Annotated in this window: 43 protein-coding genes (2 of these 43 cut by a window edge); 16 read left to right on the top strand and 27 right to left on the bottom strand. The window is 43.3% G+C overall.

Going from position 1 to position 57,671, the window contains the following annotated elements; all coding sequences use genetic code 11:
• From FNH22_RS08080 to FNH22_RS08035, 10 genes are all read left to right on the top strand, one after another.
• Window positions 1–915, top strand: the 3' portion of a protein-coding gene (locus FNH22_RS08080; RefSeq protein ID WP_143397849.1) for a TIM barrel protein. It extends 369 nt beyond the left edge of the window; the window shows 915 of its 1,284 coding nt (coding positions 370–1,284); the start codon falls outside the window, past its left edge; the stop codon is at window positions 913–915.
• 506 nt (window positions 916–1,421) lie between these two features.
• Window positions 1,422–1,892 (top strand): hypothetical protein, encoded by a 471-nt coding sequence (locus tag FNH22_RS08075; protein WP_143397848.1) that lies wholly within the window; start codon window positions 1,422–1,424, stop codon window positions 1,890–1,892.
• A 143-nt stretch (window positions 1,893–2,035) separates the two neighbouring features.
• The gene (locus FNH22_RS08070) at window positions 2,036–2,635 is read left to right on the top strand and encodes a Crp/Fnr family transcriptional regulator (protein ID WP_143397847.1); all 600 of its coding nucleotides are present in this window, start codon (window positions 2,036–2,038) and stop codon (window positions 2,633–2,635) included.
• Window positions 2,636–2,711: 76 nt separating this feature from the next.
• On the top strand, window positions 2,712–3,161 hold the full coding sequence (locus tag FNH22_RS08065) for a DMT family transporter (protein WP_143397846.1): 450 nt from the start codon (window positions 2,712–2,714) through the stop codon (window positions 3,159–3,161).
• Window positions 3,162–3,167: 6 nt separating this feature from the next.
• Entirely contained in the window at window positions 3,168–3,905 is a 738-nt protein-coding gene (locus tag FNH22_RS08060) for a GNAT family N-acetyltransferase (RefSeq protein ID WP_143397845.1), read from the top strand.
• Window positions 3,906–3,961: 56 nt separating this feature from the next.
• Window positions 3,962–4,591, top strand: a complete 630-nt coding sequence (locus FNH22_RS08055) for an NAD(P)H-dependent oxidoreductase (RefSeq protein WP_143397844.1) — start codon at window positions 3,962–3,964, stop codon at window positions 4,589–4,591.
• A 150-nt stretch (window positions 4,592–4,741) separates the two neighbouring features.
• On the top strand, window positions 4,742–5,368 hold the full coding sequence (locus FNH22_RS08050) for a hypothetical protein (protein ID WP_143397843.1): 627 nt from the start codon (window positions 4,742–4,744) through the stop codon (window positions 5,366–5,368).
• Window positions 5,278–5,520, top strand: coding sequence for a LytTR family transcriptional regulator DNA-binding domain-containing protein (locus FNH22_RS32880; RefSeq protein WP_143398084.1), 243 nt, complete (start codon window positions 5,278–5,280; stop codon window positions 5,518–5,520). The genes FNH22_RS08050 and FNH22_RS32880 overlap by 91 nt, the downstream gene beginning before the upstream one ends.
• A 118-nt stretch (window positions 5,521–5,638) precedes the next feature.
• Window positions 5,639–6,754: a serine hydrolase gene (locus tag FNH22_RS08040; RefSeq protein WP_143397842.1), complete on the top strand. Its 1,116-nt coding sequence runs from the start codon at window positions 5,639–5,641 to the stop codon at window positions 6,752–6,754.
• A gap of 408 nt (window positions 6,755–7,162) precedes the next feature.
• On the top strand, window positions 7,163–11,038 hold the full coding sequence (locus FNH22_RS08035; protein WP_143397841.1) for a LamG-like jellyroll fold domain-containing protein: 3,876 nt from the start codon (window positions 7,163–7,165) through the stop codon (window positions 11,036–11,038).
• Between the two features lie 197 nt (window positions 11,039–11,235).
• Here FNH22_RS08035 and FNH22_RS08030 read toward each other — a convergent pair whose 3' ends face one another.
• The 8 genes from FNH22_RS08030 to FNH22_RS07995 all read right to left on the bottom strand — a co-directional run bounded on the left by FNH22_RS08030 (window position 11,236) and on the right by FNH22_RS07995 (window position 19,037).
• Entirely contained in the window at window positions 11,236–11,685 is a 450-nt protein-coding gene (locus FNH22_RS08030) for an endonuclease domain-containing protein (protein ID WP_143397840.1), read from the bottom strand.
• Window positions 11,686–11,860: 175 nt separating this feature from the next.
• A complete protein-coding gene (locus FNH22_RS08025; protein ID WP_143397839.1) occupies window positions 11,861–14,191 on the bottom strand; it encodes a carboxypeptidase-like regulatory domain-containing protein in 2,331 nt (776 codons plus the stop codon).
• A gap of 244 nt (window positions 14,192–14,435) precedes the next feature.
• Window positions 14,436–15,308 (bottom strand): hypothetical protein, encoded by an 873-nt coding sequence (locus FNH22_RS08020; protein WP_143397838.1) that lies wholly within the window; start codon window positions 15,306–15,308, stop codon window positions 14,436–14,438.
• 103 nt (window positions 15,309–15,411) lie between these two features.
• Window positions 15,412–16,038 carry a DKNYY domain-containing protein gene (locus FNH22_RS08015; protein ID WP_143397837.1) on the bottom strand — a complete coding sequence of 209 codons (627 nt, stop codon included), beginning with the start codon at window positions 16,036–16,038 and terminating at the stop codon, window positions 15,412–15,414.
• Between the two features lie 94 nt (window positions 16,039–16,132).
• Entirely contained in the window at window positions 16,133–16,945 is an 813-nt protein-coding gene (locus tag FNH22_RS08010) for a HEAT repeat domain-containing protein (protein WP_143397836.1), read from the bottom strand.
• A gap of 343 nt (window positions 16,946–17,288) precedes the next feature.
• The gene (locus FNH22_RS08005) at window positions 17,289–17,585 is read right to left on the bottom strand and encodes a hypothetical protein (protein WP_143397835.1); all 297 of its coding nucleotides are present in this window, start codon (window positions 17,583–17,585) and stop codon (window positions 17,289–17,291) included.
• A gap of 109 nt (window positions 17,586–17,694) precedes the next feature.
• On the bottom strand, window positions 17,695–18,144 hold the full coding sequence (locus tag FNH22_RS08000; protein ID WP_143397834.1) for a DUF6265 family protein: 450 nt from the start codon (window positions 18,142–18,144) through the stop codon (window positions 17,695–17,697).
• Window positions 18,145–18,224: 80 nt separating this feature from the next.
• Complete coding sequence (locus FNH22_RS07995) at window positions 18,225–19,037, bottom strand: helix-turn-helix domain-containing protein (protein ID WP_185154122.1); 813 nt, start codon at window positions 19,035–19,037, stop codon at window positions 18,225–18,227.
• Between the two features lie 889 nt (window positions 19,038–19,926).
• Between FNH22_RS07995 and FNH22_RS07990 the strand changes: the two genes are divergently transcribed.
• The 5 genes from FNH22_RS07990 to FNH22_RS07970 all read left to right on the top strand — a co-directional run bounded on the left by FNH22_RS07990 (window position 19,927) and on the right by FNH22_RS07970 (window position 27,877).
• On the top strand, window positions 19,927–20,727 hold the full coding sequence (locus tag FNH22_RS07990) for a PKD domain-containing protein (RefSeq protein ID WP_143397832.1): 801 nt from the start codon (window positions 19,927–19,929) through the stop codon (window positions 20,725–20,727).
• Between the two features lie 805 nt (window positions 20,728–21,532).
• Window positions 21,533–25,288 carry an amino acid adenylation domain-containing protein gene (locus FNH22_RS07985; RefSeq protein ID WP_143397831.1) on the top strand — a complete coding sequence of 1,252 codons (3,756 nt, stop codon included), beginning with the start codon at window positions 21,533–21,535 and terminating at the stop codon, window positions 25,286–25,288.
• Window positions 25,289–25,568: 280 nt separating this feature from the next.
• Window positions 25,569–26,399, top strand: coding sequence for a S9 family peptidase (locus FNH22_RS07980; protein WP_143397830.1), 831 nt, complete (start codon window positions 25,569–25,571; stop codon window positions 26,397–26,399).
• 196 nt (window positions 26,400–26,595) lie between these two features.
• Window positions 26,596–26,985, top strand: coding sequence for a hypothetical protein (locus FNH22_RS07975; RefSeq protein WP_143397829.1), 390 nt, complete (start codon window positions 26,596–26,598; stop codon window positions 26,983–26,985).
• Between the two features lie 55 nt (window positions 26,986–27,040).
• Window positions 27,041–27,877, top strand: a complete 837-nt coding sequence (locus FNH22_RS07970) for an RNA polymerase sigma factor (protein ID WP_255518008.1) — start codon at window positions 27,041–27,043, stop codon at window positions 27,875–27,877.
• A 66-nt stretch (window positions 27,878–27,943) separates the two neighbouring features.
• On the opposite strand, the gene FNH22_RS07965 is transcribed toward FNH22_RS07970, so the two are convergent.
• The 16 genes from FNH22_RS07965 to FNH22_RS07890 all read right to left on the bottom strand — a co-directional run bounded on the left by FNH22_RS07965 (window position 27,944) and on the right by FNH22_RS07890 (window position 53,016).
• Window positions 27,944–28,756 (bottom strand): helix-turn-helix domain-containing protein, encoded by an 813-nt coding sequence (locus FNH22_RS07965; protein ID WP_143397827.1) that lies wholly within the window; start codon window positions 28,754–28,756, stop codon window positions 27,944–27,946.
• A gap of 21 nt (window positions 28,757–28,777) precedes the next feature.
• Window positions 28,778–29,986 carry a M28 family peptidase gene (locus tag FNH22_RS07960; RefSeq protein WP_143397826.1) on the bottom strand — a complete coding sequence of 403 codons (1,209 nt, stop codon included), beginning with the start codon at window positions 29,984–29,986 and terminating at the stop codon, window positions 28,778–28,780.
• Between the two features lie 292 nt (window positions 29,987–30,278).
• Window positions 30,279–31,403 carry an AraC family transcriptional regulator gene (locus tag FNH22_RS07955; RefSeq protein ID WP_185154121.1) on the bottom strand — a complete coding sequence of 375 codons (1,125 nt, stop codon included), beginning with the start codon at window positions 31,401–31,403 and terminating at the stop codon, window positions 30,279–30,281.
• Between the two features lie 195 nt (window positions 31,404–31,598).
• A complete protein-coding gene (locus tag FNH22_RS07950) occupies window positions 31,599–32,828 on the bottom strand; it encodes a family 43 glycosylhydrolase (protein WP_143397824.1) in 1,230 nt (409 codons plus the stop codon).
• Window positions 32,829–32,870: 42 nt separating this feature from the next.
• Window positions 32,871–33,890 carry an L-rhamnose/proton symporter RhaT gene (locus tag FNH22_RS07945; protein WP_143397823.1) on the bottom strand — a complete coding sequence of 340 codons (1,020 nt, stop codon included), beginning with the start codon at window positions 33,888–33,890 and terminating at the stop codon, window positions 32,871–32,873.
• A gap of 36 nt (window positions 33,891–33,926) precedes the next feature.
• Window positions 33,927–34,970, bottom strand: coding sequence for an aldose epimerase family protein (locus FNH22_RS07940; protein ID WP_143397822.1), 1,044 nt, complete (start codon window positions 34,968–34,970; stop codon window positions 33,927–33,929).
• Window positions 34,971–34,989: 19 nt separating this feature from the next.
• Window positions 34,990–36,084, bottom strand: coding sequence for a mandelate racemase/muconate lactonizing enzyme family protein (locus FNH22_RS07935; protein WP_143397821.1), 1,095 nt, complete (start codon window positions 36,082–36,084; stop codon window positions 34,990–34,992).
• A 29-nt stretch (window positions 36,085–36,113) separates the two neighbouring features.
• The gene (gene aldA, locus FNH22_RS07930) at window positions 36,114–37,568 is read right to left on the bottom strand and encodes an aldehyde dehydrogenase (protein ID WP_143397820.1); all 1,455 of its coding nucleotides are present in this window, start codon (window positions 37,566–37,568) and stop codon (window positions 36,114–36,116) included.
• Window positions 37,569–37,596: 28 nt separating this feature from the next.
• Window positions 37,597–38,361 carry an SDR family NAD(P)-dependent oxidoreductase gene (locus tag FNH22_RS07925; RefSeq protein ID WP_185154147.1) on the bottom strand — a complete coding sequence of 255 codons (765 nt, stop codon included), beginning with the start codon at window positions 38,359–38,361 and terminating at the stop codon, window positions 37,597–37,599.
• 52 nt (window positions 38,362–38,413) lie between these two features.
• Entirely contained in the window at window positions 38,414–39,430 is a 1,017-nt protein-coding gene (locus FNH22_RS07920) for a zinc-binding dehydrogenase (RefSeq protein ID WP_143397818.1), read from the bottom strand.
• A gap of 24 nt (window positions 39,431–39,454) precedes the next feature.
• Window positions 39,455–41,653: a glycoside hydrolase family 3 C-terminal domain-containing protein gene (locus FNH22_RS07915; RefSeq protein WP_143397817.1), complete on the bottom strand. Its 2,199-nt coding sequence runs from the start codon at window positions 41,651–41,653 to the stop codon at window positions 39,455–39,457.
• Window positions 41,640–44,204, bottom strand: a complete 2,565-nt coding sequence (locus FNH22_RS07910; protein WP_143397816.1) for a sugar-binding domain-containing protein — start codon at window positions 44,202–44,204, stop codon at window positions 41,640–41,642. Before FNH22_RS07910 ends, FNH22_RS07915 begins: the two co-directional genes overlap by 14 nt.
• 50 nt (window positions 44,205–44,254) lie before the next feature.
• The gene (locus FNH22_RS07905; protein WP_143397815.1) at window positions 44,255–46,477 is read right to left on the bottom strand and encodes a T9SS type A sorting domain-containing protein; all 2,223 of its coding nucleotides are present in this window, start codon (window positions 46,475–46,477) and stop codon (window positions 44,255–44,257) included.
• Between the two features lie 97 nt (window positions 46,478–46,574).
• Complete coding sequence (locus FNH22_RS07900) at window positions 46,575–48,158, bottom strand: hypothetical protein (RefSeq protein ID WP_143397814.1); 1,584 nt, start codon at window positions 48,156–48,158, stop codon at window positions 46,575–46,577.
• A 36-nt stretch (window positions 48,159–48,194) separates the two neighbouring features.
• Window positions 48,195–49,913, bottom strand: a complete 1,719-nt coding sequence (locus FNH22_RS07895) for a RagB/SusD family nutrient uptake outer membrane protein (protein WP_143397813.1) — start codon at window positions 49,911–49,913, stop codon at window positions 48,195–48,197.
• A 16-nt stretch (window positions 49,914–49,929) separates the two neighbouring features.
• Window positions 49,930–53,016, bottom strand: a complete 3,087-nt coding sequence (locus tag FNH22_RS07890) for a TonB-dependent receptor (protein ID WP_221420237.1) — start codon at window positions 53,014–53,016, stop codon at window positions 49,930–49,932.
• A gap of 257 nt (window positions 53,017–53,273) precedes the next feature.
• Between FNH22_RS07890 and FNH22_RS07885 the strand changes: the two genes are divergently transcribed.
• Entirely contained in the window at window positions 53,274–54,887 is a 1,614-nt protein-coding gene (locus tag FNH22_RS07885; RefSeq protein WP_143397811.1) for a hypothetical protein, read from the top strand.
• Window positions 54,888–54,966: 79 nt separating this feature from the next.
• Here the strand turns inward: FNH22_RS07885 and FNH22_RS07880 are convergent, their stop codons facing one another.
• The 3 genes from FNH22_RS07880 to FNH22_RS07870 form a co-directional block, all read right to left on the bottom strand.
• Entirely contained in the window at window positions 54,967–55,392 is a 426-nt protein-coding gene (locus FNH22_RS07880; RefSeq protein ID WP_143397810.1) for an endonuclease domain-containing protein, read from the bottom strand.
• A gap of 373 nt (window positions 55,393–55,765) precedes the next feature.
• Window positions 55,766–57,256, bottom strand: coding sequence for an aminotransferase class V-fold PLP-dependent enzyme (locus tag FNH22_RS07875; protein WP_143397809.1), 1,491 nt, complete (start codon window positions 57,254–57,256; stop codon window positions 55,766–55,768).
• Window positions 57,257–57,278: 22 nt separating this feature from the next.
• Window positions 57,279–57,671, bottom strand: the 3' end of a protein-coding gene (locus FNH22_RS07870; protein ID WP_221420236.1) for a thioredoxin family protein. It continues 1,581 nt past the right edge of the window; only the last 393 of its 1,974 coding nucleotides appear in the window; its start codon lies off the right edge, out of view — the gene reads right to left on this strand; the stop codon is at window positions 57,279–57,281.

Raw genomic sequence — 57,671 nt, 5'->3', positions numbered from 1 at the left:
GTGAATTCTAACACTTTTCAAGATCAGGAAGACCAAAAGGAGTCCTATAAATTTGGCTCATTAAGCCATATAAGTGAAGAAGTAAGGGCAAGAGCTATTGAACATAATAAGCAAGTGATCGATTATGGCATTAGTCTGGGCTCAAAAGCTTTGACTGTATGGCTGGCAGATGGCTCCAGTTTCCCCGGTCAAAGTCACTTCAAAACTGCTTTTCAAAATACCCTGAGATCACTTCAGGAAATCTACGACCACCTTCCCGAAGACTGGAAAGTGCTCATTGAATATAAGCCCTATGAGCCCAACTTCTATTCAATGGTCATACCCGACTGGGGCACTTCATTTCTCCTTGCCAACAAACTTGGACATAAGGCTTTCAGCCTGGTGGACCTGGGTCATCATCTGCCCAATACAAACATTGAGCAAATTGTAACCACACTTATGATGGAAGGTAAGCTGGGCGGATTTCATTTCAACGATTCCAAATATGGTGATGACGACCTTACCGTAGGTTCTCTACATCCCTACCAACTCTTCCTGATATTTAATGAATTAGTAGATGGAATGGCCCACAATGATGCCAACAATCCCATTCCTGCCTGGATGATAGATGCCAGTCATACTATTAAGGACCCTCTGGAAGACTTGTTACAATCCACTGATGCCATTCTTAATGCCTATGCAAGAGCGCTGATCATCGACCGTAAAAAGCTTTTCATTGCTCAGCAGGAAAATGATGTAGCCGGCGCCCAGGAGGTCATTCAAGATGCTTTCCGTACCGATGTACGACCATTAGTACGCGAAGCGCGGCGTCAGTCTCATGCTTTCATCGATCCGTTAAATGCTTTTCGTCAACTGGATGTTCGGGCTGCGCTTATCAGGAAAAGAGGGGCCGTTGCGATAAGTACAGGCTTGTAAATCTCAGCGAATTTTGGCCTATTGCATGACTTAGGGTATGAACAAGATCTCACACCTTTTTATCCGCTAAATGAAAGTAATGTCCGCCCGTTGGGGATAAGATATACAACCCGATGCCCATAACACGTATGAAGAGGCTTATTACCACCTGATGCTCCAACTGGCCATATGCCAGGCAAGGTCCGTTGAAAGGGTCATAGAAAGCCACCCGGTTACAGATATTTATATTTTCGGGGGGGGGTCAAAAACCATTTTTTTTGTCCTTGCCGGCCAGCCATTTTACAGATAAAACTGTTCGGGTTGTTTCACTGGAAAGAGCTACTGCCATGGGGCATACATGGTAATCCATCCTGACTTATCTGAGAAGAGAATGAACGAACTTCTCCAATTCAGGACGATCTCCCCTCTGCATTCCACCGATCAGGATACCGCAGGATGATAAATACCTGGTTTTCTGATAACTTCCATCTTTGATGAAATTAGTCTACCACATAACATTTACAAAAATGAAAAGAATAAATTATTTACTGAGCTTCATGGCACTCGCAGCCATGATGATAACAACAGGTTGTGACGACGGGGATGATTCAGGTCCAACTATACAAGAACAGCAACTGGCAGCGGTTCTCGGCACATGGGCCACTCAAAGTACCAGCGATGTAAAATTAGATACGGATGATGCCCCTGGTGATTGGTCCGGCTTTAGCATTACCTTTAACAATCAAAACGGTGTAGTGGCAACCGGAATACCCCCGGAATCAGAAGTTTTTTCCCTGACCAGCTTTGAAACTACCGGTAATAGCGCATCACAATTTCAGTTGATCTTTAATGGCGCCAGTGCGGAAAGTGCATTGCTGTCTATTTCGGGCAACACCATGGAGTTATCTTTCACTTTGTCAAGTGACACGGACCAGTTGGGCGCCAGGGTGAATAGTGTAGAAGGCGATTGGACATTTTCACTGACGAAAACAGAATGATCTTAAGTTATTAATATTCCCTCTCAGTATTCTTTCTGCTTTGCATTATCTTTATCGACATGAGGTAATGCCGGGATATTTCGCTTGGGGTGTATCCCGCCATTTTACTTCATAAAGGCCACCACAAAGAAGCACCGGCAATTATGTTTTCTGATCAAGGATACGAGGACCTCTTCAAAAAATCACTCCATCGATATGCCCCCATAACCGATGAGTCCTTCATAAAGCTATTCTCAATTTCAAAATTCAGAACGGTAAAAAAAAGTGAGCCTATTCTATTAAAAGGCCGAACAGCAAGAAAGATCTACTTTGTATGTAAAGGTATATTAGTATCACAATGGACGGATGAAGAAGGGAATATCCACATTAAAAATTTCTTCCTGGAAGGGAATTTTGCGGGTTCTATCGTTTCATCATTACTATCTGCACCTTCAGAGTTCAGCATTGAGTCAATAGAAGATGGGGTCATTATCGAAATGGATTATCAGGAATACAAACAAACCATTTATGATCACGATGACCTACAAAGGTACTATATCAACTACCTGGAGCAAAAATGGGTCATAGAAAATGAAAAAAGGCAGATCTCTTTTGCTGCTAAAAATGCTACGGATCGCTATTTAACCTTCCTGGAAGAATACCCTTCTTTACCAGAAAGGGTTCCTCAATGGCTCATCGCTTCGTACCTGGGTATTACTCCCACCCAGCTGAGCCGAATTAGAAAAGAATTGAATAAAATTTAGTTGCATTAACATATGTAAATGCCATTGGACTGTTGCCGTCTTAATTTTGGTTTATCAATTACTAACAGCAAGTATTATGAACCAAATAACGCTAAGTATTTTAGCATTGACCGGCGGGATATTCCTGGCGATGCAGGGTGGTTTGAACGCCCAGTTAGGGGTGTTATTGCGTAATCCCCTTTTGGCCTCGTTGGCCACTTTCTTTTGCAGCGCGGTGTTTGTATTCCTGATCGTAGTTTTCAGTATTAAAAGCATTCCAACCCTGCAGCAGCTAAAAGATGTGCCGCATTATTTATGGTTTTCGGGTGCCGCATTTAGTGTGTTAGGCATTAGCCTTTACTACTATACTATCCCTAAATTGGGCATATCCACCATGATCTCATTTGGTTTGTGTGGTCAATTGGTATTTTCTGTCATTGCCGGCCATTTCGCCTGGTTTGGTTTGCCTGAAGAACCCATTACATACAAACGGATCATAGGAATTGTGGCTATGATCACCGGAATTTTATTCATCAATAACAAGTAAAAAGCTATGGATATTATAAAAGAAAACATAAAAGACTTGACGTCGCTTTGGCAAAAGGTAAGTGAACAAGCAAATGCTTACACTACCGGAGAAGATTTCGATTTCGGCGAGATAAGTTATTCGGCGTGGCCTAACAAGTTATGGTTTCACCATGATGTGAATAAAAGAACGCTGGATAGCGCAAAAAGCCTGTTACTGTCCCATTCTACCCGGCTTACCATCCCCTATTGGGATATCTATCAAAGTACCGCTTACGAACTGCTGGAAGCCAATGGTTTTGAAAAATTGTCTGAACAGGTGGGCATGTATTTAAAACTGACCCGGACTTATGAGAAAGCAGATGAACTGGAACTCAAAAAAGTAACGGATGATAAGGACGCATTATTATGGAGTCAACTGTTCGAAAAAGCTTTTAATTATCATATTAGTCATAAGTTATTATTTCCTGTTCACCCTGATATAGATTATCTAATTGCATGGCAAAAAAATGAGCCTGTAGGCACAGCTTTGGTACATGTCAATGAAAATGGCGTTGCAGGTATCCATGCTATGGGTGTGATCCCTGAAATGAGAAGAAAAGGTTTTGCGGAACAAATGATGACGAACATCCTTTATGAGATAACAGAACAGGGGTTCAATTATGCAACACTTCAGGCTTCCACCCTTGGGCAGGGTTTATATTTGAAATTAGGTTTTAAAGAACAGTTCATCATGAAAAATTATGCCTTACGGCAAGAAGTGTAAGTAGAATTTTTGAAAATAGAATAAGATCTTCATAAAAGAGAAAACTAACTATACTAATGGAATTAATTAAGCATTTACAATGGCGATATGCCACCAAAAAATTTGACCCAACGCAACAGGTAAGTGGTGAAAACTTAGAAAAGGTAAAGAAAGCTATTCAACTTTCCGCGTCCTCTTATGGACTTCAGCTTTACAAAGTTTTGGTGATAAAAGATAAAACGATCAGAGAAACCCTCAGGCCGGCATCGTGGGGGCAAAGTCAAATCACCGATGCATCTCATTTGTTCGTTTTTTGCAATTATTCTGAGATAAAAGATGAACACATTGATGAGTATATTCAATTGAAAGCCGATATCCAGAACGCTGACCTGGACAGGTTAAAAGGTTATGGAGACTTTATCAAAAGTAAACTCGGTGAACAAACGGCGGCCGAAAAAAATCATTGGACTGCACGACAGGCCTACATTGCACTTGGCAATCTCCTGGCAGCCTGTGCAGAGCTGAAAATAGATGCCTGCCCTATGGAAGGGTTCGACCCCGAAAAGTACAACGAAATTTTAGGCCTCTCGGAGAAAGGGTTAAATGCTGCAGTCATCGCTACCATAGGTTATCGTTCCATGGAAGACCAGACGCAGGACGCAAAAAAGGTCAGAAAACCAATGGGATCACTCTTCGAAACCATATAAACCTTAAAAGCATAAAGTGCATGACTGGTTTCAATAAAACCAGGATCAACGACCTGGGAACGGAGCCGTCGGGTGGGAAGTTTTTTGTTGTAATGACATACCTTTAACGTTGTGTATTGTCTTTACTCCCTGACTTGAAGGTAAAAACATATGGAATACAAAGATAGGTGGTTAAAAATCTGTGGAATTTCGTTCATCGTTTTCTCTACTGTTCATATGGGACGCGAAGGAGCTTTTATTGAGCTCCTTCAAAATAGAGACAATTACTATTTCGACCTCTTATTCTCACTAACTGTGACCTGGTCCGTTTGGCAGGTCACACGTTACATTATCAAAAAGTTAGATGTAAAAATTCCCTGGAAAACCCGTTTATACAAACGCCTTTTGGTACAACTGCCGGTTACATTAACAGCGTCTGCATTGTTGCTAACATCCATAACACTTGTGTATACTTCCATTATGGGGATTGGGTTTTACCAGGTGATGGCCCCGGATGCCGAACTTCTGATGGGACTGATTTTCACTTTGATCATCAACCTCCTGTACCTTATTTTATACTTACTCCAAAGGGGGAATGACAATGAAGGAAAAACAGATCGTATTAAACTGGTAGGGATGACCGGCAACCGAAAATCACACATAAACCTTGATAACGTTGCCTATTTCTACTCCAGGAACAAAATTGTATTCGCAGTTCAAGGGATGAGAAACAACTCAGAACGGATTATACCCTGGATACCCTGGAGAGTAAATTGCCCGGAAACTTCTTCCGCCTGAACAGGCAAATACTAGCTTCTGATAAAGCTATTGTTGATTATAAGCCTATCGAAAATCGTAAAATAGAAATTTCATTAAGCCCTGTGTTCAATGAAAATGTATATGTCAGTCAAAAAAGGGCCAGTACTTTTAAACGCTGGTTTGACCACTAAACGCTTGACACGTATACTTCGGTCAGTAATATGATCCCTTCAGTAGAATCTGTTGATTTTAGCTAGTCCCTATTTCGTTGAATTGCGTCATTAGCTTCAAAACGAAAAAATAATCAACATGAAAAAATTACTTTTTGGAGCCATTATGATCGTGCTTTTTCTAAACAGTTGCCATGACCCTGAGCCATTCAATCAGAAGACCAACAGACGTATGGCCCGGCAGATGCAAAATGAACTGGATGATTATGTCACGGGATTTGCTGAAGTACCCGGAGCATGGCTTTCCGTTACTATGGATGAAGGATATACGGAGTTGGTTAGCGGATATGGAAATAAAGCCTCCTTCCAACGCCTTTCTGTTACAAGTGAATTCAGAATATCCAGTATTACCAAAATGTTCACCTCGGTAGTCATTTTTCAGATGGTAGAAGAAGGAAGTATAGACCTCTCTGATAATATCTTTGAAATTCTGGGCAGGCAATTACTTACAGGCCTACAGGCAGAAGAAGCTATTGATAGGATAACCATTAAAGATTTACTCCGGCACACAAGTGGCATCGAGGATTATGTAGCATTAAACTGGACTACTACCCTTTTGACTGATCCTCTCAGGTTTTGGGAACCACAAGATCTACTGGACTATGTAAAAGAGCACAGCATCGCTCAGTTTGAACCCGGAACGAATTATTATTATTCCGACACCAACTATGTTTTACTTGGACTGATCATCGAAAAACTTCTCAACAAACCCATTCACAAAGCATATGAAGATAGGATACTTCAACCGCTAAAGATGGACCACACTTACATGGAGGCGTATGAATCGGGGGATGACAATAACCTGGCTTCCGGCTATTTTGAAAATAATCATTTAAACAACTGGAATACAAGTTCCGATTGGTCAGGGGGTGGATTGGTCTCAACACTTGCGGACTTAAGTATTTTCATGAAAGCGCTAACGAATGGTAGATTGTTTGGTAAGCGCAGTTCATTCCGGGACATGCAGGAATGGATAGTATTGAATAACAAGTCGGCCTACGGTTTTGGAGTGGGTAAATATAACATCGGAGGACATGAGGTCATAGGGCATGGCGGGCAAGGTTTTGGTTTCACCAGCGGACTTTATTATTATCCCGAAAAAAATGCCATCCTATGTTTGGCAGTCAATCAACAGGCCACGGATATTTCAGGGTTTGAAGAAGCGGTTATTCGAATCATCAACGATTTCAACTGACAAAATCTTCTGATCAATCATTGAACGGAAATCTATACGGGCAGTGGTATCTTCAGCCATTTGCCCTTACGCTCGTATTACACTTTGAAGGAAAATAAAATGGTGAAGAATGTTCCACCTGATCACCGTTAATTTAAGAGCTTGAAAAGCATACAAAATCACTGGTTCTGACCACATCTCATGCTTTATTTCTTCAAAGTATATATACTCCCCCTTTGGTTTGTATGTAAAGGGTTTTGATCTGATGGGTCCATCCGCAGATTAAAGCACTTTATACCCGTGAGATTTGACTTATCGATCTATTCTACCGTTCATAGAATGTTGAATCACAGCTCTTTGTGTTTTATTTACTTTCGCCGCGAAGTGCGTCATGAGCGCACAGGATATTAGTTAAGTACAATTAAAACAATGATTAAAGCCTTACCCGTGAGAACCAGTTACATTTTTCTTTTAGCCCTGATTTTATCAGGCAAACTCTTTTCACAACAAACCCCCAAACGTACATCAGGCAGTAACCAACTTGGGTACCTCGAACACCTTCCCCCGGACTATGATAGCAATCCCAATAAGCTGTATCCGGTATTAATTTTTTTACATGGATCTGGAGAAAAAGGTGACGGGAGTCCGGGCGCCCTGGAACGTGTAAAGAAGAACGGGCCTCCCAGACACATTAAGAATGGTCATAAAATGTGTTACTCAGTTGGTGGAGTCGAAGAGTGTTATATTGTGATCTCTCCCCAGCTCAAAAGTGGTTTCTGGAGAAGTAGCCTTATTCATGAAGTAATGGAACATGTCATTAACGGACCTGATAATTATAGAATTGATCCGGACCGCATACTTTTGACGGGTTTAAGCCTTGGCGGTGGCGGTACTTATAACTATGCCTACGGCCCTGAAAACAATCCCAATATCCTCAGGGCCATGGCGCCGGTAGCTGCTTTTGGGGCCATATCCAAGGCATGTGTTATTTCAGAAAGAAAGATCAATGTCTGGGCTTTCCATGGCACAAATGATCGTACCATTACCTACAACAGGGGAAAAGACCTATTCGACGCCATCGAAGACTGTACCGATCCTGTACCTACAGCCGAACTTCGGTTTTCTACCTATCAGGGCGTTGGCCATAACTCCTGGTCCAGGGCATATGCCACTGACCATTCCGTTCACAATCCCAACCTTTACGAATGGTTCCTGGACCTTAGCCGCGATCCCAATAATAGCCCGGGTAGCCCTCCATATGGACCTGATCGCCTTCAGGCCAGCGCTATTTCACCTTCGCAAGTCGCGCTAAACTGGGCTGACAACTCCGACAATGAAGAATATTTCGAAGTCCAAAGAGCAACAGACGAACCAGAGCAATATACAACGGTTCACACCTCCGGATCTGACGATACGGAGTATCTTGACAATTCTCTTGAGTCCGGTACAACCTATTATTACAGAGTCAGAGCAGTCAACGATAACGGGACATCTGATTTTTCACCTGCCGAAGATGTGACCACACCTGTCAGAAATACCTCAGACGGTGGAATCGTCGGTCATTGGAAATTGAACAATACTACCCTGGACGAAACGGCCAACAATATTAACGGCACATTACAAGGTGGCGCAGACTTTACCACTTCCAACAAAGAAGGTACACACGCACTACAACTTGACGGTCAAAGGCAATACATTGACCTGGGAAATCCGGACGCTCTTCCCGAGGGCAGATCAGTACGGTCTTTGAGTGCATGGGCCACTACACAGGATGTTTCCAGCGGCTTTCGATGGATCGCCGCTTTTGGAAAAGGGACCCGATCAAAAGCTATGTTCATTGGCCAAAAAGGAAAAGATCTGGTAGCCGGCGGGTACCAGGACGACCTGGTCGTGCCCAACTTCTGGCAGGAAAATGTATGGCATCACATTACCCTGACCTATGACGGTACTGTAGCAAAGCTGTATGCCGATGGTGTGGAAATAGCCAGTGAAAACAAGAACTGGTCATTAGAACGGTCAGAAGCCTTTATTGGAAAACAGGTGAACGATAAATTCGAATACTGGAACGGTCTGATCGATGATGTAAGAATATATGATAAAGTTCTCACCGATACAGAGATCGTGGAGATCATCAGTACCGAACCACCACCCACACCCGGAACACTGGTGGGCCATTGGAAATTGAACAATACCACCCTGGACGAAACGGTCAACAATATCAACGGCACATTGCAAGGTGGCGCAGACTTCTCTACTGTAAAGAAAGAAGGTACGCACGCACTGCAACTCGACGGCCAGCAGCAATACATTGACCTGGGAAATCCGGACGTACTGCCCGAGGGTAAGGCAGCACGTTCGTTAAGTGCATGGGCTACCACCCAGAATGTTTCCAGTGGATTTCGATGGATTGCCGCTTTTGGAAAAGGAACCAGGTCAAAAGCTATGTTCATTGGCCAAAAAGGAAAAGACCTGGTAGCCGGTGGATACCAGGACGACCTGATCGTGCCTGACTTCTGGCAGGAAAATGTATGGCACCATATCACCCTGACCTATGACGGTACCGTGGCAAAGCTATATGCTGATGGCGTCGAAATAGCTAGTGAAAACAAGAACTGGCCCCTGGAACTGTCAGAGGCCTTCATCGGAAAACAGGTGAACAATAAATTCGAATACTGGAACGGCCTGATCGATGATGTAAGAATATATGATAAAGTACTCACCGATACGGAGATCAAAGAGATTATCAGTGCTGAACCACCACCAACACCCGGAACGCTTGTAGGTCACTGGAAATTGAACAATACCATCCTGGACGAAACCATCAACAACATTAACGGCACATTGCAAGGTGGCGCAGACTTCTCTACCATAAAGAAAGAAGGTACGCACGCACTGCAACTCGACGGTCAAAGGCAATACATTGACCTGGGAAATCCGGACGTACTGCCCGAAGGTAAGGCAGCACGTTCGTTAAGTGCATGGGCCACTACCCGGAATGTTTCCACTGGTTTCCGATGGATCGCTGCTTTTGGCAAAGGAACCAAATCAAAGGCAATGTTCATAGGCCAAAAAGGAAAAGACCTGGTAGCCGGCGGGTACCAGGATGACCTGGTCGTGCCCAACTTCTGGCAGGAAAATGTATGGCACCATATCACACTGACCTATGACGGTACCGTGGCAAAGCTGTATGCTGATGGCATAGAAATAGCCAGTGAAAACAAGAACTGGCCCCTGGAACTGTCAGAGGCCTTTATTGGAAAACAGGTGAACAATAAATTCGAGTACTGGAACGGACGGATCGATGATGTAAGAATATACAACAAGGTACTTACCGGCCAGGAGATCGAAGAGATCATCAGCATTGTGCCACCACAACCCGAAACACTGGTAGGTCACTGGAAGTTGAATAATACTACCGTGGACGAAACAGCCAACAGTATTAACGGCACATTACAGGGCGGCGCGGACTTCTCTACCGTGAAGAAAGAAGGTACGCACGCATTAGAGCTCAACGGTCAGAGGCAATACATTGACCTGGGAAATCCGGACGTACTTCCCGAGGGTGAGGCAGCACGCTCATTAAGTGCATGGGCCACCACACAGGATGTTTCCAACGGATTCCGATGGATCGCTGCTTTTGGCAAAGGAACCAAGTCAAAAGCTATGTTCATAGGCCAAAAAGGAAAAGACCTGGTAGCCGGCGGGTACCAGGATGACCTGGTCGTGCCCAACTTCTGGCAGGAAAATGTATGGCATCATATTACCCTGACCTATGACGGTACTGTGGCAAAGCTGTATGCCGATGGTGTGGAAATAGCCAGTGAAAACAAGAACTGGCCCCTGGAACTGTCAGAGGCCTTTATTGGAAAACAGGTGAACGATAAGTTTGAATACTGGAATGGCCTGATCGATGATGTCAGGATCTATAAAGAGGCCATTGGCCCGGAACAGGTGACAGCCCTGGCTACAGCAAGAGCTCCATTGGCTACAGCACGAACAACCGCTCCTGCCTCTGACAAAAGTATTGAACAAGGTCTTTTTGAAGAGCAGCGGGAGATAAGAGTTTATCCGAATCCTTTTAGCACGCAACTCCATCTGGAACTGGACATAAATACTATGGAACAGACGGGTGATGTTTTGATAAGTGTATTTGACCTGGCCGGCAATGAGGTTTTTTCGACAAGTATTGACAGCCGATTTACTACTCTAGACCTGAATCAACTCAGGGCCGGGATGTACATTTACTATGTGACGACCGATCAAGGTAAGGTAAAACAAGGCCGGATCGTTAAAAGTGAGGGCTAATGTACTCTGATAAGAACCTGTATAGTGCAGGTTGCTTTACTTAAAAGGAGTTACCGCCATCCATTGAGGTTTGCGATAACTCCTTTTAAAACACTCATTAATACATTTGTTGATGACGGAACGTTCATCATTTATTTGCAGCTTTCTTTCGTCTTCAAAAAACCGGGTCACCTAACTTCCGCACTGGGACCCATGACTTAAAACCGAAATAGCCGCGTCATCATTTTCCACCCCCTTTTCTCCCGCTGGCGGGGGCCAGGGGATGGAGCTTTGGCATGTTCTTCCATCCAACTCGCAATGCTATTGTAAACTCGATCTATTTGCTGTAGCACTTCTTCATCAGTATACCTCAAAACCGTGAAACCATCTTTTTCGAGATCTGAGGTTCTCTTCTTGTCGTTTAGAGCTATACCCTCGTAGGTATGTGTAATTCCGTCAACTTCTATAATGAGATTTAACTCTTTACACATAAAATCGGCAATATAGTTTAGAACAGGCCTTTGTCTGCGGAATGGGTATCCCTTCATCATTCTTGCTCTCAACACATACTTCCATAAACACGCTTCAGCCTTAGTCATATCTGATCTTAGCGCTTTGGTGAATGGTTGAAGTTTCTTATTGTAATGACTATTGTTTGGGTTGGTCATTTTATTTGGGTTTATGTTTAGAGTTATGTGAAAGTCCACCCCCTGGCCCCCGCCAGCGGGGGAAACACTTCGATAAAAATCAGTCCTGCTACTCCATATTTCTACTAGCTTTAGTTAAATCCTGTAAGTTATGAAATCAATAAATTTCGGTTGCGGAAGTTAGGAAAAAGCCAGGTCAAAACTCTATTTTGTAGCTCAAATTAGGAATAATGAGGGCCTCACTTATTTTATCGATGGTATTGGTTTGAAAATTATAGTCAAATTCTTCAAACTCTTCTGTCATAGAAGCATTGATCAAACTTAACGTCCATACAGAAGACCTTTTGGGCTTATTTATCCTGAACGTAGCTGAAAAATGAAGTACTAGTGATGGGTCCAATTGTCCCTGATAGGCTTGATGCTCCAATTCAATAACATCTCTGTTTTCAATGGAAGCATCAAAGTTAACAGGAGTAAATCTTTGACCACCCTGATACCCGGCACGAATGTTCAGCCCGAGGATATTGCTTTTGGCTGCTCCTAAAAACCACTCCTTCCCAAACAGCACGTTCCCCACATATCCACGATCAAATGCTGTATTTCTCCACTCACCATCTCCACCTTTGTATTCCGATCTATAAAATGACGAGGTAAGTAAGAAATAATATCCTTTACTCAGAAAACGTTCCAGGGTAAGGTCAATACCATAGTTCCGTCCCTCCCCTTCGTTGACCAGCTCATCGTTGATGAACCAATCGTTTTTGAGGTTAATGAATGAAAAGGAGGAGCCTTCTATTACCGGTACATCAAAGAGTTTTTGGTAGTAGGGTTCCACCTTCAGCCTCAGGTTTTCATTCATTTGCAGGTTGTAACTTCCTACCATATGGTGCGCTCTTGTCAGTCCCATATCCTTATTTCGTTGCACCCCGTTGATATCTTTGTTCAGGTAATAATTAAGCTTTTCCACCCTGCTATGAAGGCCATACCCCAAGCCAAAAGAATGGTTTTTTCCGGAATTCCATTCTACGGATAGCCTTGGCTCAGGTAGAGTCTGCTCGTTCAGGGCAAAATATTGAACATTCACCCCGGCCAGAACAGACAGGCTGGATGAGATATTAAATTGGGATTGGCTATACACAGAGAACAAGCCGCTTGAGCCTTTTTCATCGACCACCGTTTCGAGTACATTCGTCTCCACATTTTGCAGCAATAAATTGTAATTAAGAAAAGTAGCTCTGAACCCGGTTTGGTTCGTATGACCTTTACTTAGCTTGCTATTGATCTGTGATTGAAAAACAATGTTCCAATCCTCAGTATTTATTACTTCATCCAATGTCTCCTCAAGGTCAACGTTCGTTTTATGGGTAGTCAGGTCCAGTCCGCTGGTTGTCAGGGCAAGGTCCGACTCAATGTATGTTTTACTACCTGTATAAATAGTGTGCTTTATCCCTGATGCCCCCATATATTGATCTACATCCTGCCTGAACTGGTCACTTTCATATTCCCACTCCACAGGATCATCTTCTGCCTTCTGGCCGGACTTGTCCAACAGTCCAATGCCCCACACGGAAAAAATACCCGTCTTTTCCGTTGGTAACTGAAACTTATAGGACAGGTCCTGGTATTTGATCCCTTCGGCTTCTTCCGGTAATACGGGCTTTAAAAGGGCCAGGGTTGAATAACGATAGTTAAACAAATAAGTGGCTTTCCCTCCCCTTTTAAAGGGACCTTCTGACGCAAGGTCAATGCCGATCAGTCCTAGCTGAAACGTATTTTCACGTTCATCGCTATTCCCGGAGCGCATGGAAAGATCAAAAACGCCTGAGATGGCATTGTTATAAGCGGATGGAAATGCCCCGGTAAGAAAGTCCGAATTGGCGAGCATCTGGCTGCTGAGGGCCGTCAATCCACCACCGCCAAACACGGACAGGTCTGCAAAATGGTTAGGGTTAGCGATCTCTACGTTTTCCATCCTCCACAGCAGGGATTGAGGGTTATTGCCTCTTACCACTATGCCATTACTTTGAATCCCGCTGCTGACGCCTGCAAATGAAGCCGCAAGCCGGGCAGGATCATCGAAGCCTCCGGCATATCTCTTAGCTTCTTCAACGCTTAACATACGGGCATTTATCCCAGAGAGCGGATTTACAGGCTCATTTTTCTCTATCTTCGGCTTTACCACTACCTCACTTAATGTCACTACCGACTCCTGTAGGGCAGCATGGAGTACCACGTCTTTTCCGGACGTCACTAATATTTCTTTTAGCACAATGGGATCGTATCCCAAAAAAGAGAATTCAATGGTATACCTTCCAACCGGTACATGTTCCAGCAGAAACTTTCCTTCCGGGTCAGTCACCACTCCTTTGGGAGGGTCAGTGTTTTTAATATGAACAGTGACAAAGGAAAGGGGCTCACCTGATGCCTTATCCGTGACCTGCCCCTTTATCCGGCCTTCTATTTGTGCCAATACATTTGTTTGACACATCACAATTGTAATAATGAGTAGATTTCTAGCTTTTGACATGAATATACGTGTTATACCTGCCGCTAAGCTAGATCTACCGTATATCCAAATCGACTGATCCGAACGGATCGAACCTATTTATGTGAGGTTATGTATGAAATTTATTACCACTGAACATGGGCAACGGCTTTTTTATTCCTGTTTTTTTGAATAACAATCGTACTTTTCCAAAACACAGGCATCAAAGCGAAATATTTCTACCTCTGAATAATAAGCCCGCTGGTTGCCCTCCTTTGGGTTGGCCTTATTTTATGTTTAGCGCTATCAGTGCTTTAATTCTATTATCACTTCTTTTGTCCCAAATCGTTACTTCACAGGTCACAGGGTTCTTTATATCTGAACCGGAAAATATAAAATTTGGAGCTAACCGGTTCTTTAGCTCGGAAGCCACAATACTCAAATCCCCTATTAGATCATCCTCGTTCAAAATCACTTTACCCTCAGAATCTTTGCCTTTTATACTTAATCCTATGGCCGCTTTTCCGTCTTCTATACTGAACCCTTCCAGCCCTTCAAATATCATGAATATATTCTCATCGAATTTTGCCTCATTGCCTGTAATAACGGCATTTCTTTCCTGCGAGAACAAATAAATCTCGGCATAAGAAATACTATTATTTTCAACTTTGATTTGATTATTTGAGATAACGTCAAAATCCATTTCAGCCTTGTACGTTCCCTTACCCTTTTTATCCCAAATGCTCACGAATAATGTATACTCATTTCCCGAATGAATGGGCTTAGCGACGGTTATATTGCTTTGCAGCAACAAAGGAGAAATATCAAATCCATCCCGGTTATTTTTATATAAGTCATTATTGTACATTACGGTGTCCCTGTTCATTCCAAGGACCAGAAGTTGTAAACCTGGAAAGGCGTTATCACCGTCTTTCGTAAATCCATCAATGTCGTTAAAGTTTAAATATATCTTCTCTCCGTAAACAAATGAGCTTCTGTTTATTTTGTCCAGACCATCTGACAAATAAACACTTTCACAAGAAAGTTCGTCCCCTTTAGTTACTAAACCCGTTATGAGATCTTTATTGACCGATTTGTTGAATTCACATGAAATTACAGTTGAAATTAAAAGGACGATCAGGGATATTTTAAAATTCATAGTTTGTTTTTTTAGGTATTCATTCAATCACTGCTAAAGCCTGGATAACATCAGTATACCTGGGTTTACTGAATTTGATTTGTATGTTCATTTCTAGCCGGTATTATATGCTTTCCAATGGCTCCAGTTTTGCGAATAGTTCGTTTTGGTGTACAAGATAATGCTCATCCTTACCCCAGAAAGACCATTTACTTTCATAATCTCCAATCACCTCGAAATTTTCAGGGTTTATTTTTGGTATAACATTCGCGCCGTAGAATACGAATTTATTGTCTCTTGCGAAAAAAGCATTGATTATTTCAAAGTTGGAACTATTCGCTTCTTTCACTCGGTGACCATAATAATATACATGGTTACAATCCTTTGAATAATCAAAGTCAAGTACCTCAAAACTTTCACTGTCAGCTCCTTTCACCGTTCTTGGTTTTCCCGACATCATATCATGGAAATAGATATGGTTTTTGTCCTTGCCATATCCCCTATACCGCCAACGTTGAAATTCTTTAGCGTAGACCGAGTCTGTCTTCTCCGTTTTACCGACATCCAAAGGTATAAATGTGGAAGCGTCAATACCATGGGCTATTCCCTCGATATAAAAAACATGATGAGTGTCTTTCGCAAAAATGGCATTCAACACCCTGAAGGTCTGAATGTCTGCCTTTAATACTTTTGAGTTATTACAATAAACATATTGATGGTCTTTTGACCAAATATGGTTTAGTTTTTCCATTCGATTTTACTTTATCATTGCCGTTGACGTTTATCAAACCGTGCGTCCGCATTTTACCGGATGAAGACGTAGTATATAAACTATCAGCCTCTTTTTACATTTTAACACCCTCCCCTTTGAGTAAATCCTCCGCCCACCAATATCCGGTATTGTTATTCAACCACCTATTTATAGTTGGTTCATTTACAATTTCAGGCCACTGTACACAAAGAGCGAGTACCGCTTCCAGGTTATTGTTTTTAACAAGCTTCATTAACCTTGTTTTCGTACTTTTCCAGTCAGTCTTGGTTTTTTGAATAACACGACAAGCCGCTCCTGCTGATTCATCCTTGCTTTTAAGAGCAGTCTTCACGACTCTTTTTATCCTTGGATCTATTTCTTTAATACAGTAGGGTATCGCATCCAATGCGTACATTCTTGTTGTACGGTCCTTATCTTTTGACAAATCAATGAGCACTTCAGATAGTGAATGATCAATTACTCCAATTTCTTTAAGGGTCCGGGCCATTCTCCATCTGACTTCACTATTCGGGTGTTTCGACAAGGAGGCAAGTATTGGAATTAATGAAGCTGATGCCTTACCTAACTTCCCACTTGTCCAAACGGCTGTTATTTGAACTTTTTCATTTTCGTCCCTGAGCCTTCCTGCCAAAAGGTTAAGGATTGGTTCAGTCGGTATTTTTAATACACCGATTAAATAAACCACACATTTTCTAACGATTGGATCAGCGTCATTTTGTAGTTGAACCAGGGCCCTGACCATTTCCATCCTTTCTTCAGGGGTAATCTTTTTATCATCAAAATACCATTCGGAGAACCCTAATAAGTGACCGGCAGATTTATTCTTTTCATCCGGATTCTCTGATTTGAGCTTTTCTAACCAATTTGAAACATTACGTCCTATCATAGACTAATCTGACTCTTTCTATTACCACAAATGTTTTATGTGAGGTTGTTTTGGCATAGGGATTTGGCGAGAAAACGCAAGAGGATTTTCGTAGGCAAGCTTGCACAGATATTGGGTTTATTAGACGTTATTCACAGCTCTTAGCATAACTTTCATCTTTACTTTTATTCAGCCGATTAGAAATTATCCATTATTGTACGATTGGGCTACTTAACTAAAAAAGTTCGAGGTGCTGAAACTTCAACATTTCCATGGACGTCAGTAGCCGTAAATATCACACTATAAGTTCCTATATCTGTTGGAGTGAAACTTTCGGAAATAACAAGTTCAGTTTGAGTGTCTGTTATACTATTAACTGTTGTTTCGAGCACAACCGTTCCGATGCTATGATGCTATTTGTAACGGTCAGTTTCATCGACGCTATTTTTGTTTCATCCACTCCTAACGCTATTAAATTCACCTTGTCCTCCTCCGGCCATGCTCCACCCCAATCTCCGATATAAGTTTGATTTACATCAGGACTTTGGATTGAAATTGTTGGTGCGGTTAGGTCCGTTTTTCCTTCATCATCCGTTGAACAACTCGCGTACATCATCCCGAGTATCAATAAGGCACTGAATATCGTTCCGCTATTTTTCATTTGTTTCACCTGTTGATTGTATTCTAAATTATTGTGAATAAAACTATTTAGAGACCCGAGGCTTCATCTGCCACGATCAAATTCAGCCATTGTTCTCCACTATTCCGAATTAATTCACCTGCCTGATCAACTTGTATGAAAAGCCTTCATCTTTCTCTCCCAGAACAGAAACGTATAACTCATTATCGCTTAATATTTGATACTGAATTTTTTTCGGAAAGTCATGTTCCGGATTTTCAAAAGAAAATAAGTTTTGTTCTAACGACTCCAGTTTAAACGGAATTGCTTTGCCATCATTTTGATCAAAAACAGTAGGGGCATAGATTATTTGACCCCCTACCATTTTCACTTCAATTTTTTCAGATACGGTCTTTTGCCTGTTTTCAATTTTGTATGATACTCCGGTAAGTATATCGTTTTTTTTCTCCCAGGATTCGTAGCTTTCTTTTCCCTCCATTTTCCAGGTACCCAGTAAAAACTCAACTTGCTGTAAATCTTTATGCTGACTGTAAACACTATGCGAGGTCAGCATTAGTAAAACGATACTTAATTTGATCATATTCATCACCTCTGTTTTTAGAATTCAGTGATGTAAATGTAGTTTCAAATATCAGATGCTAATTGTAAGAACCCGACAGGTCATTTTTTCAGGAAAAAGTTCGCTAAATTTTTCTCGAAAAAGCTATACTTTGATGGGTCTTCACCGGTAAATTCCTTAAAATTTTTAATGAAATGTGATTGGTCATAAAAACCGGTGAGAAAAACAATATCCGACCAATCAATACCATCCGATTGTACCAACTTAAAAACATGACTGAAACGAATAATTCTGCTGTAGTATTTCGGTGACAATCCAATTTTTGTTTTAAAATAACGCTCTAAATTTCTTTCACTAATTCCAACTTCATTTTGAATATCTTTCAGCTCCAATTTCCCTTTATTTTTGATCATCAATTCAACGGCTTCTTGTCCTTTGGAACTTCTCAAATCCAAATTCGAAAGAAATTCAACAAACCAATTTTCGATTTTCATTACTTTTTCAACAAATGGCAAAGAACTTACACTTATGTTTTTGATTGGAATCAACTTATCTAATATATCCTCCGGAATTTCAATTACTTTATCTGTTACGTCAGACATTTTAATATTAAACAATTCACTTAATCCCCAGGGTTGAAACTTAATTCCAAAGATTTTACTCTCCCCGGTATTCTCGAGAAAAAAATGATCCTTTATCTGACCGGCAATCAGGTTTAGCCCCTGGATCTGCCAAACCCCATTAATATTTGTTCTGTAATAATCCCCGTAATGAAAAATCAGTTCCGGGTAACCATCAGGTATTATTTTTTCTCTGATAACAGATACATCTTCGTTACTATCAATGTGCCAAAAGCCTTTGATTATTCCTGATGTCTTTGGTGTGGAGTCTTCCTGGAAATATATTTTCTCCATAGTTTTAGCTAACGATTGCACATAACAAAACATATGGCAGTAAAATAAATGCAAGCGTTTAAGGTGAGCACATGGCTAAATACAATATTTCGCTTTTAAGATAAGCATTCAACGTCATTTTTATACAGCCTCATAAAAGTATACGATTATTTTATAGTTTCAATCGTTCCTGTTTTTAGTGAAGCTTTCAGAACAGCCTTATTTTGAGCATTAAATAACCCTTTTAATTAAATATTTATCTCAAAACATTTCAAATCGGACGCTGATTATCTATGGTGCTCGCAAGTATCATGAGGTATTCTACTTTTAGTTTTTTTCTTTGGGACATCACTATTGCCCAGGGAAAATCCACACTTATCATCTTTTCTTTTGGCATTCTATCCACCGTTGGAGTCTTTGTGTTTCTCAAAGCGTTAAAAGTTGAAGACGTTTTAAGGGTTTCTGGTTTTAGGAGTTCGTTCCTATTCGACGAATGATCACTGAGGTCTTGTTTTTTCAAGAAAAACTGAACACACAGCATTGGGTTGCGCTAGGATTTTTCTTTCCGTATTCTTTCCAAAAATACTGTTAGGAATTTTTTCAAAACGGTCACGATCCCGAAGCTCTCAGGGCCAGGTGTTTTGTTTACAGGAGTAATGGTAACAAATCTTTAGTCTTCGATTTTTTTCTACCTGCTATACATTTGGCGATAACGTCATATGCGCTGATTTTGTAATAGGGTTCTTTCAGTCAGGAAACGTCGCTTGTAATAGGTAAATATAGCTAAAATGAATATTTTTAAGCCATGATGTGGTTCGGTGCCAATAGAACGGAAAACGCTTTCTAATTCTCATACCTAACCAGACATTAAAAACTATGACAACGCATAATAGATAAAATCCTTTTATTAATGGCTACAAAACAGTATTGCTTAATCGTTATTTTGTTTTCTCTATTCATTATCTCCTGTACCGAAGATGATACAGAAGATTCTGATAACCTCCAACCTGAAGCCTGTTTTGAATTGGCTAACAGCGAGTTTAAAGTGGATGATGAATTGACATTCACCAATTGTTCTCAAAACGCTTCAAAATTTGTATGGGATTTCGGAGATGGAAATTCATCTACACAAAGAGACCCAAGCCATATTTTTTCACAACAAGGTGACTATGAAGTTATACTTCTGGCAGGAGAAGATAAGAATAATGATGGTGTATTAAACCAGCTTGACAACCCGGATTCTATCTCAAAAATCATAAAAATTGATCCGAATAGAACGTCGATCGACCTTACTATTAAAGATGCAAACAGTTGGACCATTGAAAATCCTGAACTTTTACTTGTTGTAGGAGCAGATGCAAAATTGTATACCAGCCAATCTTCTATTGATTCAAAAACTCCGGACTTTGTGGCAAAAAGTGATGAAAATGGTAAAGCAGTATTTTATGATTTGGAAAATGGTAACTATTACTTATCCGTAGAAATGGGTGATTCCAAGAGTAGCAAAGATGGTTTTTTGATCTATGGTGTATTCCAAACGCAGGAAGACATAGATAATTCAGCACCACAAGACGGCGCAGTAATCGGAGGAATCAAGTATACAGATGTCAATGGAGACGGTTTAATAAGCGATGATGATAAGGCTCAATTTCGCTTTATTACAATTCCTAATGATGAGCCCTATGTTAGGAACATAATCATAGGAAAGTAAAGAATAAACAAAGGTTATTGATCATCCTTCCTGAAAAGATAATGAAGGGGAATAACCTCGTCTATATATTTCTTTAATTGGTATACCCAGGAAGGCACTAAGGTCTTGCAGTTTGAAATACATTGAACACAAAGACAGACTACTGCTTATTTTTATGTCAAAATAGCTCTTTTATTGTCTGGTAAACTGTGAATTAAAGGAGGAGTATTTTGAGTGGTCAACAAAAACCGGTTTGTCGCTCAAATAAGATGTAAGTTCTAAACAATTCTTTGCACATATTCCGTGTGAGCTGAAAATGGCTCGCTGGTCGCTTTCTGAAGAAGTTCGTTGCAGGTAAATTACCTTTGCTCCCAATACCCAGGCACTGTCTCGATCGTTACCTATGTAAAGCTTATCATCCGCTTGAGAAACGCGGGCATAAACAGTCTGGTCTGCCTGTCGTGATCCCAAAGCAGGATCAAATACGAGGGTTATAAAATTTTCATTGACTAAAGGGTCTGTGATGGGAAAAGGTCACACTTGACATAAGGTATATCTCCCAATTTTTTGATTTCCACTAATAGGACTATAATTCTAAAACCCTGTTGATCAATCTGTTCTTTTGCCGGTACCGTTGACAATCTCTTAAACCCTCAACTCAGGACTCTGCATCACGTCGGGAAAGTGCTATAAATTGCCGGATTTATTATGAAGGATGTGGCTTTTTTTATGGTATTTTTAATTACCAAACAAAAGTGTTCAAAGATATATCTGGTCAAAAGGACACACGAATACAATCTAAGCAACAATCAAAAAGGAAGAACAAATGGATAACTTAACTCAATTTTTCAGCGAGCTGTTAGCCCATACGGATAAACTGGACCGTTTTAATTCAGGCTCGAGCGAGGCCGAAATTGCCCGCAATCGACGGAGTATGTTGAATGCAGCGGGAGTAGAGTATGCAGAAGAGATAATCGGGATGGCGGCCCGGGATTTGCAAAAATTAATGGAGAAAGAGCTGGTCAAAAAAACCAGTGATCATTTAGAAACAACAATTTGTGGACGGATTGCCAGGCAAATGCTGGAATACCCGGAACGGATGGCAATTATCGATGGGGAGATCAAAATTGATTATAGAGGTCTCATGAAACGGGCTGGTGAGGTTGCCGGAGAGCTTGTGGCTCTTGGAGTAGAACCGGGATCGTTAGTCGGGGTATGTATGGACCGATCCTGGGAACTGATCGCCGCTCTTATTGGTGTGATGCAAGCAGGGTGTGCATATGTACCGCTGGACCCCGCATATCCGCAAGACCGGGTCCGGTATATGTTAACACATTCTCGTGCTGTGGCAGCTATCGTGAATAATGACGATTCTGCCTACCTATGCAGTGGAGTACGTGAGCTGATGTGGATCGATAAATTAGGGAATCATACAGATAACCTGGTACGACCCTCTGCCAGTGATTTGGCCTATGTCATCTATACCTCGGGTTCAACAGGGCGACCAAAAGGGGTTGCTGTTGAGCACAGAAGTGTGGTTTACATGAGTCAGTCTATGCGCGAACTATTCAGTGATGAAGAGCTGAAAGGGGTGTTTGCCGGCGCCTCTGTATGTTTCGATACTTCAGTTATGGAAATTATGGGCACTTTGTCACTGGGTGGTACTATAATACTAGCGAAAAACGCTCTTGAGTTAACTAAACTTCCTGCGTCAGACCAAGTGAGGACCTGTGTAATGGTCGCATCTTCAGTACAAGCATTGCTCTCTACAGAAAGATTGCCTGAGAGAATACGATGCCTGGTTTTTGGAGGCGAAGCGCTCAAACGTTCACTGGTTGAACAGGTCCATGTACAAAACCCGGGACTGCGCGTGTTAAACGCCTATGGTCCTACCGAAGATACCGTTTATTCGACCATTGCCGAAGTTCCTCGTGGCGCCAAGGTGGTTACAATTGGCAAATCGGTTTCCGGCTCACGTGCGTACATTTTGGATGATGCTTTGCAACCCGTTTCTGCCGGGGTAGCGGGAGAATTATATCTCGCAGGCAGCAAGCTTGCACGTGGGTACCTGCACGAGGAAGCACTGACCAGGGAGCGTTTTATCGAGATGGAACCGAGTGATCTGATTCCGGATAACCGGTTGTACAAAACGGGTGATTTGTGCCGTTGGACAGAAAATGGAGAGATCGAATTCCTTGGCCGTGTAGACCAACAGGTAAAGGTCAGGGGCTTTCGAATTGAGCTTGAAGAAATTGAGTCGACCCTTGAGTCGATGGAAGGTGTTGACGCTGCGGCCGCGGCAGCCATGGACGGAGGCATTGGTCAGAAAATACTGGTAGTTTATGTGGTAAGCCGGGGTGAAGCAGTAACCGAGGCAAGCGTCAAGTCTTATTTATCCCAACGACTACCAAAATATATGGTTCCTCAGATTGTGAAACACCTCAAAGCACTGCCTCTTTTACCCAATGACAAACTCGACCGTAAGAAACTTATGAACCTGGAAGAAGAGGTGCGTTTTGAACAAAGTACAGGTGCAGTAACTCCGGGTGCTGACGCAGTCAATAACGCCAGTATACTCATAGAACATTTAGCGGGCTCAAACAACGAACAGGCAACGATACTCCAGATCATTCAGAACGAGGTGGCTTCTCTGCTTAACCTGGGGGACCCGGACCAGGTATCGCCAGACCATTCATTCGAAGGCCTTGGCCTCGACTCGCTGACTACATTAGAATTTAGCAGTCGACTCTCCAAATTACTGGGTCAAAAGTTGCCTGCCTATGCGGTCTTTGAACACCCCACCCCAAAGGCATTGGTCAATTATATTATCAATAGGATGGGAAATGACACTGATCCCCTCTCAGCAGATAAGCTACTTAGTGTGGCTACAGATTCACTTGCCAGCTTCCAAACCAATATTCAATCCAGTCATCCGACCTTTCAGGCTGCGAATGCCCCGGCATGGAGTGCTAATGATAAGAGCAAGCTGGTTCAGGAAGTCATGCGCATGGTGAACGACAATCGCAGAAACCCTTATGGCAAGGTATTGCAAACGGGAAGCGCGGCCAGAGGTACAATCAGCGATTCCTACCATAATGAAGAGCAGGAAGCCATTATATGGTCGACCAACCTGTATTTTGGACTGAACCGTGATCCGAAAGTTATCAGGGAAGCTTCCATTGCTTTGGCACGTTTTGGAACCGGCATGGGCATTTCGGCAGCAGCGACAGGTATGACCAACCAACACCTGGAGTTCGAGAAAGAGTTTGCCGATTTAGTAGGAAAACCCGGCGCTTGTCTGTTTCCAACCGGTTATACGGCCAATCTTGGAACGGTTTCAGGGCTTTTGGGAAAAAACGATGTTGTTGTTATCGATCAGCTTTGCCATGCATCTATTGTTGATGGCGCTCGTCTAAGCGGTGCATCTATCAGAACGTTCCAGCACAATAATGCATCTGACCTGGCGGCTGTCCTTGAGTCGGAAGTGTCACCCTATCGTACTGTTCTGGTGGTTTTGGAAAGTGTATATAGCATGGGAGAAGGTACCGCACCGGTCGCAGAAATTGTACGTACGGCAAAAAAATACAATGCACTCGTGCTGGTAGACGAAGCGCATTCTTTTGGTTTTTACGGTGAAAATGGGGCCGGTATTTGTGCTGCTCAAGGTGTTACTGATGAGGTGGACTTCATCATGACAACCCTCAGCAAAGCCTTAGGTAGTATTGGCGGGGTTGTTGCGGCCAGCCACGAGCACATTGATCTTTTGAAGTCGTCTTCCAGGGCCTACATCTTTCAGGCTTCCATTAGCCCGGCGGATATAGCGGCAGCTCTCACATCATTACGGCTCCTCCGTTCCGATGAGGCATTACGTAAGCAATTGTGGGACATGACCCGTTACATGCGCCGGCGATTCGAAGAGGCAGGGTATGACCTGGGGACCGGAGACGGACCTATCGTCACTCCTCATTTTGGCGATAAAGATAAACTTTACGCCATAGTACAGAACTTGTATCAGCGGGGCGTTCAAACATTGGCGGTGACCTATCCCATTGTGGAAATCGGACGAGGCCGCTTAAGACTCATCTGCTCAGCGGCCCATACACGTGAAGACGTGGATAAAACGCTGGAAGCTCTCATCGAAGCAGAACGTGAAGTAGATGAGCAACTCGCCGCAGTATGTGATGAAACAGGGAACTCAAATATCACGCACTCTGACGTCGTGGTCTGGGCCAATGCATTCGCTGACTATCTGAAAAAATCGATGGCTAAAGTAGCTGCTCCAACCCCGGATCTTGCCATATTAGTTAGTGTTTCTGAATCGTCTGAGCCCATCACAATTTTGGTTAAAGACGCAGACGTGACATTAAGTACTCAGAAGGGTTGTGACTTACCTTACTGTTCGTTGCTTCTCTCTGAGAAGGCCACGGTTTCGGCTTTGCAGCCCTTTGATGTACAAGGACTACTTCACAGCATTTGTGAGGGGACCTGTGTGCTAAACGGGCAAGTCGAGCCATTTATATGGCTTATTGGGCGCATGGTAGATCAGCGACAGGCTGTCCATACGCATGCTGATTTGGAGTAAAGCGGGTCGGAAGCATTGGTTAACCAGGCCCAAGATCCGCTCTTCCAAAAACTCCGTTGCGGAAGAGATCGGAGACACAACGCATGAAATGATGAAGAAACAATCTCCTGGTCGCCAGACGTAGAATAAATGGCTTTACGTCGCACGACGGGAAGACTGCATGCTGTCATTGACCTCCTTATCAGAGACGTCACCAAAAACCATCCCTCCCGCCAGATCAGGATATGAGAAATAAACAGGTAAATTCGTACGTTTATCTAATGGTAATGCTTAAAAACACATGAAATACCTTCTTCTTTTCCCGGGGCTGTTAGTGAGTACATTGGTTAATGCTCAAAACCAGGATTGGTTCTGCGACCCGGAAAAGGACGGAATTGCAAAAAGATGGTATGATACTGAAATTGGAAATCAAAAAGCACTGATCATTTATCCCCAAGAAACGACTAACTCGAATTTAGTGGTTTTCATACATGGCGACTCCCCTTTCAGAGACCCGGTTTACCAATACAATATTTCAAAAAGTATCTCAGAAATCACAAACGCTGTAACAGTTGCTATATTGAGGCCTGGTTACAGAGATGATTGCGGAGATCTATCCGGGGGAAATAAAGGGCTAACGATGGGTGATAACTATACCGAAGAAATAGTAAAAGCAATTGCTTCTGTCATTTCAACGATTAAGGAAGAGGAAAGCACCACACAGACTATTGTCATGGGACATTCAGGTGGGGCCGCTTTAACCGCTCTTTTAGCTCAATCAAACCCCGAACTCATAGACCAATCTATTCTGGTAGCTTGTCCATGTAATTTAGCTGCCTGGAGAAAATCAATGGCAACGCTGACCAACAATCCTAATTGGTCAAACCCAATGGGAGGCTTATCTCCCATGGATGGTATATCAAAACTAGATTTGAACAAGAAAATCCATCTCTACGTGGGCGAGAATGACTTAGCGACCCCTCCGTTCCTAACCACAGAATTTTACAACTCCACAAATGGCTTAGGGGCTACTGTTACGATGAAAATAATTCCGGGGGAAGATCATGAGTCTGTTTTAAAACCTGCTCTTCTATCAATGATGATGAAGGAGGTAAACTTATTGCAAAATTAGAGGAGCATAACAAACGATAGCACATGCCTCCGCATAGTTACTTAAAGTGCAGCACAAATCCGGTATTTTGTATGTATTCAAATAATCCGGGGCATGTGCCCTATCCGGGCGTTAGGTTTCAAAAAAAAATCAAGCATTTTCATCCGATCGAACCTGGATAATTGTCAAAAGGGCAAAACATTAAAATTTGACAATTATGAAACTTTATCAAGACCGATTTTATTGCATTCAACTTAAAGAAGCGGAAAACATTTTAGAATTTACCTGGGAGGAGAATCATCCGGAAGTGACTTACGAGAGCTTCATTGAAGCTTGTTGTAATTTCATAGGTTATGGCTTTGAATTTAACACCAGGCAAATATTGATCGACACAAAAAACTTTACGTACATGCCTCCTCCGGAATTTCATGAGTGGCAAAAGACGGTACATCATGATCGTTACCGCAAAATTGGTGTGAGCAAAGTAGCTTATGTTATGAATACGGAACATGTTGAGTTTATGAAAAATTCTCCGGTAAAGGAAGAAGGCTTTCATACCGATTACTTTGATGACACATCAAAAGCAGTAAATTGGTTATCTGATTAACCTGAACGACCACTAACAGCTTGCCATGCGCAAGCTGTTTTCTATACATACTCATATGAAAAAGAGTGAAGCTAAACTTCTAAAACAGGCAATAAAAGGTGACATTAATGCCTATCAACAATTATTCGGCAAATTTCAAGATCAGCTTAAATCATATCTTTTTAGGTTGATGACCAATCGTGCAGATGCGGAAGACATTGCCCACGATACCTTTATTAAAGCTTTTGATAAACTCAATGGATTTAATCAACAGTCTTCACTGAAAACATGGGTTTTCCAAATAGCTACCCATCAGGCATACAACGAACTAAAAAAAAGAAAACGATGGACGGTGACTGTAAAGTCGGAAGCAAAGGAATTAGTACAAAGCAGACCTGAATTAGCAGAGATTATTCAACGGGTGCATTCCACCTCGGAATATGGAAAATTTGAAATAAAAGAACACATTGACACTTGTTTCACATGCATGTCAAAGACGCTGCCCATCGAAAATCAGGTGACCATTATACTTAAAGACATCTATGATTTTACAGTACCTGAGATTATGAAAATACTCGATGAATCCGAAGGGACTATAAAATACTCGATCCAGCGTGCCAGAAGTACGCTTAACAACATCTTTGAGGAACGATGTGCTTTTATTAATAAAAATGGCATTTGCAATCAATGCTCCGAGTTAAATGGCTGGATGAACCCAAAACAAAATGCACAAGAAGAAAAGATGAAAATTCGAATGATAAAGAATGCCGGCAACGTGGAAGCTGAGAAGCTGTTAGAACTTCGAATCAAACTTGTTAAGAATATAGACCCGTTGAAATCAAATGGCCATGAATTGCAGGAAGTATTACTCAACTGCAATAGAATGGTAATGAAAGAGATCAAGGCCGGGTAGAAAACAGCTCATCGACAAATACCCCCCGGCACGCATAAAGTGATAGCATCGTGCGTGTTGATCAAATTAATCATAAAAATAATCTGAGAACGGCTCACATTCTTCAAAATATTGCTTGGGGGTCAAACCTGATAAAGTAATAAAATCATTGATCATGTGAGACTGGTCATAATAGCCACATTTGTATGCCAGCTCAGTTAACGAAACGTCCTGATCAATGGATCTACAGTAGATTGTACGTTGGAACCGGACTATTTTGATAAACTGTTTTGGTGATACACCAATGTGATCTGAAAATGTCCTTTCCAACTGTTTCCTGCTCAAACAACAATCCAATGCCAATTGGTCAATTTTAACCTCTCCTTTTTTGGAGTTGATAGCTTCAATACAATGGTTGACCCGGTCAAACTCATAATAATTTTTCCTTTTACGAATCTGGTCGATCAAGAACCTTTCGGTGACGTCAACTCTATCCGTAAAAGATGCTGAATGGCGTAATGCTTCCTCAAGTCTTTCAGAACCCGTTCTAAAAAGATAATGAAAGGGAATCACCTCATTATATATTTCCTTAAGTGGTATATCCAGAAAGGCACTGAGGCCCTGTGGTTTAAAATACACGGAAAATAAGGACAGGCTGCCACTTATTTTTATGTCAAAATAGTTCTTCAATTGTCCGGTAAACTGTAAACTAAAGGAGGTGTATTTTGAGTGGTCAACAAAAACAGGTTTGCCACCCAGATAAAATGTAAGTTCGAACAAACCGTTCGGGACAATTCTTTGTACATATTCCGGGTAAGATGAAACCGGTGTTTCCAGCATCCAGTAGTGTTTTATGTAAGGAGCTAACACCTTAGATGGTTTCTTAATTGTGTATGTCATAGCTACTTTACTCGCAATATTTTACAATTTATAGATCAACGTACAAATGGCATTTGCCAATTCTATTACTTTATCCAAATCTACCCTACTCATAGTATCATTTTCGGTGTGTGTTATCCGTTGAGTTTGTAAATTATCTAACAACCATTCCGACGATATGGCTATTGCAGGGACCCCAAACTGCAAAAACATGCTGTGGTCTCCCTGCAGCCAAGGCTTACCTTCTACGAAACCTGAAAACTGCTTAAAAACATCTCTGGCTTTGTTTATCTGTACGTCAGGCAAATTTATCAAAGCATAAGCTGTCTTACCTATGTTTAAACCGGCACCGTCTATGTTTATATTTAACGCAATATCACTGAAATTATCCTTGTTGTTCTTAAGGTAAGTCATTTGTCCGGGCACTGAATAATAATCTTCACCATTGAGTGCTACTAACTCTATTTGATAATTGCCGATATAATCTTTCAATAATTCCGATAATAATAGCATAGTTACCACACCTGTGCCATTATCAATGGCTCCCGACGAACCTTTTTTCGCATCGATATGCGCTGTAATTGTAATTCTTTTTCCATTGCCATGGCCTTGTCTCCCGATAACGTTATAGCCCTTTGAAGGTATTTTTTTGGTTCTTGATATCAGTTTTAGCATTTTGGGTTTATGCATGAGCAATTGCTCACCATCTTCTTCCGAAATGAATACGGAAGGGATCATAAAGTCGCCATCTTCAATGATAGGAAACGGGTACTCTCCGCCTTCGTAGAAACCCGATTTTCCGACAATGAATATAAAGGCCAGGGCACGGCTGTTTTCAAGTGAGGCAAGGATGTTTTTATGATGGTCCGGATTGTAAAACACAAAATTCTTTGGCATTAGTTGTTCTATGGACAGTTCTCCTTTTACGATCAGAATCTTGTCGACCGTATCTGTTTTTTTCAGTTCTTCTATCGTGGAAACAATTTCAACTTCAGTTTTAAGGTTACAAGAGTTACTATACGGGCTTGAAAAAGCTTTTAACACTAATTCACCTATTTCAATACAAGCATATTCACTTTCCCAGTCAAAGGCCTCAAATGCCTGACGCTCTACTTGCCAATTATAGTTCTCTAGCTGTTCGCTGAAGAAGTTTGTTGCGGATAAATTGCCTTTACTCCCGACACATCTATTCGTAATCTTTTCACACAAAAATGAAAGATGCGCTTTTGCCAGTTCATGGAGGTGTTGCATTTCTTGTAGTTTTGAAGTTCATTCTTTGGCAAAAGAAGCCTCTTTAAACGATTCAAAATTGGAAAAATGAGACAATCTTACCGGTAATGCATCCATCTGGCGGGTTTATGGCAATAACATCAGGCTTACTGGTTCAGGAATAGGATTTTGTAATTCTTTTCATTACACAATGGTGAGAGTACCGGCTTCTATGCTAAGTTCTTCTCCAAAGGCTATGACCTCGGGGAAAGCTTCAGCGACAGCATGCAATCATGACCTCCTTCGTAGTGACCGCCGGTATTTTTCTTTTCTATTATGTCTTAGCCTTTAATTCCTTTCGATACTCAGAGGGTGTCAGGCCAGTCTGTTTTTTAAATATCGTATTGAAAGAAGATTTTGAGTTAAAGCCGGCATCATGAGCGATGGCAAGTAGTGTAAAATGTTGTTTCTTCTCATCCGAAAGGTCCTGGGCCACCTTTGCTACCCGGTATTGATTGATGAAATCGAAAAACTTTTGATTTAGCCGGGAATTAATTACTTCCGATAAATGGTGGGGTGAAATAGACATTTTTTGTGACAACTGAAGTAAGGTTAAACTACTGTCCGTATACGGTGCTTCTTCCTCCATCAACCTCAGTAATCGTTCCAGGTGCTTACCGGCTACTTCTGCTGACAGCCCCGATTTTTGATATTTTTTTTCTGCTTCTTCTACCCTTTCGTTATTCTGAACATTGTCATGACCTCCCAGGCCAGGTAGCTGTTCCATCGATCTGGCTACTTCCGGTTGGCTAAATATTTCGGATTTCGATATCCCAAGGTAACCCATAGTATATACATACACCGCGGTTAAGGTAGAGCTTAAATTGAAATCAGACAGGTTAATACCATTCATGAGCAGCACATTTTCACTGAAGAAAATAAATACCACAGCCGTTGCCATATAAGTGATATTTCGCAGCCAGTCCAGCCTGACTTTATCCAGGCTGGAAAAAACATCCTTTATGTCCAAAGCATATCTTTTAAGCCATAAAATGGTCACGAACATGTAGGCCAGCAACTGCATGGCAAAAACCCAATTCAGCCATAAAAACTGCGCCGGTATATGGTCATTCGCGCTGGCCTCTGCCACTACCCGCATCTCTTCTGCCGGTGTAAGAAAGTCTGGTGCCAGGCTTACCAGGTAGAGGACAAAAGGCAAAAAGTGCAGCCACTCTTTGGCGCTAAATTTTGGCGAAGGGCGGATGAGGTGTTTAACATAGAGAAAGTGTAGCGGACCAATCAAAAAGATCATACTCAAGAGGACAAACATCAAATGAGGGTGCGTCAAATAATAGCCTGTCTCTTCCAGCAGGAGATGTAGCAAACTGATCGAATAAAAAAACATCAAGGCCCCTAAAAAGCGATTGGCAAACAGGCTGATGTATTTATGGAAAATCAAAATAGTCAGCAAAACACCCTGAACTATTCCAACCAGAATAACAATATTTAAAAAATCGAAAATGCTTTTCGGGGTCTAAATGATACAACAGTCTGTAACTTACTTGTAAATATCAGATATCAAAAGGATACAACACTGACATGACCCCGAAAAACGTTAACTTCTTACTCCTCGAACTGTCCGATGATCGATAACCTATTGGTTCGTTTTAGCACTGGCTCCTTTGGCCACGTGATTGACCCTTCTTTTTCCGCTAAACCTCCGAATATACTGGTAATCACTGTTCTTATATTGATGCGTCAGGCCCCATTCGAAGATCTTGAACGGTTCGGTATCGGTATCCGCCAATGCCCGGTTCAGCCCGATAGCATGTGGCGCGCCTTTTATTACGGATTGGATCTCAAAATTGATCCCATCGGGTGACCATTGAATGGTATTTTTCTCTGGTCCGTCCGTTGTGATCAATGATCCAATCCCGCCTTGAAACGGCCATACACATATTTCATGACCGCTGTTCGATATCGGGTTATAGGGAGATTTAACGTATGGCCCAAGCGGATCATCCGCAATGGCTACCCCATGCCTGATCTGACGCCCTCCGAAGGTGATCTCTTCCCCCATCTGCTCTCCTTTGTAGTAAAGATAAAATTTACCCTTATAGTGCAAAATACAAGGATCATGTACTTTGTGACTATCAAAATCTCCCTTTCGGACTACATTAAAGCGATTTTGCTCTTCCCCTTTCCAAACACCATTGTCTGCCGGGCTCAATATGGGTTTTTCACTCTTTGTCCATGGGCCATGCGGCGAATCTGCCCAGGCCAGTCCCACCTGGTTTTTAACACGTACATTATAGGGTGATTTGACCGTTTGATAGCAGAGGTAGTATTTTCCTTCGTGCGCCATGATCTCAACGGTAAAAACAGATCGGTCGTCGTAAGCTCCTTTGGCACCTCTTTTTACTGCGGGGCCTTCCTCTTTCCACGTCCAGCCGTCTTCGGAAGTGGCATACCAGATATCACAACGGTCCCAGGGGAACACCTTATCCACTTCTACATTGCCGCCAAAGCCCTGGGATGGCCCGGTGCTTTTGGAATACCAGACGAAATACTTACCCTCTTCATAAATCATAGCGCTTGGATCCCTTCGTACTACGCCCTCTTCATAGGCCAGGTCTCCTTTCAGGTCAAACACCCGGAATTCACCGAACCATTCGTTCCCTACGTCAGGCCACTTCAGCGCCCGCTTTGAAGCAGCGCTTAATTTATCCGGGTTAGTAATGCCCAGATGGTCTATTTGTTCGGGTGAAATTTCACTTACCTCTTCCGTAGGTGTAACCGCTTGATTTTGTGAATCAGGTCCACAGGCAGTGGAATAAAGAGCCAACAGGATGATGAGGACAGGATAGCTTAAATTTGATCTCATAGTTATGATTTTTATTAAATTTTCAATTCGAGGGTTAGATAGTTATGACAGCCCATTACCGATCGCTACTATGACGATCCCTGCAATCATACATGTCAGGCCAAAATACAGGAAACGTTTCGCTTTGGACGAGGCATTTATCCATTCTTTGGTAACTATGCCACTTACAATAGCCGTAGCAACACAGGCCGTATTAAATATGGCATACCCCACAGTATTTCCCATACCGCCTAATTTGAAGGCGGCAAAAGCAAATAAGGCCGAGGCTGCATAATGAAACACAGCCATGACCAAAATCAATACCAGGTTACGGGTAAAGTGTGATGTCTTAAAATCCCCCCAGGCCTTCTTCTGACCCAGCTGCCAGGCGAAATAGGCTGCCATCACCAGCCCGCCACTTATAAATATAGGGAACATCACCGCCACGGCAGTTACCCAATCAGCATTACCGGCTGCCTGGCAAGCTTCATGTAAAAGCGGACGACCAACGGCATTGGCATAACTAAAGCCTGTTGCCAAAAGTCCCCCAACTACAGCAATTAGAATTCCGGTACCCATAGACCCTTTTCCTTCTTCCCCTGTGGGAGTACCTCCTGTTTTTTCATCCGCCTCTCTTACCAGGCCAGCTTTTCCATTGGCAATCACCCCGATGAGCACCACTACAATGCCTCCCATGATAGTCAAAAATGTATTTTGTTCCGGCACACCATCCACTAAAAAAGGAAGAACAGAGCCTATCAGGATCACGGTTCCTATGAATAAGGAAAACCCCAGCGACAAACCAATATGATTAATCGCTTTTCCCCACATCATTACTCCGATGCCCCATAGAAAGCTGGCTATGGCCATTTTTACCAATACATCCGTAGGAACTGCACCAAAGACCTGTCCAAACCCTTTGATCAATGTAAGTGAAGCAATAACAGGGACAACGAACATCGTCAGCATAAAGAACAGTCCCCAGGTGTTTTCAAACTTAAAGCCTTTGGTGAATTTTTCCGGAAGGGCATAAAGTCCCAGCATTAATCCCGCTAGTATTGCCCATATAACTCCTTCAGTCATTTTTTCTATGTTTAGTTAAGTGCAGTATTTTTTTTGTTACCATCCGAGTCTGTAAATCGTCTCGCTGGTATATTTTTCTCCAGGTCCGGTAATGGACCCCGGGGCGTTCTTTATGTTCGGCCCATTCGGATAACGGTGCGTTTCACAACAAAAACCGCGATATTTTCCATATTGGGGACCGCTTTCACGTCGTAATTCATCAGAAGTAAAGTAACCGGAGTAAAAGAGCATGCCGGGCTCTGTGGTTTCTATTTCCAATGTTCTTCCTGTATCTGTATCGGTAAACATGGCAGCTTTGGTACGTTCACCCCATTTTTTATCGAAAAGAAAATAATGCTCAAAGCCTGTTTCCAATCCTTCAAAAGCACTTTTCAAAAGCTTCCCACCACTTAGATCAGCCGGTGATCCCGACAGGTTTTCGACAGCCCCTACCGGTACATTGGTTTGATCCGGAGCAAGATGCTTATCAGAAAATATAATGGCTTTATGGTTTTCTATGGTGTGTTTAAAACCGGATAGATTGAAGTAGGTATGATTGGTCAATGAAAGCGGCGTGGCCTGGTCAGTCACTGCTGAATAGCGAATGGATAGTTCATTTTTATGATTCAAACCAAAACTGACTTCTACTTCCACGTTTCCCGGATAACCCTCCTCCAAGTGAGGGCTACTCAGGAACATGACCACCCTTGGCTCCTCCCGGTCCTGCATGACCTCAGCCCTCCATACTTTTTTATCAAACCCTTTTACCCCTCCGTGAAGATGATTCGATCCGTCATTCACTGCCAGTGTATAATCTATTCCGTTAAGGGAAAATTTACCGTCTTTGATCCTGGAAGCATATCGGCCTACAGTGCAGCCAAAGTAAGGGGCATTTTTGCTATATGCTGCTGAAAAATACCCTTCCAACGTATCAAATCCACAAACAAGGTCCAGGTCACCCCTCTCTCCGGGAATGGTCATGGACGTTATAGTGGCCCCATAGGTAATGATCTTTACCCTCATCCCCTGGTTATTGGTAAGGATATATTGATCAATGTTTTGGTCCTGGTAAGTACCAAAGTGTCTTTTCTTTATTTGCATAGGAGAATGATTTTATGGTCTATGTTAATTCATATGGAGTAAGTTTATCCCAGTCAAATACTACTCCTGTACCTGGCTGGGCCGGCGCTACGGCCCTATGATCTTCCACTACAAGCGGACGTGTGGTATACTGGTCGATAGGGAAGCTATGCACTTCCAGCCACCCGGCATTGGATTGGGCAGAGACCAGACTGACATGTAACTCCTGCATGCCATGTGAACAAACGGGTATGCCATGTTCCCGTGAAAGTTCGGCGGCTTTCAACCATCCCGATATGCCACCGCAGTTAGAGGCGTCCGGCTGAATAAAGGAAAGTTTGGCCTGATCAAAGGCATATTCAAATTCATGAATGGTATGCAGGTTTTCTCCCATGGCCAGTGGCATGCCGGTCGCATCCGCTATTTCCCCATAGCCTTTGTAATTGTCAGGAATGGTAGGTTCTTCAAACCAGAAAATGTCATACGGTTTAAAAGCTTCGGCCGCTGCAATGGCCTGCTCCACACTCATGGAGTAGTTGGCATCTACCATAAAGGTCACTTCATCACCTATGAGTTCCCGAACGGCTTTGATGCGTTCAATATCTTCACGAAGGTCACTACGTCCGATCTTTATTTTGACTGCGTTGAACCCATCTTCGAGGTAGCCCCTGACATTGTTCAGCAGTTTGTCCAGAGGAAACATGAGGTCAATACCTCCGCAATACGCCTTACATGTATTACCTGCCCCGCCAGCGATCTTCCACAAAGGTTGACCGGCTTTTTTACAATGAATATCCCAAAGGGAAATATCTATGGCTGAAATAGCAAACGCAGCAATGCCTCCACGGCCTACATAATGGATGTGCCATTCCATAAAATCATAGATCGATGCTATGTCCGATCCGTCTTTGCCAATGAGTGCCGGTATCAGGTCAGTTTGTAGCATCGCCCATATCGCCTGGCCTCCCTTTCCTCCTGTGTAGGTATATCCCGTACCTGTGCTCCCGTCTTCTAAAGTGGTCGTTACGGTGATCAACTCGAAATGAAAATGGTCCCCGTGTTTTGCATCTGATAACACCTCCGGAAGAGGTATTTCAAACAGCCTGACTTCTATATTTTTTATCGTATTTGTCATAGTTAAACTCCGAATGGTCTGAACACCACTTAGGCGTCGTAGTTGACATAAAACGTTTTCTTTTCCATGTACTGGTCGAATCCATATTTACCGTCTTCTCCTCCGCTTCCGCTCAATTTGTACCCGTTGTGGAACCCCTGGTATTGTTCACCGTGCCCCCTGTTGACATAAATCTCACCAAATTCCAATTCGTCGTTACAGCGCATGATCTTACGCATGTCTCTGGTGAAGACCATAGCAGCCAATCCATACGCGCAGTCATTCGCATATTCCATCACCTGATCAAAATCCGTAAACTTTATCACCGGCAGTATGGGTCCGAAAGACTCTTCGTGGACAATGGTCATGTCCTGTCTGACATCCGTAATGATAGTGGGCTCAAACCAGTACCCTTTTTCGAACTGCTTTCCTTCAGGGCTCTTCCCGCCAAAAGCTATGGTGGCGCCCTCCTCTATACTTTTGGCTACCAAGTGTTCCATGTTCCTTAATTCTGACTGGTTTACCTTAGGTCCCATATCAGTAGCAGGGTCCATAGGGTCTCCTATTTTCAACGCTTTTACCTTACTCATGAATTTCTCCATAAAGGCATCGTAGATGTCTTCGTGGAGATACAAGCGCTCATTACAGGTACATACCTGACCGCAGTTATCAAATCGTGAGTGAAATGCCCCTTCAACTGCCTGATCGATATCGGCATCGCTAAAAACGATACACGGCGCTTTGCCTCCCAGCTCCAATTGAACATGGGTCAGGTTATTAGCAGCTGTTCTGAATATTTGCTGTCCGGCAGGAGTACTCCCTGTCATCGTAACCATCTTTGTGACGGGGCTTTCCACCAGGGCATTCCCTAACACTCTTCCCTGCCCTGTAAGGATGTTCAGTAGTCCGTCCGGCAGCCCTGATCTTTTGGCAATGTCAGCTAGTTCAAGGGTAGCAAGCGGTGTCTCTTGTGTGGGTTTCAACACTATGCTGTTACCTGCCACCAGCGCCGGACCTATCTTGCGACCCGCCAATGCCAGCGGAAAATTCCATGCCGTGATCGCCACTACCACTCCTCTCGGTATCCGGTGTATCCAGATATGCTCGCCGGAGTTATCAGAAGTAACAATGTCCCCTTCGATGTGCCTGGCCCAGTCACACGCATATTCAATGAACGAAGCGGTAACCTCCACTTCGAATTGTGCCAGTGTAAATAGTTTGCCCTGCTCTTTTACCAGTATCCCGGCCAGGCGGTCTTTTTCTTTTCTTATTTCAGCGGCAAAACCACGCATGATCGCGGCACGCTTCCTTGCAGGCACTTTTTTCCATTCTTTCTGGGCTTTTTCGGCGGCCTGCAAGGCTTTAAGCGCATCGGTTTCATCCCCTACCTGAACGCTTCCGACTATTTCCTCTGTGGAAGGACTGAGGATATCTGCAGTTTCTCCGGATGCCGCGTTGACCCAGGCCCCATTAATGAATAATTGATATGTTTTAATTGTTGACATGCTCTTGTTCTTATGGTTTTCCATTGATTTATCTACCCATCCAGCCTCCATCCACCAGCATGATACTCCCATGCATATATGCTGAAGTTTCAGCGCAAAGAAATACCACCGGACCTGCAAAATCTTCCGCCTTACCCCATCGCCCTGCCGGTATCCTGGAAAGAATGGACTCTGCCCGAACAGGGTCCTTTCTAAGGGCTTCCGTATTATCAGTACTAATGTATCCGGGAGCAATGGCGTTGACATTAACTCCTTTGCCTGCCCATTCATTGGCAAACGCCATGGTCATCTGACCGATAGCTCCTTTACTCGCTGCATATCCGGGTACGGTTATACCTCCCTGAAAAGTCAGCAGCGAAGCCGTGAACACTATTTTCCCACTTCCTCTGCTGACCATCTCTTTTCCAATCTCACGGGTCAGGATGAATGGTGCATTTTGGTTGACTTCTATCACCTTGTCCCACATTTCATCCGGGTGCTCAGCGGCCGGGGCCCTCAGGATGGTCCCTGCATTGTTTACTAAAATATCTATTACCGGAAAGTCGCCTTTTACTTCTTTGATGAATTTGTAAAGAGACGCTCTATCTGAAAAATCACAGGTATATGCACTGAATTTCCGGCCAAGAGCGGTGACTTCTTTTTCCACCTCGCTCCTATTCTTTTCCAGCGATGCGCTTACTCCAATGATATCTGCACCTGCTTCCGCCAGCCCAACGGCCATGGCCTTCCCTATTCCCCTTTTGCATCCGGTCACCAGCGCGATTTTTCCTTCTAACTTAAATTTGTCTAAAATGCTCATCGTATGTCTTAAACTCTATGTTGTCGTGTTAACTTATTTTCCGGCTTCAAGCCTCACAGTCCATCAATACTTTCATCCCTTCCGGATTTTTGTCAATGTCTTCAAACACTGTTTGAATGGTACTCAATGGTTTTACTGCGGTGATCAGTTTTTCGAAGGGTAGCTCGTTTTTTGTGATCAGTTCAATGGACTCCTTGTAATCTTCCACCTCATAGACTCTTGCACCGATCAGTTTAAGCTCCTTCCAGAAAAAGTCAAAGAGGTTCACGTGTTTAGGTTGGCCATGAATGGCTACCATCACAATGCGTCCCCTGATGCCAGCTACTTTGGTCATTACATCCAGTACGGGCTGTACCCCTGCTACTTCAAAAACAACATCGGCCATTGCCCCGTCCGTTTGATCATGGACAAAAGTGACCAGGTCGGTATTTTCAGGATTAATTACAACGAATCCAAGTTCTTCCGCCAGAACGGCACGTACTTCATTCACCTCTGAAATGACCACATTCGCACCTTTATTCCTGGCCACCAGGGCTACCAAAAGTCCGATGGGACCACCCCCCAATGCCACGGCGGTTTCACCTTTTTCCAGGCCAGACATCCGTACATCATGACAAGCCACCGATAAAGGTTCTATCAGGGCCGCCAATTTAAGATCCGTATGTTCAAAAAGCTTATGGAGCGTAAAAGCAGGCACATTCCAATACTCCTGCATGGCACCAGGGCTATCTATTCCAATAAACTTCAATTCTTTACATATGTGGCTATGCCCTTTGTCGGAAGGTTGTTCGTCCCGGTTATCCAGAGGACGTACTACCACTTTTTCTCCGACTTCAAAGCCTGTTACCCCATCTCCAAGAGCATCTATTGTTCCGGACATTTCATGTCCGATGACCTGGGGTATCTGAACACGCTGATCCATCATACCGTGGTAAATATGAATGTCCGTCCCACAAACGCCACAAAATGCTACCTTAACCCTTACTTCGCCCTGTCGCGGATGCTCTACGTCTTTTTCAATTATGGAGAACTTTTTATCTCCTTTGTACATTGTTGCTTTCATATATTTACAAAGCGTTTTTCTTTTTTATTTGAATTCTATTTTAGCTGAAACAGGTTGGGCGGCGCCAAGGTCAAAGCTTCTTTGAGAAGGCAGCGCATTTCCTATAGCAATGGTATAATTTCCTTTGATCCAGGCTTTTGCTCCTGAATTATTGACCTGAAGTAAGTCAGAAGAATGAAGGTCAAAACTTACGGTCTTTGATTCTCCCGAGCTAAGGTTAATTCTTTGGAACTTCTTAAGGTTGAACCTTGCCAGACCGGAATCTTTATTTTGTGGGACGAGGTAGAGCTGAACCACCTCATCGCTGTCCACTTTCCCGGTGTTTTTCACGTTAACAGAAATGGTGACTTCATCTCCCTTCTTTAATCGCTTCTTGCTGAGTGTTAAATCAGTATAGGTGAAGTGTGTATAGGACAGTCCAAAGCCAAATGGGAAAAGCGGCTCTTCTTCCATGTATTTATAGGTCCGTCCTTTCATATTGTAATCTGTATAATCCGGTAATTGATCAACAGACCGGGGAAAGGTTACAGGCAGATGGCCGGAAGGGGAAGCATCGCCAAATAAAATATCTGCTACTGCATTTCCCCCCTGTTCTCCCGGATACCAGGCCAGCAAAATGGCATCGGCCAGATCGTAAAGCTCATGTAACGCCACAGGGCTGCCACTGGCGATCACCAGGATCAACGGTCCCTTTTTGTTTTCTGCCAACTCCCTGACATAATCTATTTGAGTTTGTGGTAACCTGAGGTCCATCCGATCTCCTTTGTGTGCCGAAGCAATTGCATCGACTTCTTCCCCTTCCAAATCACTCGACAGACCTATCACTGCAATGACTGCATCTGCCGTTTTCGCTACTTGCGGAGCCCAGTTAAGTGGATTAATGTTTTCATGAAATGGCAATGAGCCGCTTCTGTAATTAAGGGAGGTCCCCAATGAAACCTTATCAGCAATACCTTCCAAAATCGTTACGAGGTTATTGGATACGCCGTAGTAATTGGCCAGTAGTATATCACCGGAAGAAGCGAATGGACCTGTTACATAAGGGACCCTTATATTTTTATCCAATGGCAGCACATTATCTTTATTCTTAAGCAGCACCATGGAGTTACGGGCCACTCTTCGGGACAACTGAATATGTTCTTCACTGTGTATCTGTTCCGGTCCCAGCTGTGTGTATGGATTTTGTTCTACAGGATCGAAAAAGCCCAATTTAAAACGTGTCATCATCAACTCTTTCAGCCGCCTATCAAGTATATCTTCTGACGTCAGATTTAGCTCGATCGCCTTTTTCAAATTTTGATAGGCGTAACCACAATTTAGGTTGACCCCTGTATTCAAGGCCATGGCGGCAGATTCTTCTATGGTCCCGGTTATGTTATGGCCGTTATTAAAATCTCCCAATGCACCGCAGTCGGAAACGATATAGCCATTAAACCCCCAGGTGTCTTTTAAAATATCCTTCAATAACGTTCCATTTCCGCAGGATGGCTCCCCATAAACGGCATTGTAAGCGCCCATAATCCCTTCCACCTTTGCTTCCTTTACCAGGGCTTCAAATGCAGGCAGGTAGGTCTCATTCAGATCTTTTTCCGTAGGATGAACATCGAAATTATGACGAAGCGCTTCAGGCCCGGAATGAACTGCAAAATGTTTCGCACATGCGGCCGTTTTGAGGTATTTCGGATGGTTGCCCTGGAGGCCTTTGGCAAATGCCACCCCTATACGGGAAGTGAGATAAGGGTCCTCTCCATAGGTTTCCTGGCCTCTGCCCCAACGAGGGTCCCGGAAGATATTGACATTTGGTGTCCAGAAGGTGAGTCCGGCATATTGCCCCCTGTTTCCCATAGCTTGCGAAACACTATATTTAGCCCTTGCCTCATCAGAAATGGCAGAAGCTACTTCATAGGCCAGCTCAGGGTCAAACGTGGCAGCTAACGCTATACTTTGGGGGAAGATGGTAGCCTTACCATTACGGGCAACACCGTGTAGTGCTTCATTCCACCAGTTGTATTCGGGAATGCCTAAACGTGGAATAGCCGGAGCCTGGTGTACCACCTGGCTTACCTTTTCTTCCAATGTCATTTGCGCTACCAGGAGGTCCGCCCGTTCCTCAAAAGGCAGATCGGAATTATACCATGCATGGTCAACCTGGGCAAACCCCTGTTGGATGAATGAAAAGATGAACAAACAAGAAAAAAGGAGTGATGTCTTATTTAAGCGCATTTCCATTCACAATTAAGGTGACCTCATTGGATTTAATGTCAGCAGAGGTGGCTTCAATCACTGCCTCTCCCGTTTTTCGACCTGATTGTACAATGAGTAAACTCCTGCCCTGACTTGTAACTATTCTGTCGGATTGATAGTCCTGAACATTTTTGCTCGAACCGTTGTCCACACCAAGTACCTTAACATCACCTCGTACCTTAAATGCAATCTCCCGTTCTTTTGATTTCACAGGGTGACCGTCATCATCGACTAACTGTGCCACGACATGCGCAACATCGTATCCATCCGCTTTCAATGACGCTTTGTCTAAAGTAAGTTCAATAGCAGCGGGCGCTCCTGCACTGACCAGTGAGGCGCTGACAGGGTCGCCTTTGAATTTACCTTTGGCCACCAGATTTCCCGGAACAAAAGGGACCCCCCATTTATATATGCGATCTTCAAATTCAGCGAGTTTTCTCGTGCCCAAGCTTTTATTATTCAGGAACAGTTCTATTTCTTCGCAATTGGAATACAGTTCCACACTTATTATTTCACCCTTACTGTAATTCCAGTGACTATTGACCTCCTGCCAGTTCCAGAGTGCCGTTTCCCATTCTTCCGGGTCCCTGGCTACCAGGAGGCCCGTTTCCGGGTCAATTTTGTTGATAGACCTTTCTACCGTTTGAGTAGCCATATGTATATGTGGTTCATCCACCCACAGTGTTTTCATCATATGATAGGAGCCTTTCTCGAAGCCTCCCAGGTCCAGAAGCCCTGAAGCAGTAGCCTTCTCAGGCCATTGACCATGCGCTTCTCCCATATATTCTATCCCGGTCCAGATAAATATTCCTGAGATGAAGTCTCTTTCCATTACACTTTTCCATTCGTGCCATTGCCCAAGGTTCTCCGTTCCCATAATAGGTTTGTCAGGGTAGTTCTGATAGCCATAATCATACAGGATACGTCTGTAGCTGTACCCTACCACATCCAATGCATCAGCATACCCTGTGATATGGCTCGCTGAGGGTAATATACAGTTAGCCGTAACATACCGGGTGGTATCCATTTCTCTGACCCATGAAGAAAGCTTCCTGGCCGTAGTGGCCAGTTCATACTCCTGCGCCGCGCTTTCCTTATAGCGTTTTTTGATCTGTTCGGGTGAAATTGGAGGTAGTTCCCAGAAATAATTCCCTTGCCAATTCATATTGAAATAGCCGGTGATATTTCTGTATCGGGGGTGATAGGTCCACTCTATCTCATTACCTATACTCCATTGAAATATGGAAGGATGGTTACGATGTGCCAGCATCGAATTTTTAAGATCGGATTCAGCATGTTCCTGAAAATGCTCTGAGTACCCTCTGGAAACGTAATCGGAATGTCGCTCCTGTGAATTAAGCCTTTTGTCTTTCGGGTAGTCCCATTCATCAAAGAACTCGTCCTGAACAAGGAATCCCATTTCATCACAAAGGTCCAGGAATTCTTCCGAACCGGGGTTATGGGAGATCCTGATGGCGTTGCAACCTCCTTCTTTCAGTTTCTGAAGTCTGCGTCTCCATACGCCTTTCGGAACAGCCACACCAACCAGCCCTCCATCATGGTGCAGGCAAACTCCTTTTATTTTCATGTTCTTTCCATTCAGAAAAAACCCTTTGTCACGGTCGAACCGAATCGTGCGAATGCCAAAAGAAGTTTCATATTCATCGATCACCTCACTATTGGATAGTACCGAAGTAACTGCTTTGTACATCTTAGGGTCCGCAACATCCCAACGTTGGGGAGAGGCCACCTCAAACGTCTGGCGATAGGTATTCTTGCTATTTTTCGATAAAGAAAATGCATTGGTTTCCGACGAGACCAGCTCCTTTTGAGGCCCATATATTTCGGTCCTGATATCAAAGTCCTGACCGGTAGAATAGTTATTTTGAACCGTTACGTCCAAAACAACAACAGCCTGTTCTTCTGATACCTCTGGAGTGGTGATAAATGTGCCCCAAACCGGTATGTGTAACTTGTCCGTTGTAATCAGCTTTACATTCCTGTAAATGCCGGATCCGGGGTACCAACGACTGTCAATGTATCGTGTACGATCTACTTTAACCGCAAGGACATTATTTTTACCGTCAATGTTCAGGTACGATGTGATATCAAAATAAAAGGGAGAATATCCATAGGGATGAACCCCCAACCGGGTGCCATTTATCCAGACTTCCGAGTTGTTATAGACTCCATCGAATACTACATAGGTATTTTTATCCGGATCCTGATCAAAACGTTTTCTATACCATCCGGTACCACCCGGTAAATAAGCCGTAGCTCCATCGCCGTTCACCGAATCGAAGGAATGTTCAACACTCCAGTCATGCGGTAAGTGAAGTGTTCTCCAACCGGCATCATTGAATCCGGCTGAACTTTCTTTGACAGAGGCAGAGTCATCTGCCAGGGAAAATTTCCAGTCGAAGTTAAAATCAACTTCTCTTTCAACACTAACTTTTTCGGACTTACTAGTGTAAAACAAGCTGACTGATCCTACAATAGCTATCAAAAGGATGTATGTATATTTCTTCATCTTTACTTGGAAGTGGTCGTGTATTTAAAGTTGGTGCACCTATGTGACCGTTATTTTATCACCAGTTTCTGTCTTACTATTTTGTTATCCGTGTTCCAAAGGATTGAATAAATGCCCCTGGACAAACTGTCCACCCGAATTGATCTGTTGATCTGTGAGTCGATGAGCCTCTCTATTACCGCCTTTCCATCCATAGTATAAATGGAGATCCGTGAAGCAGGTCCTGCCTGCGGTAAATCAATATGGATACTACCGTTGGAGGGGTTTGGGTATACTTTGAGCTCAGGCAGCGCAGGTAGCGTATCACCCACCGCCGCGATCACGTCTGTAGCCTCTGTACGCTGGATTGCTCTGCTAAATTCAAATACCTGTATGACTACACTTCCGATATGGCCTCCGTTTTCGTCAAACTTTACAGAAATGGTATTGTCGTTTTTCAGCAGTTCGTAGGGCACAGGTATCTCGATTACCCCGAAAAAGCGGTCCCTGGACTTTTGGTCATACCCCTTCCAATCTGTGGGAACAGTAACCTCAGTATTATTAACCGTCACCAAAGGCCTCAAAGAGCTCCCATGGTCTCTTCCGATACCTAACCGAAGCACCGCCTCACCCTGATCTCCCATAGTTACCCCATTGATATGAAATACCTCCGCCTGACCGGATACAATGGGTTTATAGTATTCTTCGGCATAATATTTCACTTCGTCCGAGGTCTGGTCAACTACGACCTGGTTTGCGAAGGTATATTCAATCACCATGGTAGCTTCTGTACCTATCTCAACACTTTTCGGAGCCTCTTGCAACTCCTTTACTTCCACCAAAGGTGTGTTGCCTGCCAGGTGCAGGTGCTTTATGACCACACGCTCCAAGGGATTGTTTTCTATACCCAGGGCGTTCAATATTATTTTTTCCGGATCAAAGTTCAGGTTATTAAGAATCACATAGGCTTTGTGATCATCCACGAATGCATCCACCTGTATATCAGGGTCTGATGGATGTGAGTCCACACGGGTGCCCTGAACATCTTTCCACAATTCGAAGAACAAGATCATATCCGTATAAACCCATTCTTCGCCTGTTTCTCCTTCACCTTCCTTTTTTTGACGCAGAAGGCGTGTTCCATGCGGTGCCCCTGAGGGCAACCTTCCCCATTCAGCTTTTTCTACCATAAACGGGATGGTTTTATACATCAGGTGGGGGCGTTCCATGAAGGTCATCATCATGGCACTGACTGACTTCAGAAATAGCCAGTCTTCAAAAGGACTCCATGGCTCATTAAAAAAATCATGGCTTTGCGCTCCGTATTCTGAAATAACAAAAGGTTTGGCCACTCCGAATGAAAGCATACTATAGTGTTCCATCATGTCGAAGGTGGCTTCCATATTACTACCTTTTCGATAAAGCTCCTTTCCACCAAAAGCAGGAAAGTCATAAAGGTGGATGGACCAAAAATCCATTTTTTCTCCTGCCCTATCCATAAACAGCTTCCATCGGTTTTCCCAGCGTTTGAAATCCTGTTTTTCAAAATCGGGAAAAGCCGTGGTATACCCACCGATCAATACGTCATCTGTGACAACGGCACGAATGCCATCTGCCACGTCATTATGAAATTTTGCTATTTCCTCGGGTGTGCTGGTAAAATCACCTGGTTCTGTTATGAAATGATACATAGGTTCATTCATCACCTCCACCAGCTTGGGTCTGGGAGGTCCGTCATTTCCAAAAAACTCATTGATAAATTGGCCCATGTATTCACCAGTGGCAACACCGTCCTTATAAGACCAGGGCGTTTCGCCATCGTACGGGTTGGTCATTGATCCCGGCCAAAAAGGATAGTACTGGGCGGCCAGTACTAATCCGGTATTCCTGGCCGCGTACCGGTGTATACTGGTTTTGGCTGCATACTGACTCCTGACTTGAGCACCACGTGCTTTTAAGTTATCCAGATCTATTTGTCCCGGCCTTGCAGGGTCTTCATCTACCTGGTGAGCAAACCACGTAATACCTCCTGTATCTCTGCCCAAAAAAGCATTATATCCTTCCAGAAAATCGCCCAGAAGGTCGTCCGTAAAGTTGTTGCCATCCCAGTCACGTGAAGTGAAGTTTCCATGCATTGTAATAAATTTCTCCCGCTCGAATTCGGATATACCTCCTACGCTGTGCCTGACATCAAGGTTGATGTCAACCATCGTTCCTTGTCCAAATAAAACCCCGGTGGCAAGTGTCATCCCTACCAGCAAAGCCTGTTTTCTACCTTTAACTCCGTTTTTCATATATACTTAAGGGTGGTTAGTTGTTGAAGACAAAAGCCGGCTAACCGTTATCCCCGGCTTTTGTCTGATCATTCAGTAAATGAGATTTGTTTTCAGATCAAGGCCGTTGTTGCAGTTCAGTCACTGTGATATTGTCCATGTAGAACCGCACCTCTTCCGGGTTATTTCCATTAAACCCCCTTATGGCCAAACCAAGATTTCCACTGGTAGGAAATGTTCCGATCCTGAATGAGACAAATACCCATTTGCCAAGTTCAATTTGTCCGGGAGCAAAGGGTTGGATACCTAATTCAAAGAAAGGGTCAGCAACATAGAAACGCAGGTCGGGTGGCGCACCGGCCCCATTATTTCCTATGGATTCGACGTACATCCACACTCCTACTTCGTAAAGTTTACCGTCTTCCGCCGGAAAAGTAAAAGAGTCATCCCCCTCTCTATGGCCTATGATCATTCCACCACCGGGCTTCATCACGACATAAGCGCTTTTAGCCCCTTCAAATACCTGGTCCGTTGAGACCTCGAAAGTATACTCTCCCCAAATTCCTCCCCACCATAAATAAGGCCAGTTACTCTCTGACGTAGTTTCAATACCATAATCAATGGTAGCGTTGGGCCCTGTAAGTAAGTTTACTTTACTTGGATCGACAGATACATCCGCAAAGGGGTCTACCAAATAGAAATCCGTTGTGGTCAAGGTCCCTTGTGTGTAACTGACGGTAATGGTATCCGTATTGTAGAGCAATTCATCTCCCAGGTCCAAATAAATGATATTACTGGCATCAGGATCAAGTCTTACCGCTGACACCGCTGGCATAATAGTCTGACCATTGTTCCTGACCGTAACGGTGAAATTAGCTGCTTCAGCCGCCGGGTTTTGCATTTCCCTGCTAAAATTCAGGACCACACTGTTGTCCTGTCTGAAAGCTTCATCTATCAACACAGGAGCGGTAGAAGCTGTGATCTCTATGACATCTTCAAACCGGGTAGTATCCACCCCAAATGGCCTGGCCCGGGATGAGATCAGCATAGCATCATATACACCCAGCTTTTTGTATTTAACTTCAGTAATAGCGGCATCGTCTCCGGGCTCACTACTTATTTCAGCCGGGTCGCCTCCTTCCAGGATCCATGTATAATCTGTTGAGCCGCCGGTAGAAGTAGCCGTATATTGTATCGTATTACCGGCTTCTATTTTGTTCAGCGCACCGTCAGCAATAGTGAGCGGGCTTCCCACCGACCCATCCGGTAACAGCAGGTTCGCTTCGAACGATGACCTGACCGAATCTAACACTGTAATGGTGTAAGTCGTATCAATAGTGCTACTTCTTAAATCTTCATCGATAAAGGCATTTCCCGCATACTCCTGGCTCAGGGTGACTTCAAAAGTGCCGGGAGTAATAAAAACTGCCTTGACAACCGGCTCTGGTGAGGTTTCATTGTTTTCCGAGCCCACAATATCCACCGAACCCGCAGGAAAGGTCCATGTTCTGGCGATGACTCCCCTGGACACATCGCCAAAATCGATGTGATCATTCACTTGTACCTGGTTCTCAAAATCTTCTTCAGATAAAAACACTGAAAAGTGATTCGGTTCACCAGTAGGATTTTCATAGTCATCATCACAGGCTGTAAACCAAACCATTGCAGCAATCATGCATATGTAAATAATTGAATTTTTCATCTATACTCTTTTAAGTTATACTTTGGACGGTTGGTATTACCCTCCTAATTGATCATTGATCTGCTTTTCACCTGTCGGGATAGGGAAGTAATTGTGAACGTCAGGCGAATAATTCTGACTCGACAAAATAAAGTCCGGACGGATACGCTCTACGACCAGCAATGGTTCCTCCCCTTCAATTGTATCGAAGTTATCTTCACGCCATTTTTCGTCTGCTCTCAAGGCATCGAACTGTTCCTTTACCATACCCCATCGTACCAGGTCTTTCCATCTATGTCCTTCAAAGCATAACTCAACAGGGCGCTCTACTTTCATAATATGGGTCAAAACGGTTTCTGCCGTAGGGTTGGTAAATGTCCTTGGTCCGTGGACCTGTACGGAAATATGTAATTCCGGGATTTGACCGGCGTTATCATTCCTATACTGGTCAAGGGTGATCACGCCGGCCCGGGCACGGACTCTGTCAATGTAAGACATGGCCTCGGTAACCGCTGCGTCTCCGCTTGCCTGAAGTATGGCTTCGGCGTACATCAGGTAGACATCAGCTAGGCGGATATGCCTGAAATTAATTCCTGACCGGTTATTCGGATCTTCGCTCGACCATTGGTACCAGTTGGAATGCTTCTTGATATAGGCGCTTTGCCCGAAGGCCCATCCTCCTCTTTCTCCAATGGGTAATTGATAGTACAGGCCATCTCCGTTGGTAGGCACTATGCTGGCCCCCATTCTCTGGGACTGTGTAAGGCCAAAATTACCGGCATTCGACGGGTCCATTTCATCAAATACGAACAGCTCGTGCAAGTAATAAGAAGGCAACAGTGTATTAAAGGCCCCAAAACTCAGCTGTCCCATAGCCGTAGCAATGGTAGTAGCTTCTGCCCCGCTTTCCCAGGGGCTATCATCAACAGCATTCCCATTGATACCTGGCTTTAGCGTACTGGAAAAATTAACCTCAAAAATTGATTCGGCATTGAATTCGTTTTCATCGGTATAATTGTCCATGACATTAGGTACAAGTGAATAAATGTTGGCATCTATCACTTCTTTAAACCGGCCGGCTGCTTCTGACCAGTTTTCATCATATAAATGCACTTTTCCTAACAAAGAAACCGCAGCTCCCCAGGTAACACGTCCTACATTGCTGCCTTCCCACTGCCGCGGCAAATTAGCGATGGCAAATTCCAGGTCAGGTGTTATTATTTCGCTGTTGACTGTAGCAATATCTGAAAATGGTTTCTTGAAATCTGCAGCCTCTACGGAGATCTCAGTATGGATAACAGCCCCTCCATAAGTGTGGGCCAATTGAAAATAAAAGAAAGCCCGCAAGAACCTGGCTTGTGCCTCTATCTGTTCTCGTTGTCTTTCCCTAAAATCACTCACTTCATTTTCATTGATGAATTGAATGACCTGGTTAGCCCTGAAAATACCGACGTAAAGATCATTCCATTTAAGCCTTACATGTTCCTGGGCATCTGTATAGGTCAGGTTCCTGAAAGCAAATGGCCGGTACCATGATTCGGTGCCTCCGATGTCCCCCAAGATCATCTCAAACACCAGGCCGCTACCACTTATTGATCCAAATTGTAAAGCACCATAGACGGTATTCAACCCGGCATTAAATTGAGCAGCATTTTCCCAGAACGTATCGGTAGTGATGGCATTTGGATTTGTCTCATCCAAAAAATCCTCCTCATCACAGCCTGTTGCTGTAATGACAGAAAGGATAAATAATAGGTATAGTTTTAAATTCTTCATTTTTCTTAAGTTATTGTTACAAACCGATCTGTACGCCAAACAAGAATCTGCGGGCTACCGGGTAATTACCAATGTCTACTCCCCGGGTAAGCAAGCCATCCCCTCCGACCTCAGGGTCGTATCCTTCATAATCTGTCAAAGTGAAAGCGTTCATCGCCGTGAAATAGACCCTTGCTCTTCCCATCTTTCCCTTTAGAATACTTTGAGGCACGCTGTATCCCAGCGTTATGTTCCTAACCCTGAAATAGGTGCCGTCTTCCAAAAAGTAATCTGACCTGGCCCTGTTATTTGCATGAAGAGCATCTTGTCTAAATGCGGGAATATCGGAATCAGAATTTTGCGGTGTCCAGGCAAAATACTGATCGAGGTGTCTTCCTTGTGTATAAGCATACAGCTTAGCCCCGTTGTATATCTCAGCGCCATGAGAGTAATACCCCTGGACAAAAAGATCGAACCCTTTAAATTCTCCACTAAGTGAGATACCGGATTCAAAGTCAGGTTGTCCCGAACCGGTATATACTCTGTCCAGGTCATCGATGGTATTATCACCGTTTTGATCTATGTACATCATGTCTCCCAGCTGTGCACTGGGATCTATGTCTCGGTAGGCATCCAATTGTTCGTTGTTTTTAATAACGCCGTCATGCTGAACAAGGAAAAAAGCGCCTCCTTCTCTTCCTACTGTTAAAAATGTGGTCAGATCGGTGTTAGAACCATTCGATACAATAGGTCGGCCACCGCCAAAAACAAGTCCTGTAGCTCCATTCAGATTCGTGATCTCATTGATATTCCTGGTGAATGTTGCGGCTACCTGCCATTTCATTCCAAAAGAGGTCTGCCCTCTATAGGATAATGCCAGTTCGATCCCTTCATTGGTCATGTCACCGGCGTTTACTGTCCTGCTGTTCCATTGATTCTCCGCCCTGGTCTGCCAGGTTCCTGTGGAAGGGGCGAGTCGCTCGGACAAAAGCATGTCTTTTTTATTGTTCCTGTAATAGTCAAATGTGAAATTCAGACTCCCCTCAAACAGGTCGGCATCCAGGCCGATATTACGCGAAACATTGGTTTCCCATTGGACCAGTGGATTGGCATAACCTCTTTGGATGGCGCCTACTCCAAGATCTTCATCCGGACCAAAGGGATAATCAATCCCACTTTCTATGAATGCGGCAAAATTGTAAGCCCCAATGTTTTGGTTACCGACACGGCCATAACTGACCCTCATTTTAAGATTGGTAAGAAAATCGAGTCCGGCATTCCGGAAGAACTGTTCCTCTGTAATGTTCCAGCCAAATGATCCTCCATAGAATAACTCGTATCTATTGTCCGGGCCAAAATTGGAAGACCCATCGTACCTTACATTGGCACTGAACAGGTACCTGTCATTATAATTGTACCTGATCCTTCCCAACTTTCCTACCAGTGTGTTTTTGAGGTCTTGCCCTGTTGGCGGTGTTCCATCCTCGCCGGCCCCTAAAACTCTTGTATCATTACTGAGCAGGCCGTTTACACCCACACCTACATTTTTACTTTCATATTCTTCATAGGTCACACCTAAAAGAACATCTAAGTTGTGCTTACCAAAACTGCGGTTATAGCTTAGAATGCTTTCAATGGTGTTCCTGGTATTGAAAGTAAATGTCTCCTGAAGAGAAGCCTGAGGTCTGCTTGCGGTAGGGGAAAAATCTCCATCTCTGTTAAAAACAAGGTATTGCGGCTGGAAGAATTTTCTCCGGAAGTTCCAGGAATTCCTGCCCAGGTTAGCCTGGAATTTCAACCCATCGATAATCTGATATTCAAGGTTTAAGGCTATGTTGGAACTATTAACATTTCGCGCATCGTCGTTACCGAGTTGCCTGGACAAAAAGCCATAAAGTATTTCATTATCTCCGTCAATTTGCACTTCATTAGGGCCTACCGTAGGAATTTCAAATAGTCCTCTTTGCCCGGGGTTCTGCGATATGGCATACTCGTATAAGGCCCATGGTTCCTGTTCCTGGTCTTCGAATGTGAATCCGACACCTGCAAAAACCCTGAATTTATCTTTCGTAAATTCACCATTGATCCGGGTAGATAGCCTGTCAAATCCTGAATTGATCAATACTCCTTCCTGTCTGAAGTAATTGGTATTGACACTCATGGTTATATTTTCCTGTCCTCCGGAAACCAGCAGATTATAACTTTCTATGGCAGCATTTTGGTTTTGCACATCGCCGACAAAGTCTGAATTAAAATCCAATGTATTAGGATTCAGAAAAAATGTGACGGGTTCCCGACCTAAAGCTTCCAGTGTGATGTCATGAGCATATAGCTGTTGCCTCGCATCCATTAAAGGCGTTCCTGAGGTAATGTTCTGCACTCCTTTATATGCGGTAAGGTCTACTTTCATCTTTCCGGCCTGTCCTTTTTTAGTGGTGATCAGGATCACTCCGTTAGAAGCTCTTACACCATAGATAGCGGCAGAAGCGCCGTCCTTTAAAACATCTACCGATTCTATCTGCTCCGGAGCGATATTAGGTGTACCCTGAAATGGAATACCATCTACCACATATAAAGGCGCTGCTCCTCCATTGATAGAGCCTAAACCTCTGATTTGAATATTGGCAGCAGCCCCGGGTCTACCGTCCGCAGCCTGGACGTTCACACCGGCAATACTTCCCTGCATGGCTGTACCAAGGTCAGAAGTAGGCGCCTTCAGAATAGCATCAGACTTTATGGAGCCCACCGCTCCTGTCACTTCCTTTTTCTTTTGTACACCATAACCGGTCACTACAATCTCTTCCAGTTGTGTGACATCAGCTTCCAGTACTACGTTAATCACCGATTGGGAATTTACTGATACAGCTATTGTACGATATCCGATAAAGCTGAACCTTAAGACCGACGACTCACTCGGGACCTGAAGGCTGTAAGAACCGTTAGTATCGGTGATGGTACCTATCTTACTGCCTTCAACGAGAACATTGACTCCCGGAAGTCCACTGTTATCATCAGCGTCTTTAACCACACCTGAAACCACCAGCTGCCCGTAGGCCACCGAGATCCCGGATGCCAGGAAAAAGATCACTAAGCACTTGTTTATCTGTTTAGTAAATTTTCGCATAAGCATTTGGATTTGATTGAAAAGATTTTTGATTTGCTTGAGCAACAATGCATCATTGATGAAACAAAACATTTGAATTTCAACCCATCTACTTAAAATCCCATAAATTCTCACTAGACAAAAACTGAACACATTGACATTTTTCATTCATCAAATAAAAAGTATCGCAGTTTTGGCCCCATATTTAACAGTGTATTTAACAGTTTTATAGAAACCTGAACTGAACAATGCTGAACAACCGGACTAGACAATGGCTGATGAGTACTTTTCTACTATTTCCGATAGTTGTCTATGCCCAGATAAATGTGGATTCCTCGGAAAGCGGCAAGTTGACGCTGGAATATTTAGAAAAATCGAATGAATTAAACCTTCTGAATGCGGACAGCTCTATACTTTTTTATAAAGAGAATTTCGACCGGGATATTCAAAACGGTGATACGCTTGCAGCCATACAAGATTTAGTAAATCTGGCCCAGCTCTATGCTCACGGCGCTGATTTTGTCAGGTCATACGATGCCTACTGGGAAGGACTCCTGCTAGCTGACAGATTGGGCAATGCAACTGCTAAAGCACTGGTATATAAAGGGCTCGCATGGCTCTACAGTTTCTATCAAAGGCGTGAGAAGGCGATAGAGTATTTCAACCTGTCACAGGATATGCTAAAGGAACTTGTGTCGGAAAAGGGCCTTGATCAGCACGTACTCCTGGACATCTATTACGCCCTGGCGATACTACACAGAAAGGGGAAAAACAGTGACATAAGCAGAAAATACCTGGACAGCTGTCGACTTGTTCAGCGTAAGGAAAAAGAAGAACTGATCAAGTCAAATGCTTATATAAATGCTGAAATAGGCTATCTGGCCTACCAGGAGGGTGATTACAAAGCTGCTCTCGAACTGTTACTGGAGCAGAAGGACTATTTTGAAAGTCACCAAAGGGCTTACCTGGTGATCTTTCATTCATTTCTTGCGGATATCTACAGGGTACTGGAAGAATATACCTTGAGTGAAAAATTTTACTTAAGCGCTATTGAAACCAGTAAACGCTATAAAAGTCATGTAGACCTGGTACCTGATATACACGAACACCTATCCGGCCTTTACCTGAAACTAAGAAAGCCGTTGTTAGCCTATGAGCATCTGAAAAAATCTAAAACACTTGATGAAGCGTATTTCGGTGGAAGAAGCAATACCAATAAACAGTTTTTAGAGATCAAAGATGAGTTCCGAATAGAAAAAGAAAAACAGAATAATCTGATAAGAGAGCAACGCATGGCACAACTGGAACATGAGAACAAGATATCCTACCTGCAGACCATTATATTAATAGGTACGATCTTTTTTCTTGTCCTGTCAGGCTTTTTACTCTACAGGTATTTACGTACGCGATATAAGGCTGAGAAGCAGTTGATGCGAAAACAGCAAGAAATGGAAATGCAAAAAACCCATGAAGTACTCAATATCAAGAATAAGGAGCTGACCAAATCAGCGTTACAGGTAATTGAAATGGAAGAAGTACTTTCTGACCTGAAATCACGCCTGAAGGAACAAAAGAAAAACCCTGATGGTAATGAAATCCATAAGCTGATAAAAAGTATTGACGTTAATACCTCTAATAACTGGAAAGAGTTTGAAGCCAGGTTCATATCAGTCAATAAGTCTTTCTACAAACATCTGCGAAAACAGCATCCGGAACTCAACCAATCGGACCAAAGACTATGCGCCTTGGTGAAACTTAATTTTTCCAGTAAAGACATGTCGCGGTTACTGGGGATTTCAGTAGAAAGTGTTCACACTTCACGATACAGGCTCAGAAAAAAACTGGGACTGGACAAAAACGCTAATCTCGCCGACTTTATTTCAAAGTTATAGAGAACGTCCTTCTCAATGGCTACTCAATCAGTCACTCATGAAAAATAGTTTTAGCTCAAAAAGTGTGTTTTTGACGTTATTATTTTCCTTCTCTTTTCCCCCGCTGGCGGGGGCCAGGGGGTGGAGCTTTGGCATGTTCTTCAATCCAACTCGCAATGCTATTGAAAACTCGATCTATTTGCTGTAGCACTGCTTCATCAGTATACCTCAAAATCGTGAAACCATGTTTTTCGAGATCTGAGGTTCTCTTCTTGTCGTTTAGAGCTATACCCTCGTAGGTATGTGTAATTCCGTCAACTTCTATAATGAGATTTAACTCTTTACACATAAAATCGGCAATATAGTTTAAAACAGGCCTTTGTCTGCGGAATGGGTATCCCTTCATCATTCTTGCTTTCAACACATACTTCCATAAGCACGCTTCAGCCTTAGTCATATCCGATCTTAGCGCTTTGGCGAATGGCTGAAGCTTCTTGTTGTAATGACTATTGTTTGGGTTGGTCATATCATTTGGGTTTATGTTTAGAGTTATGTGAAGATCCACCCCCTGGCCCCCGCCAGCGGGGGAAACATTTCGATAGAAATCAATCCAGTTTTTCAATATTTCCACTAGCTGAAATTAAATCATCCAATGCAAAAATCTCACTTTTATCTAAGACAGCCTTTGTTAGCTTTTTTACGAACAAACGCCCAAAAACTTACTTAAATAACCGATGGGACACCCAAATAAGGCGAAATGAAAATTTGCAACTATACTAACCTGTCAGTTATGAAATCATTGAATTTCGGTTGCGGAAGTCAGGGGTGTTTTGAACCTTAAAATCATCGGTATTATGCCATTTTAGAGAGAGCCCTCAATCCTTTGCATGCAAGGCTGCCTAAAAATCAAATAGCAGCCGTTCCAAATCACCATCTATTGACTCTTCTCCGTGCGCCCTGTCAAATTCATTGGTTTTCGGATTATACCTAAAATCCCTGGCCCATTCGCTTCCACGAGTACTTATTTCCTTAACGGCACGCATACAATACTCCAGTTCCCCATTGGTCATAGTAGGATGTAGCGAGAGTCTCACCCACCCTGGTTTATGTGTGGAATCGTAGTCATCGATCTCAGACATTATTTTGCCGGACTCGGTTTCATCAATGGCATACAAACAATGTGCATAGGTACTGGCGCATGACCATCCACCCCTGGCCTGAATTCCATACCTGTCGTTAAGTATTTTCACCACTAAATTGTAATGTAAGCATGATACGTTAAAAGCTAATACGCCTATTCTTTCTCCGGTATAATCATCACCCAAGATCTTGGCACCTCCTATAGCTCTTAATCTTTCCAGTCCCAGTTGAAGGAGTTCTTGTTCTCTCTTCTTCATTTTCGAAATACCCATTTTCTCCTTGAGAGAAATGGCCATTGAGGCTTTGATCGTTTGTAAAAAGGCCGGTGTACCTCCATCTTCCTGCGCTTCTATATCTTTAGTATACCCATATCCGCCCCAGGGATCTGTCCACCTGACATTACCTCCCCCCGGTATTTTTGGAGTACCTGTATGAAATTTCTTATCAAATAGTAAAATACCACAGCTACCCGGTCCTCCCAGAAACTTATGCGGAGAAAAGTAGACTGCATCCAGGGCTGTTTCCGGATCATCAGGGTGCATATTAATGGCTACATAAGGGGCAGAAGCCGCATAATCCGCCAGGCAGTACCCATTATATTCGTGCATGACCCTGGCTAACTCGTGGATTGGGTTAATAATACCTGTTACATTACTACAGGCACTAAAAGCTCCTATTTTCACCTTGCGATCTTTATACTTTTCCAATTCGGTGCGCAGTTTATTTACATCCACCAGATCTCCATCACCGGGCGGAACTATTACTACATCCACAGCGCATTCCATCCATGAAACATGGTTGGAATGATGTTCCATATGAGTTATGAAAACAACCGGCCTTTGTTCATCTTCTTGTGACCTGTACTTAAGGCCTAAAATATCCTGAAACCGGATCAAAGCATCTGACATTCCGGACCCGATAGTGACCAGGATATCTTCATGGTCGGCATTTACATGACGTTTTATATTTTGGCGAGATAGCTGATATAGCGCTGTAATACTTGCTCCTGTATAAGATGAATAAGAATGCGGATTGGCTACTACGTTACCTACCCCTCCCATGAGTGCCTCTTCGATAGGCCTGTAAAGTCTGCCGCTTGCTATCCAATCTGCATAAATCACTTTGTGTGTACCATGCTCATTTTCAAATAAAAGCTCATCACCAATAATGGACCTCCTGAATTGTTGAAAATATTTTTCCAACTCACCCGGAGCATCTGTATTCGTTTGATAGGCTTCTTGTTTTTCCATTTCTATCATTTCCAATAGACATTTATTTATAATTCCCTATCCCTTCTTCCAGCCACTGGTAGTATTCATCCACATCCGGTGTATAAGCCACCGGATCGATGAGGTTCTCTTCATTATGATCCATCAGCACATAAAAGGGTTGTGAGTTTGTTTTATATTTAATCGTCTGTAATTCACTCCATTTTTGGCCAATGTATTTCAGTTTTTTGCCGGGCTTAAGTTTCGACTCCACCATTTCATCAGCTGCCAACTTCCGCTTGTCATCTACATATAGCGATATCAATATGACGCTATTTTTTAAAATGTCCAATACTTTAGGCTTGACCCAGACATTTTGCTCCATTTTTCTGCAATTCACACAGGCATGCCCGGTAAAATCTATCATTACCGGCTTTCCTACTTTTTTAGCATAGGC

Source organism: Fulvivirga sp. M361, from assembly GCF_007097395.1.
GTDB lineage: Bacteria > Bacteroidota > Bacteroidia > Cytophagales > Cyclobacteriaceae > Fulvivirga.
The sequence above is the reverse complement of the archived record's forward strand: the minus strand, read 5'-3'. Positions and strand labels throughout refer to the sequence as shown.

What these genes read in the sequence shown, in the direction of transcription:
- FNH22_RS08075 (WP_143397848.1), top strand. Translation starts at nt 1,422, where the DNA reads ATGAAAAGAATAAATTATTTACTGAGCTTCATGGCACTCGCAGCCATG.
- FNH22_RS08070 (WP_143397847.1), top strand. Translation starts at nt 2,036, where the DNA reads ATGTTTTCTGATCAAGGATACGAGGACCTCTTCAAAAAATCACTCCAT.
- FNH22_RS08065 (WP_143397846.1), top strand. Translation starts at nt 2,712, where the DNA reads ATGAACCAAATAACGCTAAGTATTTTAGCATTGACCGGCGGGATATTC.
- FNH22_RS08060 (WP_143397845.1), top strand. Translation starts at nt 3,168, where the DNA reads ATGGATATTATAAAAGAAAACATAAAAGACTTGACGTCGCTTTGGCAA.
- FNH22_RS08055 (WP_143397844.1), top strand. Translation starts at nt 3,962, where the DNA reads ATGGAATTAATTAAGCATTTACAATGGCGATATGCCACCAAAAAATTT.
- FNH22_RS08050 (WP_143397843.1), top strand. Translation starts at nt 4,742, where the DNA reads ATGGAATACAAAGATAGGTGGTTAAAAATCTGTGGAATTTCGTTCATC.
- FNH22_RS08040 (WP_143397842.1), top strand. Translation starts at nt 5,639, where the DNA reads ATGAAAAAATTACTTTTTGGAGCCATTATGATCGTGCTTTTTCTAAAC.
- FNH22_RS08035 (WP_143397841.1), top strand. Translation starts at nt 7,163, where the DNA reads ATGATTAAAGCCTTACCCGTGAGAACCAGTTACATTTTTCTTTTAGCC.
- FNH22_RS08030 (WP_143397840.1), bottom strand. Translation starts at nt 11,685, where the DNA reads ATGACCAACCCAAACAATAGTCATTACAATAAGAAACTTCAACCATTC.
- FNH22_RS08025 (WP_143397839.1), bottom strand. Translation starts at nt 14,191, where the DNA reads ATGTCAAAAGCTAGAAATCTACTCATTATTACAATTGTGATGTGTCAA.
- FNH22_RS08020 (WP_143397838.1), bottom strand. Translation starts at nt 15,308, where the DNA reads ATGAATTTTAAAATATCCCTGATCGTCCTTTTAATTTCAACTGTAATT.
- FNH22_RS08015 (WP_143397837.1), bottom strand. Translation starts at nt 16,038, where the DNA reads ATGGAAAAACTAAACCATATTTGGTCAAAAGACCATCAATATGTTTAT.
- FNH22_RS08010 (WP_143397836.1), bottom strand. Translation starts at nt 16,945, where the DNA reads ATGATAGGACGTAATGTTTCAAATTGGTTAGAAAAGCTCAAATCAGAG.
- FNH22_RS08005 (WP_143397835.1), bottom strand. Translation starts at nt 17,585, where the DNA reads ATGAAAAATAGCGGAACGATATTCAGTGCCTTATTGATACTCGGGATG.
- FNH22_RS08000 (WP_143397834.1), bottom strand. Translation starts at nt 18,144, where the DNA reads ATGATCAAATTAAGTATCGTTTTACTAATGCTGACCTCGCATAGTGTT.
- FNH22_RS07995 (WP_185154122.1), bottom strand. Translation starts at nt 19,037, where the DNA reads ATGGAGAAAATATATTTCCAGGAAGACTCCACACCAAAGACATCAGGA.
- FNH22_RS07990 (WP_143397832.1), top strand. Translation starts at nt 19,927, where the DNA reads ATGGCTACAAAACAGTATTGCTTAATCGTTATTTTGTTTTCTCTATTC.
- FNH22_RS07985 (WP_143397831.1), top strand. Translation starts at nt 21,533, where the DNA reads ATGGATAACTTAACTCAATTTTTCAGCGAGCTGTTAGCCCATACGGAT.
- FNH22_RS07980 (WP_143397830.1), top strand. Translation starts at nt 25,569, where the DNA reads ATGAAATACCTTCTTCTTTTCCCGGGGCTGTTAGTGAGTACATTGGTT.
- FNH22_RS07975 (WP_143397829.1), top strand. Translation starts at nt 26,596, where the DNA reads ATGAAACTTTATCAAGACCGATTTTATTGCATTCAACTTAAAGAAGCG.
- FNH22_RS07970 (WP_255518008.1), top strand. Translation starts at nt 27,041, where the DNA reads ATGAAAAAGAGTGAAGCTAAACTTCTAAAACAGGCAATAAAAGGTGAC.
- FNH22_RS07965 (WP_143397827.1), bottom strand. Translation starts at nt 28,756, where the DNA reads ATGACATACACAATTAAGAAACCATCTAAGGTGTTAGCTCCTTACATA.
- FNH22_RS07960 (WP_143397826.1), bottom strand. Translation starts at nt 29,986, where the DNA reads ATGCAACACCTCCATGAACTGGCAAAAGCGCATCTTTCATTTTTGTGT.
- FNH22_RS07950 (WP_143397824.1), bottom strand. Translation starts at nt 32,828, where the DNA reads ATGAGATCAAATTTAAGCTATCCTGTCCTCATCATCCTGTTGGCTCTT.
- FNH22_RS07945 (WP_143397823.1), bottom strand. Translation starts at nt 33,890, where the DNA reads ATGACTGAAGGAGTTATATGGGCAATACTAGCGGGATTAATGCTGGGA.
- FNH22_RS07940 (WP_143397822.1), bottom strand. Translation starts at nt 34,970, where the DNA reads ATGCAAATAAAGAAAAGACACTTTGGTACTTACCAGGACCAAAACATT.
- FNH22_RS07935 (WP_143397821.1), bottom strand. Translation starts at nt 36,084, where the DNA reads ATGACAAATACGATAAAAAATATAGAAGTCAGGCTGTTTGAAATACCT.
- aldA (WP_143397820.1), bottom strand. Translation starts at nt 37,568, where the DNA reads ATGTCAACAATTAAAACATATCAATTATTCATTAATGGGGCCTGGGTC.
- FNH22_RS07920 (WP_143397818.1), bottom strand. Translation starts at nt 39,430, where the DNA reads ATGAAAGCAACAATGTACAAAGGAGATAAAAAGTTCTCCATAATTGAA.
- FNH22_RS07915 (WP_143397817.1), bottom strand. Translation starts at nt 41,653, where the DNA reads ATGCGCTTAAATAAGACATCACTCCTTTTTTCTTGTTTGTTCATCTTT.
- FNH22_RS07910 (WP_143397816.1), bottom strand. Translation starts at nt 44,204, where the DNA reads ATGAAGAAATATACATACATCCTTTTGATAGCTATTGTAGGATCAGTC.
- FNH22_RS07905 (WP_143397815.1), bottom strand. Translation starts at nt 46,477, where the DNA reads ATGAAAAACGGAGTTAAAGGTAGAAAACAGGCTTTGCTGGTAGGGATG.
- FNH22_RS07900 (WP_143397814.1), bottom strand. Translation starts at nt 48,158, where the DNA reads ATGAAAAATTCAATTATTTACATATGCATGATTGCTGCAATGGTTTGG.
- FNH22_RS07895 (WP_143397813.1), bottom strand. Translation starts at nt 49,913, where the DNA reads ATGAAGAATTTAAAACTATACCTATTATTTATCCTTTCTGTCATTACA.
- FNH22_RS07890 (WP_221420237.1), bottom strand. Translation starts at nt 53,016, where the DNA reads ATGCGAAAATTTACTAAACAGATAAACAAGTGCTTAGTGATCTTTTTC.
- FNH22_RS07885 (WP_143397811.1), top strand. Translation starts at nt 53,274, where the DNA reads ATGAGTACTTTTCTACTATTTCCGATAGTTGTCTATGCCCAGATAAAT.
- FNH22_RS07880 (WP_143397810.1), bottom strand. Translation starts at nt 55,392, where the DNA reads ATGACCAACCCAAACAATAGTCATTACAACAAGAAGCTTCAGCCATTC.
- FNH22_RS07875 (WP_143397809.1), bottom strand. Translation starts at nt 57,256, where the DNA reads ATGGAAAAACAAGAAGCCTATCAAACGAATACAGATGCTCCGGGTGAG.